General features: G+C 67.6%; 43 protein-coding genes, 1 tRNA gene and 3 pseudogenes. 30 read left to right on the forward strand and 17 right to left on the reverse strand.

Going from position 1 to position 44,189, the window contains the following annotated elements:
* Positions 1–1,257, forward strand: a 1,257-nt coding sequence (locus E1295_RS24015) for an FG-GAP repeat domain-containing protein (RefSeq protein WP_132632863.1), incomplete at its 5' end; no start/stop codon positions are given.
* Positions 1,258–1,402: 145 nt separating this feature from the next.
* Here E1295_RS24015 and E1295_RS24020 read toward each other — a convergent pair.
* Entirely contained in the window at positions 1,403–2,122 is a 720-nt protein-coding gene (locus E1295_RS24020) for an MBL fold metallo-hydrolase (RefSeq protein ID WP_132632865.1), read from the reverse strand.
* Positions 2,123–2,228: 106 nt separating this feature from the next.
* On the opposite strand from E1295_RS24020, the gene E1295_RS24025 reads away from it, so the two are divergent.
* Entirely contained in the window at positions 2,229–2,792 is a 564-nt protein-coding gene (locus tag E1295_RS24025) for a TetR/AcrR family transcriptional regulator (RefSeq protein ID WP_132632867.1), read from the forward strand.
* Between the two features lie 552 nt (positions 2,793–3,344).
* Here E1295_RS24025 and E1295_RS24030 read toward each other — a convergent pair.
* A complete protein-coding gene (locus E1295_RS24030; protein WP_132632869.1) occupies positions 3,345–3,995 on the reverse strand; it encodes a hypothetical protein in 651 nt (216 codons plus the stop codon).
* Positions 3,996–4,307: 312 nt separating this feature from the next.
* Here E1295_RS24030 and E1295_RS24035 point away from each other — a divergent pair, with 312 nt between their 5' ends.
* From E1295_RS24035 to E1295_RS24055, 6 genes are all read left to right on the forward strand, one after another.
* A complete protein-coding gene (locus E1295_RS24035; protein WP_132632871.1) occupies positions 4,308–5,471 on the forward strand; it encodes a DUF5685 family protein in 1,164 nt (387 codons plus the stop codon).
* 644 nt (positions 5,472–6,115) lie between these two features.
* Positions 6,116–6,271 (forward strand): hypothetical protein, encoded by a 156-nt coding sequence (locus E1295_RS48920; protein WP_166427381.1) that lies wholly within the window; start codon positions 6,116–6,118, stop codon positions 6,269–6,271.
* A 77-nt stretch (positions 6,272–6,348) separates the two neighbouring features.
* The gene (locus E1295_RS24040) at positions 6,349–6,864 is read left to right on the forward strand and encodes a MauE/DoxX family redox-associated membrane protein (protein ID WP_132632873.1); all 516 of its coding nucleotides are present in this window, start codon (positions 6,349–6,351) and stop codon (positions 6,862–6,864) included.
* Complete coding sequence (locus tag E1295_RS24045; protein ID WP_132632875.1) at positions 6,861–7,400, forward strand: TlpA family protein disulfide reductase; 540 nt, start codon at positions 6,861–6,863, stop codon at positions 7,398–7,400. Before E1295_RS24040 ends, E1295_RS24045 begins: the two co-directional genes overlap by 4 nt.
* Positions 7,397–9,196, forward strand: a complete 1,800-nt coding sequence (locus E1295_RS24050) for an ABC transporter ATP-binding protein (RefSeq protein WP_220448852.1) — start codon at positions 7,397–7,399, stop codon at positions 9,194–9,196. The genes E1295_RS24045 and E1295_RS24050 overlap by 4 nt, the downstream gene beginning before the upstream one ends.
* Entirely contained in the window at positions 9,193–9,549 is a 357-nt protein-coding gene (locus tag E1295_RS24055) for a S26 family signal peptidase (RefSeq protein ID WP_220448853.1), read from the forward strand. The genes E1295_RS24050 and E1295_RS24055 overlap by 4 nt, the downstream gene beginning before the upstream one ends.
* Before the next feature lie 45 nt (positions 9,550–9,594).
* On the opposite strand, the gene E1295_RS24060 is transcribed toward E1295_RS24055, so the two are convergent.
* From E1295_RS24060 to E1295_RS24070, 3 genes are read right to left on the reverse strand one after another with little or no spacing between them, the layout of a single operon-like run.
* A complete protein-coding gene (locus E1295_RS24060) occupies positions 9,595–10,056 on the reverse strand; it encodes a DUF5655 domain-containing protein (protein ID WP_220448854.1) in 462 nt (153 codons plus the stop codon).
* Positions 10,053–11,726, reverse strand: a complete 1,674-nt coding sequence (locus E1295_RS24065) for an SMI1/KNR4 family protein (protein WP_132632877.1) — start codon at positions 11,724–11,726, stop codon at positions 10,053–10,055. Before E1295_RS24065 ends, E1295_RS24060 begins: the two co-directional genes overlap by 4 nt.
* A 13-nt stretch (positions 11,727–11,739) precedes the next feature.
* Positions 11,740–12,669: a hypothetical protein gene (locus E1295_RS24070; RefSeq protein ID WP_132632879.1), complete on the reverse strand. Its 930-nt coding sequence runs from the start codon at positions 12,667–12,669 to the stop codon at positions 11,740–11,742.
* A gap of 265 nt (positions 12,670–12,934) precedes the next feature.
* On the opposite strand from E1295_RS24070, the gene E1295_RS24075 reads away from it, so the two are divergent.
* From E1295_RS24075 to E1295_RS24095, 5 genes and pseudogenes are all read left to right on the forward strand, one after another.
* Positions 12,935–13,318 carry a YunG family protein gene (locus tag E1295_RS24075; protein WP_132632881.1) on the forward strand — a complete coding sequence of 128 codons (384 nt, stop codon included), beginning with the start codon at positions 12,935–12,937 and terminating at the stop codon, positions 13,316–13,318.
* A 118-nt stretch (positions 13,319–13,436) separates the two neighbouring features.
* Positions 13,437–15,533 carry a molybdopterin-dependent oxidoreductase gene (locus E1295_RS24080; protein WP_132632883.1) on the forward strand — a complete coding sequence of 699 codons (2,097 nt, stop codon included), beginning with the start codon at positions 13,437–13,439 and terminating at the stop codon, positions 15,531–15,533.
* The gene (locus tag E1295_RS24085; RefSeq protein ID WP_132632885.1) at positions 15,530–16,135 is read left to right on the forward strand and encodes a TetR/AcrR family transcriptional regulator; all 606 of its coding nucleotides are present in this window, start codon (positions 15,530–15,532) and stop codon (positions 16,133–16,135) included. Before E1295_RS24080 ends, E1295_RS24085 begins: the two co-directional genes overlap by 4 nt.
* A gap of 442 nt (positions 16,136–16,577) precedes the next feature.
* Positions 16,578–17,168 (forward strand): annotated as a pseudogene (locus tag E1295_RS24090) (IS1634 family transposase); the annotation flags it as partial.
* Between the two features lie 313 nt (positions 17,169–17,481).
* Positions 17,482–17,685 (forward strand): hypothetical protein, encoded by a 204-nt coding sequence (locus E1295_RS24095; RefSeq protein WP_166427382.1) that lies wholly within the window; start codon positions 17,482–17,484, stop codon positions 17,683–17,685.
* Positions 17,686–17,847: 162 nt separating this feature from the next.
* On the opposite strand, the gene E1295_RS24100 is transcribed toward E1295_RS24095, so the two are convergent.
* The 4 genes from E1295_RS24100 to E1295_RS24115 form a co-directional block, all read right to left on the reverse strand.
* Complete coding sequence (locus E1295_RS24100) at positions 17,848–18,441, reverse strand: TIGR03086 family metal-binding protein (RefSeq protein ID WP_132632889.1); 594 nt, start codon at positions 18,439–18,441, stop codon at positions 17,848–17,850.
* Between the two features lie 48 nt (positions 18,442–18,489).
* Positions 18,490–18,843, reverse strand: a complete 354-nt coding sequence (locus tag E1295_RS24105) for an SRPBCC family protein (RefSeq protein WP_220448856.1) — start codon at positions 18,841–18,843, stop codon at positions 18,490–18,492.
* Between the two features lie 103 nt (positions 18,844–18,946).
* The gene (locus E1295_RS24110) at positions 18,947–19,288 is read right to left on the reverse strand and encodes an ArsR/SmtB family transcription factor (protein ID WP_132632891.1); all 342 of its coding nucleotides are present in this window, start codon (positions 19,286–19,288) and stop codon (positions 18,947–18,949) included.
* Between the two features lie 6 nt (positions 19,289–19,294).
* Positions 19,295–19,669, reverse strand: coding sequence for a VOC family protein (locus E1295_RS24115; RefSeq protein ID WP_132632893.1), 375 nt, complete (start codon positions 19,667–19,669; stop codon positions 19,295–19,297).
* A 617-nt stretch (positions 19,670–20,286) separates the two neighbouring features.
* On the opposite strand from E1295_RS24115, the gene E1295_RS24120 reads away from it, so the two are divergent.
* The gene (locus tag E1295_RS24120; RefSeq protein WP_132632895.1) at positions 20,287–21,495 is read left to right on the forward strand and encodes a plasmid pRiA4b ORF-3 family protein; all 1,209 of its coding nucleotides are present in this window, start codon (positions 20,287–20,289) and stop codon (positions 21,493–21,495) included.
* Positions 21,496–21,972: 477 nt separating this feature from the next.
* Positions 21,973–23,022, forward strand: a complete 1,050-nt coding sequence (locus E1295_RS24125) for a beta family protein (protein WP_132632897.1) — start codon at positions 21,973–21,975, stop codon at positions 23,020–23,022.
* Here the strand turns inward: E1295_RS24125 and E1295_RS24130 are convergent.
* Both E1295_RS24130 and E1295_RS24135 read right to left on the reverse strand, forming a co-directional pair.
* A complete protein-coding gene (locus tag E1295_RS24130; RefSeq protein WP_132632899.1) occupies positions 23,019–23,519 on the reverse strand; it encodes a hypothetical protein in 501 nt (166 codons plus the stop codon). The genes E1295_RS24125 and E1295_RS24130 overlap by 4 nt on opposite strands.
* A gap of 500 nt (positions 23,520–24,019) precedes the next feature.
* Complete coding sequence (locus E1295_RS24135; RefSeq protein ID WP_246080305.1) at positions 24,020–25,264, reverse strand: IS256 family transposase; 1,245 nt, start codon at positions 25,262–25,264, stop codon at positions 24,020–24,022.
* A 596-nt stretch (positions 25,265–25,860) separates the two neighbouring features.
* On the opposite strand from E1295_RS24135, the gene E1295_RS24140 reads away from it, so the two are divergent.
* From E1295_RS24140 to E1295_RS24155, 4 genes are all read left to right on the forward strand, one after another.
* Positions 25,861–26,097 carry a helix-turn-helix transcriptional regulator gene (locus E1295_RS24140; RefSeq protein WP_132632901.1) on the forward strand — a complete coding sequence of 79 codons (237 nt, stop codon included), beginning with the start codon at positions 25,861–25,863 and terminating at the stop codon, positions 26,095–26,097.
* A complete protein-coding gene (locus tag E1295_RS24145) occupies positions 26,090–27,655 on the forward strand; it encodes a site-specific integrase (RefSeq protein ID WP_132632903.1) in 1,566 nt (521 codons plus the stop codon). The genes E1295_RS24140 and E1295_RS24145 overlap by 8 nt, the downstream gene beginning before the upstream one ends.
* A gap of 1,038 nt (positions 27,656–28,693) precedes the next feature.
* Positions 28,694–29,320, forward strand: coding sequence for a ClpP family protease (locus tag E1295_RS24150; protein ID WP_132632906.1), 627 nt, complete (start codon positions 28,694–28,696; stop codon positions 29,318–29,320).
* Positions 29,317–29,907 (forward strand): ClpP family protease, encoded by a 591-nt coding sequence (locus E1295_RS24155; RefSeq protein ID WP_132632908.1) that lies wholly within the window; start codon positions 29,317–29,319, stop codon positions 29,905–29,907. The genes E1295_RS24150 and E1295_RS24155 overlap by 4 nt, the downstream gene beginning before the upstream one ends.
* A 27-nt stretch (positions 29,908–29,934) precedes the next feature.
* Here E1295_RS24155 and E1295_RS24160 read toward each other — a convergent pair whose 3' ends face one another.
* A complete protein-coding gene (locus E1295_RS24160) occupies positions 29,935–30,288 on the reverse strand; it encodes a helix-turn-helix domain-containing protein (protein WP_132595570.1) in 354 nt (117 codons plus the stop codon).
* 1,237 nt (positions 30,289–31,525) lie between these two features.
* On the opposite strand from E1295_RS24160, the pseudogene E1295_RS51095 reads away from it, so the two are divergent.
* Positions 31,526–31,717: pseudogene (locus E1295_RS51095) on the forward strand (site-specific integrase); the annotation flags it as partial.
* Between the two features lie 607 nt (positions 31,718–32,324).
* On the opposite strand, the gene E1295_RS24170 reads toward E1295_RS51095, so the two are convergent.
* The 3 genes from E1295_RS24170 to E1295_RS24180 form a co-directional block, all read right to left on the reverse strand.
* The gene (locus E1295_RS24170) at positions 32,325–33,614 is read right to left on the reverse strand and encodes a hypothetical protein (RefSeq protein WP_132632910.1); all 1,290 of its coding nucleotides are present in this window, start codon (positions 33,612–33,614) and stop codon (positions 32,325–32,327) included.
* A gap of 228 nt (positions 33,615–33,842) precedes the next feature.
* On the reverse strand, positions 33,843–34,376 hold the full coding sequence (locus E1295_RS24175; RefSeq protein ID WP_132632912.1) for a flavoprotein: 534 nt from the start codon (positions 34,374–34,376) through the stop codon (positions 33,843–33,845).
* Complete coding sequence (locus tag E1295_RS24180; RefSeq protein ID WP_484214002.1) at positions 34,373–35,758, reverse strand: helix-turn-helix domain-containing protein; 1,386 nt, start codon at positions 35,756–35,758, stop codon at positions 34,373–34,375. Before E1295_RS24180 ends, E1295_RS24175 begins: the two co-directional genes overlap by 4 nt.
* A gap of 350 nt (positions 35,759–36,108) precedes the next feature.
* On the opposite strand from E1295_RS24180, the gene E1295_RS24185 reads away from it, so the two are divergent.
* The gene (locus tag E1295_RS24185) at positions 36,109–36,390 is read left to right on the forward strand and encodes a hypothetical protein (protein WP_132632914.1); all 282 of its coding nucleotides are present in this window, start codon (positions 36,109–36,111) and stop codon (positions 36,388–36,390) included.
* A gap of 291 nt (positions 36,391–36,681) precedes the next feature.
* Complete coding sequence (locus E1295_RS24190; protein ID WP_220448857.1) at positions 36,682–37,374, forward strand: GntR family transcriptional regulator; 693 nt, start codon at positions 36,682–36,684, stop codon at positions 37,372–37,374.
* On the opposite strand, the gene E1295_RS24195 is transcribed toward E1295_RS24190, so the two are convergent.
* Complete coding sequence (locus E1295_RS24195; protein ID WP_246080299.1) at positions 37,359–37,733, reverse strand: hypothetical protein; 375 nt, start codon at positions 37,731–37,733, stop codon at positions 37,359–37,361. The two genes, E1295_RS24190 and E1295_RS24195, sit on opposite strands and share 16 nt — an antisense overlap.
* A 165-nt stretch (positions 37,734–37,898) precedes the next feature.
* Here E1295_RS24195 and E1295_RS24200 point away from each other — a divergent pair, with 165 nt between their 5' ends.
* The 8 genes and pseudogenes from E1295_RS24200 to E1295_RS24230 all read left to right on the forward strand — a co-directional run bounded on the left by E1295_RS24200 (position 37,899) and on the right by E1295_RS24230 (position 43,739).
* Positions 37,899–38,324, forward strand: coding sequence for a plasmid replication, integration and excision activator (locus E1295_RS24200; protein WP_132632920.1), 426 nt, complete (start codon positions 37,899–37,901; stop codon positions 38,322–38,324).
* Positions 38,325–38,363: 39 nt separating this feature from the next.
* Complete coding sequence (locus E1295_RS24205) at positions 38,364–38,591, forward strand: hypothetical protein (protein ID WP_132632922.1); 228 nt, start codon at positions 38,364–38,366, stop codon at positions 38,589–38,591.
* Entirely contained in the window at positions 38,588–38,899 is a 312-nt protein-coding gene (locus E1295_RS24210) for a hypothetical protein (protein WP_132632924.1), read from the forward strand. Before E1295_RS24205 ends, E1295_RS24210 begins: the two co-directional genes overlap by 4 nt.
* An 87-nt stretch (positions 38,900–38,986) precedes the next feature.
* Positions 38,987–40,410 (forward strand): annotated as a pseudogene (locus E1295_RS52525) (FtsK/SpoIIIE domain-containing protein).
* Positions 40,407–40,562: a hypothetical protein gene (locus E1295_RS52530; RefSeq protein ID WP_166427383.1), complete on the forward strand. Its 156-nt coding sequence runs from the start codon at positions 40,407–40,409 to the stop codon at positions 40,560–40,562. The pseudogene E1295_RS52525 and the gene E1295_RS52530 overlap by 4 nt, the downstream one beginning before the upstream one ends.
* Positions 40,559–42,172 (forward strand): replication initiator, encoded by a 1,614-nt coding sequence (locus E1295_RS52225; protein WP_132632926.1) that lies wholly within the window; start codon positions 40,559–40,561, stop codon positions 42,170–42,172. Before E1295_RS52530 ends, E1295_RS52225 begins: the two co-directional genes overlap by 4 nt.
* A complete protein-coding gene (locus E1295_RS24225; protein WP_132632928.1) occupies positions 42,169–42,360 on the forward strand; it encodes a helix-turn-helix transcriptional regulator in 192 nt (63 codons plus the stop codon). The genes E1295_RS52225 and E1295_RS24225 overlap by 4 nt, the downstream gene beginning before the upstream one ends.
* Entirely contained in the window at positions 42,357–43,739 is a 1,383-nt protein-coding gene (locus E1295_RS24230) for a tyrosine-type recombinase/integrase (protein ID WP_166427384.1), read from the forward strand. The genes E1295_RS24225 and E1295_RS24230 overlap by 4 nt, the downstream gene beginning before the upstream one ends.
* A gap of 222 nt (positions 43,740–43,961) precedes the next feature.
* Here the strand turns inward: E1295_RS24230 and E1295_RS24235 are convergent.
* Positions 43,962–44,035: transfer RNA gene (locus E1295_RS24235), tRNA-Arg, on the reverse strand.
* Positions 44,036–44,189: the final 154 nt, after the last annotated feature.

A 44,189-nucleotide genomic window follows, 5' to 3' on the forward strand; every position in this document is an offset into this window, starting at 1 on the left:
TCTTCCGGCCCCGCCACGTCGCGGTCCGCGCCGCCCCCCGGCGCGTCCTCACCGGTCGCGATCACCCCGGCCGCTTCGCCGCCCGCGCCACCGCGGTGCGCCGGGGATGCGGGGCCCGGCGATGTGAACGGCGACGGGTACGCCGACCTCGCCTTCGTCTGGACGGGCGCGACGGGCGAACCACTGGAGCGGGGTCAGCTCGTGGTGGTGCACGGATCGGCGCGCGGGCTCGACCCGTCCACGGCGTACGTCGCCGGCGAAGGGAGCATGACCGGCGAGGTGGTTCCGCAGCTCGCGGATCTCGACGGCGACGGTTGCGCCGACGTCGTCATCCCTGACCGTTCACTGTCGATCTTCTGGAGCGGCCGGGGCCCGGCCACCGTTCTGCCGTACGGCGGCCACTCCGGCGTGGCCGACCTCGGCGGGGACGACGCGATCGACATCCTGGCCGCCACGTCGCGCGAAGGCGACCCGGACGGCGCCCGGTTCGTCTTCCTCCACGGCCCGTTCACCAGGTCCGGCGCACCGGCCCGCGAGGTGAGCCGCCCGCTCCCCGAAGGCGAATGGCCCGGCAGGCTGGTCACCGATCCGCACGGATCCGGCGCCGTCCTGTACGGGCCCGACGACGGTGAGCAGGCCGACGCCTGGCTCCTGACCGGCGACGACTTCCGCGAGGTGGCCACCGGCAGCTCGGCCGTGTTCGGCGACTTCGACGGTGACGGACACCGCGACGTGGCCATCGGCGACAGCGGGGCGCGCAACAACGAGCCCGGCTACGAGACGGAGGCCCCGTCCGTCGAGGGCGTCATCCGCGTCCTCCACGGCCGCGACCGCGAACCACAGCTGCTCACCGGCCTGCGGGGCAGCCTGGCCTCCGGTGACCTGAACGGCGACGGCCGGGACGACCTCATCTCCGGTGAGGTCACCGGCAGGAGCGCCATCGTCACCGGCAAGGCCGAGATCCTCACCGGCTCCCCGCAAGGACTGCGCCGCCCCGGCCTGGTGACCACCCACAGCGGCCCCGACCGCACCCCGGCAGGCAAGCGCCTCAAGGAGTGGCAGCGCGGCACCGTGAAGACCTGGGCCGTCGCCGACTTCGACGGCGACGGCACGGACGAGTTGCTCCGCGTCTGGCGCGGCGGCCTGAACTTCGCCCGCTTCTGGCGGCTCGACGCCGAGGGCAGGACCCTGCAGACGTTCGACCTGGGAGGAAGAGGCGCCGGGGGACGGGACAGGGAGCTGGGCGTCCGGCAGTAAGGCGCTTCCGGTCATCGGTTCGGCTCAGCCGCATGCCGTGGGGTCGGCGGCCGTCACCGGGTTGCGACCGGCCCGCTCTGCGTCGCATGCCGGCGATGGCGTCCAGGGCGATGGCGTCCAGAACGGGTCTGTGGATGGCGGCCCCTTACTCCGGGTGCGCCGCGGCGCGAACCCGGCGGACCGCCTCCTGCACGCCCCCGTCCCAGGGTGCGCCGTGCCCCGGCAGCACCCACTTCGCCCTGATCTCCCCCAGCCGGTCGAGTGACGCCAGCGCCTGCTCACGATCGTCGGTGAACGGCGCCGGCTGCGGCCCGCGCTGACCGGTCAGCACGTGCCGGGTGGTGAGCCCGTCGCCGACGAACACCGCGTCGGCCTCGGGCACATGAACGGCGATGCTGCCCGGCGAGTGCCCGGGCAACTGCAGGATGCGGGGCGCGCCCGGCAGGTCGAGGACGTCGCCGTCGGCCACCTCCGACACCTGGGTCAGGTACGTCGTGCGCAGGCCGCCCTTGCCGGCGGCGTACCAGAGAAAGCGGGCCGTGGCGCCGAGCCTGGCACGACCCCAGCTGTTCTTGACCTTGACCTCGCCCCGGGCGCGCGCGGCGTCGGCGCTGTGGACGAAGGCCGGGACGCCGCGCTCGCGGCGGAGCCGTTCGGCGAAGCCGAGGTGATCGGTGTCGCCATGGGTGAGCACGACGCCGCGGATGTCGGCCGGGGTCCGGCCCAGGGCGGCGAGCTCGGCGGTCAGCTCCCGCCAGTGCCCGGCCAGACCGGCGTCCACGACCGTCACGCCATCGTCGGTGACGACCAGATAGACCGCCACGAGGTCGTTCCCGATGCGATGCAGGTGCCGATCAAGTCTCATGATCCGTCTCCTCCTGGATCCGCCATGATGGCTAAGATACATAGCCATCATGGCTAATGTCCATAGCTATACTGGAACCGCCCACGTACCGGCCCGAGGAGAACGCATGCCGACGCCCGACCGCACCTCCCTCGACGCCATCGTCCAAGCAGCCCGTGACATCCTCGAATCCCAGGGGCTCGCGCAACTGACCATGCAGGCGGTCGCCGGCCGGGTCGGCGTGCGCGCCCCCTCGCTCTACAAGCGGGTCCGCAACCGCGACGCCCTCGTCCGTCTCGTCAGCGAGGCCACCCTCCTCGACCTGGAGAAGCACCTCAACGCCGTCCCGGCGACCCGCGAGCCCCAAGAGAACCTGGCCGCCCTGCTCCGCGCCCTCCGCGCGTTCGCCCACGCCCGCCCGGCCGCCTACCACCTGATCTTCACGAATGTCCCGGCCCCGGCCAAACCCGACCTCGACCTCCTGACCCGCGCGGCGACCCCCCTCTTGCGGATCGCCGCCGACCTGACCGGCCCCGGCCAGACCTTGGAGGCGGCCCGCACGATCACCGCCTGGGCGCACGGCTTCATCAGCATGGAACTGGCCGACGCCTTCAATCTCGGCGGCGACGTGGACCGCGCCTACGAGTACGGCCTGACCCACCTGACGACCGCCATCACCAAGCCGACCTGATCCCGACCCTGCCGCGCATCGGCCGCTCCCGCGAGGCACCGCCGTAGGTCCGTACCCCGTGGACGTTCGCTATCCGATCCAGCCCGCAAGGGGCACGCGTGCATGGTCCATGATCGATACCCTGGAATTCATGGGCGACGGCGACGCATCTCTGCAACTGCTGGATGTAACGACCGCATTGGGCACGGCTCTTACCGCCCTGGAAGCCGTGCACGCCGCCCCTGAATATCGCGTGGTCGGCACAAGCGCCGCTCTCCTGCAAGGTGTCCATCTATCCGTCGGGGACATCGACATCTTGGCTGCCCGACGAGAGATGTGGACACGTTCGCAGCCGCCCTCTCGTCGTTTCCCTGCCTTCACGCTCCATCGTGGCTCACCGAAGCCTCGCAGTACTTCACCAACTATGAGGTGAACGGGGTCCGGGTGGGGATGAGCACCCTTGAACAAGACATGGTGTCAAATGCACTGGAATGCGCCGGTCGCGGTCCCTGGCAGCAACACAACGTGATCACATGCGGCCCTCATCGTGTTCCCGTGGTCCGTCTGGAGCTTCTAGCGTCGGCGCCAAGCCGCTCGGCACGGGTGAGCCCGACCGCGGCAGCGAGCGGCCCGCTGCCCGACCCGGCGGTTCGCCAGTGCATACGACCCGCCGCCGGAGCATCCCGCATCGTCGAGCTCGATCTCATGGTCGTCGTAGAAAGGGAGAGCTCCGCTCACCGAACGCACGCTCACCTGCACACCGTCATCGAGCTCCTTGACGCCCACCGCCCAGACGTCCGTCGCCGTACGACCGGAGGGGGCCATACGGAGCCCCGGGTCGAGCAGCTTCCGCGCTGGGTACTCGATCACAGTGGCGCGGATCCGGTCGCGGTCGCGCGCGTCCACTACCCGCAGCTCCTTCACCAGGGCGTCGACGTCATCCTCGGAAACGCCCTCGGCGTGCAGGACAGCCGGCGTGTCCTTCTCGCGCCAGACACGGCCGTGGGAGTCCGGTCCCACGACGCGGCGAATGGCGGCGGCCCGGCTGCGCCCCTCACGCCCCGTATCATCCGTGGCGTTCCGGGGGAGAGTGCGCTCATCAGCGGCTGCGTCCGCGGGGTGGCGGACCAGGGTGAGCTCCAGCCGGGCGCCTGACCGGCGGTCGCTCCACGTGAGCGTCGTTCCGGCTGTCGGGGACATCTGCCAGTACAGGCCCAGTATCATCCCTGGACGCGAGCGGGCGCAGGTCGCGCGGCACTTCTTCGGCACCGATCGTCGGCCGCGGACCGTTCTCAGCGAGTGCCTTCGCGGCCCGGATGAGCTCGCCGTCCGACAGGCCGCGCGCCCGAGCACCCCGTAGAAGACGGGTTCCGTGGCGTCGGACGGCCGACCAGCCAGGTGATCCACCGATGCGGGGTCGTTCCGCCGATCTCGGCCTCCGCCGGGCCTCATGCCGAAGGTGTAACGCCTCGTTGCGGCGGTGTCTGGCGGTCGCTTGGTGCTACGGTTGGCGGAACTTTACGCATAAGGGGACGCGTGTTCGGAATTGTCCGCCCGTGTCGGCACGTCCTGTGCAAAGGGCTCTACGCGGACTGGATGGGTCATCTGTGTGGGCTCTGCCTGGCTCTGCGTGACGAGCACGGCCATCTGTCCCGGCTGGTGACCAACTACGACGGCCTGCTCGTGTCCGTACTCACCGAGGCCCAGTCGACCGCGCCCGCTTCACGCCGCAAGGCGGGCCCGTGCGCGCTCCGCGGCTTCAAGGGCGCCGCCGTGGTGGAGTCCGCGGGAGTACGGCTGGCGGCCTCCGTGTCGCTGCTCCTGGCGGCAGGCAAGGTGAACGATCACGTGGCCGACGGGGACGGCCTGTACGCCCGCCGCCTGGTGGCCGCCGGCGCCACCCGCCTGGCGGGCCGCTGGTCCTCGGCCGGCACGGCCATGGCCGGCACGCTGGGCTTGGATCCCGCCCCGCTGACGACGGCGGCCGGCCGTCAGGCCCTCCTGGAACGCGCCCCCGCCCGGAGCGGCGCGGCACCCGGGTTGGCACAGTTGACCGGGCCCACCGAGGACGCCGTCGCCGCCGCGTTCGCGCACACGGCGGTGCTCGCGGGCAAGCCGCACAACCAGGAGGCCCTGGAGGCGGCCGGCCGCGGGTTCGGGAGGCTGGCCCATGTGATCGACGCGGTGGAGGACCTGGCCGACGACCGGGCCCGCGGCGCCTACAACCCGCTGGCCGCCACCGGCACCAGCCTGGAACAGGCGCGCCACCACTGCGACGCCGCGCACGCCGGGCTGCGCGCCGCCGTGGACGAGCTGGACCTCCCCCGCCCCGCCCTGACGCGTGCCCTGCTGGTACGGGAGACCGGCAACGCCATCTCCCGGGCCTTCAGCACCGCCGGAACGCCCGATCCCGGCCACTCGCCCGGCGATCCCGGCGCGCCGCCTGGGCAACGGCCGCCGAAGCGGGATCCCGGCGGGCTGCTGTCGCTGGCGTGCGCCGCGCTGAGCTGCTGCACGTGTGGCCTGTACCGGCCAGCGTGGGACGAGGACCGCGAAAGCTCCTGCAGTGAGCGCTTCGACTGCTCCGGCTACGAATGCTGCGGCAACTGCGGCGACTGCTGTTCCTGCTGTTCCTGCTGCTCGGGCGGGGACGGTGACGGCGGCTGCTGCTGCGACGGCTGCAGCTGCGGCTGCGACTGACCGAGACCGCGCCCGTTCCTCAGTTGCCGTCTTCGGCGTCGTCCGGGGGCGTGGCGTCAGCCGGTCCACCCCTGTGTTACTCCTGCCCCGGCCCGCAGGTGCCTGTGGACGGCCGGCTGCTCGCCAGCGAGCATCAGCAGTTCCCCCGGGGGCGCAAGGTCCGCGGCATGGAGGCGCTGAACGCTCCGGTGCCGTCTCTTTTTCGCCACATCCATAATGGCCGTACAAAAAAACCAGCACGAAGTCTCGCACTCTGCGACGGAACGCTCCACACGCCGATCAACCGAATGCATTCACGTCTTGCACATACGCCGGTACGACCACTCCCGACCGAAGGTTATGGTATCAGACGCATCCATATAGTCGCCATATCTTCGGTCACACGATGCGCGGCGATATCTCTGAAACGGCCTCGCCGCGGCGGCTGAACCCGTGATCTGCACGTTCGTGAGCAGCAGCTGATGTCATGACTTGGGCCTCTTGACTCTTGTTCGTAAACAAGGCACCTTTGTCGTGCCGCCAGGAGACGCAATAGTGCGGCGTTCGGGCCCAAGTGGACGATGCGATAAGTGTCGTTACCGTGGTGCCGGAATTTCGTATCTTCTGGTCGGCGTCCGCAGTTCTTCTAATGCGAAGGAGCTGGAATGAAGCGACTCGTGCAGCAAGCCGGTGAGCGTCTGGTCGGGATGGTGCTCCCGAAGGTTGAGGCGGGTGCTTGTGTGCCGCCCGAGTGCTGCAAGAAGGGCTACAAGTACAACTGCTACGGCAGCTGCACCTCCAAGGCGTCCGGCTGCAAATAGTCTGAACTGACCAAAGAGGCTGGCGGGACGCCACTTCCGGCGCCCCGCCAACCTCTGTCACCACCCCGGAGGCCGCCGTGCTCGACTTGTTCGCTCGTGCGCTGCTCGCCGTCGTCTTCTTCGCAGCGGTCGTGGGTAAGTTGCGTGCCCGGCAGGAGTTCGCCGAGTTCCGCGACTCGGTCGCGGCGATCGGGCCACGGTGGCTGCCCGCCGGTCCGGCCGCCGTCGCGGTCGTCGCGGGAGAGGCCGCCGCCGTGATACTGCTCACCGTCCCCGGTACGCGGCTCGTCGGCTACGCCCTCGTGACCGTGCTTCTCATCGCGTTCTGTGCCGGCATCGGCCGTGCGATCCTCGCCCGGCAGTCCGTACGGTGCCAGTGCTTCGGCGCGGGCGGCGGCCTGCTCGGCCCGCAGCACCTTGTCCGCAACGGCCTGCTGGTCGCCGTCGCCGTCGCCGGTGCCATCGCCGGTGACCTGCCCACGTCCGCACCCGTCATGCTGATCGCCCTGGTCGCCGGAGCGTTTCTCGGGCTGCTCACGACCCGCTGGGAGGACGTCGCGTTCCTCCTTGTTCCCGCCAGGAGGACCCGTTGATTCTGCTCACCACCGCCGTCGTCCTGCTCGCCGTCGTGGTCGCGATACATCTGCTGTTCACCTTCGCGCTGGTCACCAGGATCCGGCAGCTGCCGCAGCACGGCGGCGCCCCCGCCCACAACCCGCATCTGCCGAAGCCCGGCACGGTCGTCCGCCCGTTCTCGGTCATCGACACCGACGGCGCCGCGATCACGGAGGCGGACCTCGACGGCCCGGTTCACGTCGGGTTCTTCCAGGTCGGCTGCGGACCGTGCCGCATGCTGTCCGACGCGCTCGCCGCCTCTCCTCCGACGGCCCGCTTCGTGTCCTTCATGCACGATGACCCGGACGCTCCCGACGCCACCGCGCGGCTGACCGCCAAGCTCGGCACCCTCGGCAGAGTCGCGGTCATCGGCGTTGACGACCCCGTGCTGACCGCGTTCGAGGTCGTCGCGTTCCCGACCCTGCTGCACACGCACAGCGGTGTGGTGACCGCGTCCGGTACCCGGCTCAGCGACTTCACGGACGCCGTCAGCGCTCCGGTGAAGGTGACATGACCCGTTCGGCCTTTCGCGCCGGCATGTCGGCGCTCGCGCTGCCGTTCCGGTCAGCGCCCGCGGCTGCCACGACCACCCTGGCACTCACCGTGCTCGCGGGCGCCGCGCCCGCGAGCGGGGCGTGGCTGACGATGCTGCTGGTCAACGAGCTCACCTCGGGCGCGGCGGACACGGGCCGGGTGGTGTTCCTCGCCATCGCTTCGGCGATCGTCGGCGGGCTGGCCATCGCACTGCTCTATCTGACCGGCTACGTCGGCGAAGTGGTCCAGCACTGGGTCACTGTGACGGTGGAGAGCCGGCTGTTCCAGCGGGTCGCCGCCCTGCCGGGACTGCGGCACATCGAGGATCCCGCGTTCCACGACCGGCTGCGGCTCGCCGAGCAGGCGGCGCAGGAGGCGCCCACCACGGTCTCGCAGTTCGCGCAGGAGCTGGTCCGCTCAGTGGTGTTGCTCGCCAGCTTCGCGGGCGCGCTGCTGGTGGTGTGGCCACCGATGGCCCTGCTGCTGCTCGCGTCGGTGCTGGTCGCCGTGCTCGCCAGGCTGGCGACCGCGCGACGCGAGGTGGCGGCGGAGGAGGCGTGGGTGTCCACCGACCGGCGCCGCCTGTTCTACCGTGCCCTGCTCACCGATGTACGTGCCGCGAAGGAGATCCGGCTCTTCGGCCTCGGCACGCTCCTTCACACCAGGATGATCGAGTCGCTGACGGCGGTGTCGCGCGCACGGCTGTCCGTGTCACGCCGAGGCTCACTGATGCAGAGCGGCCTCGCGCTGCTCGGCGCCGCCGTGACCGGGGCGGGCACGGTCGTGGTCGCCACGAACGTCGCCACCGGCAGCTCGTCCGTCGGCAACCTGGTGCTCTTCCTCGGTGCGGTGGCCGGCGTACAGACCGGGCTGTCCACCGTGGTGCTCCAGCTCGGCGAGACCGCCCGCGCGGCGCGGCTGTTCGGCCACTATCTCGACGTGGTCGGCACCGGCGACGACCTGCCGGCCGGCACGGGTACGCCGCCTCCGTCGGCGACCATCGAGTTGCGCGACGTCTGGTTCCGGTACGGCGAGGACGGCCCGTGGGTGCTGCGCGGGGTGAACCTGACCATCCCCGCCGGCGCCGCCGTGGGACTCGTCGGTGTCAACGGCGCGGGCAAGAGCACGCTGGTGAAACTCCTGTGCCGGTTCTACGACCCGCAGCGCGGCACGATCACCTGGGACGGCGTGGACATCCGCGAGCTGGACGTCACGGCGCTGCGCGAGCGGATCGGCGTGGTGTTCCAGGAATTCATGACCTACGACCTCACCGCGGCCGAGAACATCGGCATCGGTCAGCTCCAGCACCTCGACGACCGGTCGCGGATCGTCGCGGCCGCGCGGGCGGCTCGTGCCGACGACACGGTGACGGCGCTTCCCCACGGCTATGACACCGTACTGTCCAGGACGCACACGGACGACGGTGAGCGTTCCGGTGTGACGCTCTCCGGCGGGCAGTGGCAGCGGGTGGCCCTGGCCCGCTGCCTGATGCGCACCGACGCCGAGTTGATCGTCCTCGACGAGCCGACCTCAGGGCTGGACGCCGAGGGTGAGCACCGTGTGCACAGCACTTTGCGCCGCCACACGGAGGGCCGTACCCGGCTGCTGATCTCCCATCGGATGTCCGTGCTGCGCGACGCGGAACTGATCGTCACGCTGGTCGGCGGCCGGATCGCCGAGCAGGGCAGTCACGACGAGCTGATGGACGCGGGCGGCGAGTACGCCCGGCTGTTCCGGCTCCAGGCCGGCGGCTACCAGGATGTGAGGGTGCGGTGATCGGGTGGTTCAGGGTGGTCGTGCGGGGCAACAGCATGTCGCCCACCTTGTGGGACGGCCAGCGCCTGCTCGCGCGGCGGATACGCCGGGACCCGCGGCGGGGCGAGGTGATCGTGTTCCGGGTGGCGGACGAGCAGCCGCCGCACCGGATCAAGCGGGTCGCCGCGGTCGCCGGCGACCCGCTGCCGGACTGGCTCGTCCCGGCGCCGCCGGACGTGTCGCACGTGCCGGCCGGGTATGTCGCGGTGGCCGGGGACAACGCTCGCTCACAGGACTCCCGCCACATGGGCCTGATCGACTGCCGCGACATCCTCGCCACCGTGCGCTGTGCGCCGTCCCGGTCGAACGGTTGAGTGCGGAGATCTTGTCCCTGGCCGGCTCATGAGGACCACCGAACTTCACATCTCGTGTCGGGGCCGGCCTTCTCGCGAAGCCCTCAGGTGTCCGCCTTGACCCACTTCGTACGCCTCGCGGAGCCAGCCAGCGAATTGCTCGTCAAGCTCGGCGACATCAGAGATCCGGAAGGCATGAACGTACAGCCGCTTCGTGTACGGAGACACGCTGGTGATGCGGGCGTCGTCGCTGATCGTGCGCTGGATGTCGAAGTATCCTCGCAGCCCTCGCGCGACCGGCTTCGCTCCGGCGAATCCCCGACGTGTCCCTTTGACGGTGATCATGCCCTTGGACACCGCATACGTGAAGGGTCCGCATGCCTCAACCAGCCTGATGAATTCGTGATAGAGCGCTACCGACGTGTCGGGCTTGCCTTCGAGGTGATCGTCGATCGTCCATGTCTTCTGGTCCATGGCCAGAAAGTAGCCGATCGGGGCGGTTGCCAGGATGGCACGTACGAAGATCATTGCCCGGCAGGCCTTGGGCGGAACCTGCCCCTGAACGTACGGACGTCCGCGGCGTCGCCGGCCAGGTGACGAGTCCAGTCGATGGCGTCCTCGAGCGTCGGCCGCGGGCTCTTGTAGGCGTTGTCGAACGACCAGAACAGCTTGCGTTCCCGAAGTGGTTCCTCCGCGAGCTCGGCGATCGCCAGCGACGCCGGCAACACCCCGCCGGACCGGAGCGAGTCCCACTGCGGGCGTTGCAGCTTCAGCTGCCGCAGCGCTGTCAACTCGCGCACGACGCTGAGGTCCGCCGCGGGAGCGTCGGTCAGGTCGAGCGCCCACAGCAGTCTGCACGACAGCAACGGCCGCAGATCGACAGGTTTCTCGGTGTGGAGCGCGACCTTCCGCAGCGTCGGATGAGCCTCCAGCCCCGCCAGGTCGATCGCCACCAGGTCGAGGTCGAGCACCTCGACCGGCGCTTCCAGCAGCGGTGAGAGGTCGGCGCCCGGGCAGTTCTTCGTCGTGACCCGCCACAACGCGGGCGCGCGACGCACCGGCCCGAAGTCGACCCACGGGGCGTTGGAGACCGTCAGTTCGCGGATCTCCGGACGTATGCCGCGCACCGGAGCCGCGTCCATGCCGGTCACCGAGAGCGTACAGGTGTGGTCGTAGTCGCGTTCGTACTGCGCCACCTCGCCCGCGTTGATCCACAGCCCTTCGCCATCACGCTCGAACGAGCCGGACGCCAACGCCTCCACGTGCTCGCGCAGCAAGGCGGTCACGGAGTCGGCGACATAGACCGGTCCCGCGCCGTGGGAGCGCCCGATCAGTATCACCTGGCCGGGGCGGCCGCGCGGGCCAGGTGCCATGTCGACGGCGAGGTAGTTGCCGAACATGTCGGTGGCGAACGGAATCCACGCCGGGTGGTCGGCCACTCGCCGGATCCGCAGCGCAGGCCCGTACTCCTTGACGAACGGCTGGTGCACGTAGCGCCGCCAGCCCTGGGTGACCCACCAGCGTCGCGCGGGATCACAGAGCTCCGCCAGCATCTCCAGCCCGAACCAGCCGTAGCCGTGCAGCAGCCCACGCCCGCCGTCACCGTCGACGGCCGCGTACAGCGCGCGGAGATCCCGCGGCAACGCCACGCCCGCCTCGTCCAGCAGCTTCTGACGATCAGACTCAGGAAGGGGAGGCGGCAGCTCGATCGGCGAGCCGGCATCGAGCACCTCCTCGAGCCGGCGTATGAACGAACCGAGCAGTGCGACCGCCTGGTCGGGGTGGCCGGCCTCGGACACGTCCGGGCCGGGATGCGGCTCGCCGGAGGCGGGCGGCGTGGACTCCGGATCCAGGACATACCGGAATCCCCGGCGTTCCGACTCCGACCGGTCGAGTCGCTCGCTCAGGACCGCCCGGAAGCGGCCGCGGGACTCGACCTCCAGCTCGACCGTGAGATGATCGCCGGCCCCCAGCAACGTGTGCAGCTCCCGCAGGCCTCCGAACACGTCGATCTCGTTCGAGCCGTACTCATCGAGTTCAGCAGGCTCGAACAGGAAGCCACGATGTCCGGCACTGTCCTGCCCGGTGGCATAGCCGTGCAGCACCGCGCGCTTCCAGCCACGCGGCGCACCGGCCGCGATGTCACCGGCCATCGCCCTCAGCACGGCCGTGACCGCGCCTTGCCCTTGGTTGCTCATGGACAGGCGAGACTCAGCCGCGGTTGCCCAGAAGTGCGAGCGCGAGCTTGTGCTGGTCCTGTGACGGCGGCCGGGTCCACGTGCAGCCCCGCATGCCCTGGTCGAGCATTCGCGCCATCACCACGGACAGGACGTCCTTGGGCTCGGCCCCCTGCATGTACGGCCTGGCCTCGCGGTACTCGTCGGCCACGCGCTCGAAGCAGAACATCAGCGTGTTGACGTACTTGCTCTTCTCCGCTTCCGCCCGCTCGAACGCCGCGACGTAGTCGGGGTCCTCCGGCCGCATGACCTCCTTCATGACGTCCAGCCGGTTGTTGAGCGGCGCCGGGTCACCCGCGATCGCGTGCGCGTCGTCGTACATCCGGCTGACGTGCTCGGGTGCCTGGGCGAGCACGCCCATCGTGGCGTAACCCTTGTCCTCGTCGGCGTAGCCTCCGGCGAACTCGTGGTCGACACCTTGCGCGTGCATCGCGGACATCACGGCGTCGGTGAAGGCGTACTTGTCCATCCCGTCGAGCTCTTCGACGCCCTCGCCCATCCACTCGTCGTTGTAGTAGAGGACGCCATCACCCTCGGACTGAGTGGCCCGGTTGATCAGTTCGTGGACGGCGCGGGCAGGGTCCTGCATCGCGGCCGGTCCCATCGCGGCGAACTGCTCGGTCATCGAGAACAGCGAGATGAGCATCATCGGGCTGTAGACCCGCAGGATTCCCTCCTCGCGGCTCGGGTAACAACCGCCCTCGTTGTCGTCGAACGCCTCAAGGCCGGCCATGAACGCTTTCTCCTGCTCTGGCGTCAGCGTGAGCTCCCACGGCCACTTCTGCTCAGTGTGGAACTTGTAGAAGTCCGCGCCCTTCAACGGGTCGCGAATCTTGAAGAACCACAGAGCGAACCCGGCAACGGCGAGCACAAGTACGCCGAGCGCGACAAACGCAACCACCACGTGTGAGCACCTCCCAGTGCGACTCGCTAAATCTTCTGATCCTGGTTTCGAGCCGGCACGAGCGGGCGAGGCGCCTCGTCGGTAAGGCAGGTCAATGCATGGACGCCGCCGATTGATCTCGTACAGGGCGCAGCCGGATGTGAAACCCTACCAGGGTAATGATCATGCAGGGTCGGCAAGTGACGCGCCACCGCATGTCGCCCGCGCCCCGATCGGCGATCGGTCACGTCGCAGGTCTGTCGTACCCTGCTGCGACACTTCGAGGATGCTGAACGTCGACCTTCTGCGACCGTTGCTGCGGGCCGCCTGGGGACCTGACACCTGCGATACGGAGAGCCGTGCGGAGTGGCGGCCTGACAACCCGGCAAGGGGCCAGTGCGGGACGACGGCGCTGGTCGTGCAGGACCTGCTCGGAGGCGACCTGATTCTTGCCGAGGTTCACGTCGACGGGGTCAAGGTCTGTCACCACTATTGGAATCGGCTGCCCGACGGCACCGAGGTGGACCTCACCTCCGAGCAGTTCCTACCCGGCGAGGTCGTTGTCGGTGGCCGCGTACAACACCGGCCACCCGATGCGCCTCGCCGGTGCCGCGAAGAGTACGAGCTGCTCCGACAGCGCGTGCTCGCCGCCCTGCCACGATTCGGCTGAAGGCCCGGGCAGTGTGCACGAAGCGGGATGGACGGTCCCCGAGTTCGTCTGGAGCAACCGTCTCCACTCACCGAGGGCGGATGCTACACCTGTAGCGGAATGCTGCTACAACTGTAGCATGGAGGAGATCACCAGGCTCGGCAGGTGCACGTTGTGCGAGGCGATGTGCGGCCTGCGTATCACCACCTCCGGCGACCGGGTCGTCGACATCCGGGGCGATGAGGACGACGTCCTGTCGGCCGGGCACCTCTGCCCCAAGGCGCTCGCCCTGGCCGACCTGCGGGAGGACCCCGACCGGTTGCGCGCCCCCGTGCGGCGGACCGCGGACGGCTGGCGGGAGATCTCGTGGGAGGAGGCGTTCGACCTGGTCGCGGACGGGCTCGCGCGGCTCCGGCGGCGGCACGGCGCGGACTCGGTCGCGCTCTACCTGGGCAACCCCGTCACGCACAGCCTGGGCGCGATGACGCACGCGCCGGCGTTCGCGAGCCTGCTCGGCACGCGCAACCGGTTCTCGGCAAGCTCGGTGGACCAGCTTCCGCATCAGCTGGTGGCGCGGCTGCTCTACGGCAACCAGTGGCTGCTGCCGATCCCCGACCTCGACCGCACCGACTATTTTCTCGTCTTCGGCGCGAACCCGGCCGTGTCCAACGGCAGCCTGATGTCGGCGCCGGGCATAGGGCGCAGGATCCGGGCGCTGCTGGCGCGCGGGGGCACGATGGTGCTGTTCGACCCGCGCAGGACCGAGACGGCCAGGCTCGGCGGCGAGCACCACTTCGTCCGGCCAGGCACCGACGCGGCGCTGATCCTTGGCATGGTACGGGTCATCCTGGAGGAGGGCCTGGCGAGGCCGGCCACATACGTCGACGGCCTCGACGAGGTCCGCGATGTCCTCACGCCCTTCACCCCCGAACGGGTGGAGGCCGTCTGCGGGGTCGAGCCCGGCACCGTCCGCCGGGTGGCCAGAGGGTTCGCCACCGCCCGGTCCGCCGCCTGTTACGGCCGGATGGGGGTGTCCACGCAGCGGTTCGGCACGCTGTGCCAGTGGGGCGTGCAGTTGCTGAACATCGTCACGGGCAACCTCGACCGGCCGGGCGGCACGTTGTTCACCCGGCCGGCCGTCGATCCGATCAGGACCAGGCAGATCGACCCGGGCCGTCAGGGCCGGTGGCGCAGCCGGGTGCGCGCCCTGCCCGAGTTCGGTGGCGAACTGCCCGTCGCGGTGCTCACCGAGGAGATCCGCACGCCGGGGCCCGGCCAGGTACGCGGCCTGCTCACGGTGGCGGGCAACCCGGTGCTGTCCACACCCGGCGGGCCCGCGCTGGACGAGGCCCTGGCCGGGCTGGACTTCATGGCCAGCGTCGACTTCTACGTCAACGAGACCACGCGGCACGCCGACGTGATCCTGCCGCCGACCGAACCCCTCGAACGCGACCACTACGACCTGATCTTCCACCTGCTCGCCGTCCGCGACACCGCCCGGTACGTGCCGGCCGTCTTCCCGCGACAGCCCGGCGCCCGCCACGAATGGGAGATCTTCCGCGAGCTGGGCCGCAGGTACGAGCGGCTGATCCGGTCCCGGCCGTGGCGGGCCGCTCTCATGCTGCGGATGCGGCCGGAGCACATCGTGGACCTGGGCCTGCGTACCGGCCCCTACCGTCTGTCCCTGGCCAGGCTGCGCCGCCACCCGCACGGGCTGGACCTGGGCCCGCTGCGGCCCAGCCTGCCCCGACGGCTGCAGACGCCGCGCAAACGCGTGCCGGCCGCTCCCCCGCCCCTGATCGCGGCCGTACGAGCGGCCGCCGCCGAACTCTTGGAGCCGCCAGGCGGCCTGCTGCTGATCGGCCGCCGGCACCTGCGGAGCAACAACTCCTGGATGCACAACTCCGCCCGGCTGGTGAAGGGCAAGCCACGCCACCACCTGCTGATGCACCCCGCGGACATGGCCGCACGCGAACTGGCCGACGGCGACCTCGTCACCGTGACCTCACCCACGGGCGAACTGACCGTCCAGATCGGCACCGGCCACGACCTCATGCCCGGCACGGTCAGCCTGCCGCACGGCTACGGTCACGACCTGCCCGGCGTACGGCTGCCGGTCGCCCGCCAGGTGCCCGGCGCCAACGTCAACGCCCTCACCGACCCGGCCCATCTCGACCAGGTCAGCGGCACGGCGGTGCTCAACGGGGTGCCGGTCACCGTGGAGCGGCACCGATGAGAACCCGCGCGCAACGAGCGGCCGACGCCGCCATCGACGTCATCGCCGAACACGGCATGCGCGCCCTGACCCATCGTGCCGCCGACGCCCGGGCCGCACTGCCGCCAGGAAGCACCAGCAGCTGTTTCCGCACCCGGCACGCGCTGCTCGACGCGGTGCTCAGGCGCATGCTGGAACTCGACGAAGCCTCGCTCACCCGGTTGCCGCCCAGCGCGTGGAGCAGCAGAGAACAGGTCGCCGCCACTCTGACCGGCCTGCTCGAACACTGGCTCGGCCCGGCCAGGACCCGCACCCGCGCCAGAATGGAGCTCTACCTCGACGCCACCGCCGGCGCCCTGCTCCGCACCGAACTCGACGCCGCCGCCGAACGCTTCCTCCACATGGCCACCGACGGCCTGCGCGCGGCAGGGGTGCCGGACCCCGGGAACGCGGCACGCATGCTGGTGGCACAGCTCGACGGCGTGCTGTTCGCCGCCCTCGCCCGCCCCTCCCCCGCCACGAAGGGCGGCACGGAGGGCGGCACGTGGCTACGCTACGCCGCCGAGACGATCGTCCGCGGCATCCCACCGGCCACCCACGAACAGGAGCCCGGCCGCGAATGAGGCCACCGCAGGACGTCCGGACGCCGGGAGGAGACCGCCGGCCATGGACCTCCACCTGCGCGCGTCGGCCCGTTGACAGGCGTCTCCACCCGCCGGTTCGAGACGCCCAGCCTCGGCCGATTCGGCCCCCGGCCATCTCGCAAAGCCTGGGCGGTCAAGCCGACCCCACGAAGGCTGAACCGCAGGAGACCTGCAACTACCTGGTGTGGTGGCCCAACGGAATCAACGTCCACGCCGAGAAGGACAGAGGCTCCGACATCATTGGCAAAGTTGCGGGCGCACAAGCCCTCGTTCCGCGTGATTCGGGGTTCCTAGAGGCCGGTACGGCTTGAACGTGCTGGTCGGCGGCTGGGGCCGGGACTAGCCAGCGGAAATCGCCTAGAGACGCGTTTTTGATGATTCGGCTGTACCGAGCTGGGCTGTGTGTCTATGGTCCAGAGCTGTGTACGCGACGACGAAGCGGGAGAACAAGTCCGGGACCGTCCGGTACCTGCATCTGGCCCACAACGAGTGGGATCCGATCAAGGGCCGTGCGGTCCCGAAGGTGCTGTTCACCTTCGGCCGCGAGGACGAGCTCGATCGCGAGGCGGTCCGGCGGCTGGTCGCGTCTCTGTCGCGGCTGCTGGAACCGGGCGAGGCCCTGGCCGCCACGGCCGCCGCCGACCTGGAGTTCACCTGTTCAGTGCCGTTCGGCGGCACCTACGTCCTCGATCAGCTGTGGCATCGGCTGAAGATCGACCAGATCATGGCCCGGGTCGGCCAGCCCAAGCGTGGCCGCCGCCTGAACATGACCACCACCGAGCGGGTGCTGTTCGGGCTGGTCGCGAACCGGGCGCTGGCACCGTCCTCGAAGCTGGCCGCCGCGGACTGGATCATCCATGACGTCCACATCGACGGCCTGCCCGGCACTGATGACGACACGTGCTACCGAGCGATGGACTGGCTGCACGACGTGACCGGCGATCTGGAGAAGCAGGCGTTCGACGAGGTCGCCAACCTGCTCAATCTTGAGGTCGACCTGCTCTTCTTCGATTATCCGGCTAATCGATCTTCAGAGTTCGCGCTGGTTGCGTAGTACGAGGCGTCAGCGGGCGCGTTCTGTTCTTCTGAGCCTGCGTAGGTGTTCTTCGTGTCGGCGGACGTCGGCCGCGACGGCTTCCAGTGCTTGTCGAAGCTGGTCGATCTGAGTAGCCAGTCCGGTGAGGGTGAGCGTCTGTCCGTCGGGGTCGCGGTGTTGCTCAATGAGCTGGCGCAGGTCGCGGCGCCGATAGAGAGTGGCGCGGCTGAGGCCAGCAGGCGTTCACACGGATGGATGCACGCTTACTCAGCACTCATGGGACCGCGGGATGGAACTCGCCGGCCGCCAGCTGCTGACCGAAGCGACCGGCATCGCCGTCTTCTTCGCGGCACCCGAACTCTCCGCGCAACGCGCCGACACCGCCACGCTCCTGGCCGACGCCGAAGGCCGCGACTGGGGAGAAGAAGCCGCCCGCCACCGGCGACTGCTCGAGCGGCTCGACCAGCACATGACCCAAACTGAGGCGTCATGACCAACCAGCCCGACGACCTGCCCGCCGCCGTCCGCGACGCCTGCACCGGCCTCATCCGCGCAGACGAGCCAGGGCGGAAATGACCGTCGTGGTGTGGCGCAGGGGGATCCCGCGCCGTGACAGCAGTCGGTGACACTCAGGAGCTCGAAGTGCTCGTCGGCTTCAGGGCTGACGGCCGGTGAAACACAAAAATGCGGTCTGTGCGTCAGCTCCCGCGGGTGCCGGAATACTGGCGTCGAAGGCGCCGGTGGCCAGCAGCGCCTGGTAGTGGGGGATGAGCGCTTGGTGGGTGCGGGTCACGGCGTCGGTGTCGAGGGTCTCATCACCCCCGGTGGCACGGGCCAGGTCCCAGGTGTGGCCGAGCAGTTCCAGCGCGCCGATCATGTCGGCGGCCTGTTCCACCGGGACCGGGCCGAGTGGGCCGAAGGGCAGGGTCCGGGCGGCAAGGGCGGGGTCGCGGAGCGTGGCGAGCATGTCGTCGCGGCAGGCGGTGAAGGCGGCGACCAGGTCTGCGCCTGGCTCCACAGCAGGGGCGTCGCCCATGGGGGAGATGAGCACGCCGTGTGCGGGAGTGGGCGGGGTATTACGGACGGCGGCGAGGATGCCGCGGTGTCCGTTGATGACATGGGCGACCACGTCCCGGGCCGTCCACCCTCGACATGGGCTCTTGGCATCCCACCGTTCCTCGGGGGTGGCGCGGATGCAGGCCAGGAAGGCGTCGGCGAGAAGGGCGTAGCGGTCGGCAGTATCGGACATGTGAATGGTTCCTGTCGTGAAGGAAGGGTCACAGGGAAATCAGGAAGGTCAGCGCTCCGAAAGGCGGGTCAGGGCCTCGTTCAGGCGCCGTATGGTGTGGGTGCGCCAGCCGCCGCCCATGATGTTGCGGGCGCGCTGTTGCAGGGGGTTGTCCGGGTCAAAGCCTTCGTGCAGGAGGAACAGGCGGGTGCCGCGACCCTCGGGTTGCAGGGTCCAGGTGATGGTCCAGTTCACAAGGCCGGCGCTGCCGGGGTTGGCGTCGCGCCAGCCGACGCGAAGCATGCGCATCGGCTCAAAAGCGAGTACTTCGGCTTCGACGGTGCCGGAGAAACCGGTCCCCGGCATGGGCCGGGCACACATGGTGTAACGGTGACCGATCTGTAGGCGGAAGTCGCCGGGCATCAACCATTGCGCGATCGGTCTGGCTCGGTGAGCGCCCGCCACACCTTGGCTGGCGGGTGGGCCAGGAAATGATCGACGCGTACGGCGGTCAGGTCGTCATCGGTCACGGCTCATCGTCGTCCAGAGTGTCGAGCACGTCGGACAGGCTGCGCAACCTGTCGCGCCAGAACCGCTCGAACGGTGTCAGCCACTCCTGCACCTCGTACAACGCGGCCCCTTCCAGCCGGTACAGCCGCTGCCGGCCTGACCTGCTCTCGCTGACCAGCCCGGCCTCCCGCAGCACCCGAAGGTGCTCCGAGAAGCTCGGGCGTGCCATGTCGAAGTGGCGGGCGAGATCGGTCACGGGCTGCGGACCGCCCTCACCCAGCAGGCGCAGCACCATGCGCCGTACCGGGCTGGCCAGTGCGGCGAAGACCTGATCCTCGCGAACCTCGGCGGCGGGCACGGCCGTTCAGGCTCCCGCCGGCGGTTTGGCGGCGAGCACGAAGCGGTTGCCGTCCGGGTCAGCGAGGGTGGCCAGGCGGCCCCAGGGCTGGTCGGTGGGGCCTTCGACCGCGGCGCCTGCCTTGACCAGCGCGGCGCAGTCGGCATCCAGGTCAGCTGTCTCCAGGATGATGCCGGTCGAACTGCCGGGGGTGAACCCCTGCTCGGCGGTGGCGAGCGTGAAGCTGGTCTGCGCTCCGGACGGGGCGACCTGGAGCCAGCGGACCGGGCCCATCTGCTGGTCGACGACCACCTGGAAGCCGAGGGTGGAGAGGTAGAAGTCCTTCGCGCGGTCCTGATCGGAGACGGGCACGGTAACGACCTTGGCGTGCGTGATGTGCATGCCCTGCACTATATATAGGAGATTTCCTACCTGTCACATCGATCATTGATCCTCCGTACGATCCCGAGGTCGCCGACTCGGGTGCTCGCCCCTGATGCCTCGATTCGAACTGGAGCGTGACTCCTGATCGCAGGCCGTGCGCGATGGGGGCGAGGTCTGGCGGGTGGGGGTCGACCGGGACCGAGCGAATGCCTGAGTCGATACCGGGCCTGGAGCCCTCTGCCAAGGCAGTGCGCCTCGGTCCCTCTCGATCATCACCCGCCTTCATCCCCCTTTTCGACAAGATCGTGGCGTGAGCCAGCCGCAGGAGACACCGCTCGTATTCACCGGGGCCATCGAACCCTTGCGCAGCGGGCACCAATGTCGATCATGGTGTGGGCGATGTTGGCGCGCGCGAGGACGTACGGAGCACGCAGCCGCTAGACGAAAATTCTAGGCGGGCGGCGAGTTGCAGCGCGCGCCGGGCAGGATGACCGCTGACCCCCCGCGTGGGACTTGCCTTCGCTTTACGCTTCTTCGCCACGGCACCCGATCCTACGGGTGTCCATGAGCCAGGAAGGGCTCGTTCGCGCGGCGCGGGCGGCTGAGACCGAACGCCGCGCCATACTCTGAACGCTATGCAAGAGGAGTTGCGAGCGTTCACCGAGTGGGTGGGCGAAGGCCGGAAGCTGACCCAGACCGGGAAACTGACGCTGTCGGACGCGCGGACGCTGGTGGCGCTGCTGAAGACCGGCGACGAGATCGACCCGAAGATCGGCGACCGGGTGTTCCGGACGAAGAGCAGCACCGAACTGCCCGGAATGAACCTGATCGTGGAATGGGCCAAAGCGACCGGGCTGGTTAGGGTGATCAAGGGACGGCTGCTGCCGGTGAAGAAGGCGGCGCCACTGCTGAACGACCCGAAGCGGTTGTGGGAGGCGTCGTTCACGGCGTTGGGGAAGATGAGCCAGGCGTTCTTCCCCAAGAACTACTGGTACTCGTCCCTGGTCGGCGAGGAGTTCGCGCTCATCTGGCCGGCGCTGCAGCGTAGGTTGTACGGCGGACCAGTGCCCGTCGCGGATCTGCGGGAGCTGGCCTGGCAGATCGCATCGCCGCACTACGAGATGCGCGACCCGCAAGCGCAACGGCGAATGGCCGATCAGGACATCGATCGGCTGCTGACCGTCCTGGCGCGGCTGGGCGTGGTGGAGCTCACGGAAGAGACGGCGACCCTGACCCCGGCCGCGGTGACCACCGTACGGCGCAGCCTGGGCGAGGCCGCACCAGGAGAGCCGATCTACCAGATCCGGGTGACGCTCCAGGAGAGCGCGGACCCGGTGATCTGGCGGCGCCTGCTCGTCTCACCCGGGATCACCCTCGCCAGGCTGCACCACATCCTGGTCACGGCGATGGGCTGGGAGAACAGCCACCTCCACCTGTTCACGGTGGGCGGCGTCCTGTACGGCCAGGCGTCACCCGAATGGGAGCTGGACGTCCGGGACGAGAAGAAGACCCGGTTGCAGGAGGTGCTCACACAGGCCGGCGCGGCCATGGAGTATGAGTACGACCTGGGCGACAGCTGGCGACATGACATCGTGCTGGAGGAGATCCTCACCGCGGAGGAAGGAGTCCGTTACCCGGTGCTGGTGGACGGGGCGGGCGCCTGCCCGCCAGAGGACGTCGGCGGCATCGGAGGCTACGAACACTTCCGACGGGCGCTGGCCGATTCCGGACACGACGAGCACGATGAATATGTCCAATGGGCCGGTCTGGACAGCGCGCAGGAATTCGACCCCGCCCGGTTCGCGCTTGAAGCCATCCGAAGGGCGTTGACGTCGGCCGGGTGATCCCTCTCCCCTTCTGCCGGCAGCCATGGGGGGCGCCGCGGCGTTCAAGGCCGACGACGCCATGGCCTCTGGCGTCGGGAGGACACAAGCGGTAAATGGGTGACCTGCTTCCGATCATGACGGCTCGGCGGTGACAAGTCACTGGCGTTGCGAGTCCCCAACGAGATCCAGCGCGCTCTTCGACGCGACGGTAGACAATGCGCCAATTGCCGCAGACCTCGGCAAGAGTCGCAACTTCTTTTCCTCTTGCCGCCAACCAACACATAGGCATTATTTGCTCTAATACAGCTCGTAACTGGGTCTGCCCCATGTACACCTGTCGTCAACTCTTCGATGTGAGGATCTGGCTCTCCGGATATTGACGTGCTGACAAGCAGAGTTCACCGTCGGTGGCACCGGGCCGTGGCGGCCTGCCCACAGGCGAGGGATGGCCGCTTCACCCGCCATGAGGTTCACCAACCGCACGGAGAACCAACCATGACGGTGTACGTGGTCATCATCAACAGTCGCCGGCCCAATCTGCTGGCGCTCAGGCATATGAGTGACCGGATATCGGACAACGTCCGGCCTCTTATCGAGATCGTGGCGCGCGCTGAAGATGAGTCGCCGAAGGTCGCGGTCCAGCGAGTACTGTCGGAGATCCACCGGAACCGCCTGCTGGACAAGAGCATCGACTTCGCACTGGATACCAGGCCCCTTGCCGACCGGTTCGGGCCCTCAGGAGCATATGAGGCCCTCAGGCTCCTTGTCGCAGACCTCGGCGTCGGCTCTTTCCGTCCCGTCATCCATACGGATGAGGCGCCGGAGAACCTGGAGGAAGTGCGACGCGCCACGGAGAAACTGCACGCTGGCGTGTGTCTCCGCGTACGGCGCCCTTTCGCCTTCAACCTGTCTGATTCGCGCGTACTCCTGGATCAGCTGGAAGCCGTGGGGGAAAGGGCGGAGCGAACGGACCTGCTGCTCGACTGCGGTTACTTCACCTCTGCCTCCGAAACTTGCACAGGCGTTGGGGGCCCTCTGCGCCACCTCCTCGACATCGCCTGGCAATCGGTGACGGTCGTCGGAGGGTCGTTTCCCTCCACCGAGGATCTGGTGAAGCCTGCCGTACCGGAGGTCAGGCGCATCCCACGGCGGGAGGCAGACCTCCGGTGCCGGATCAGCCGGCTGTGGAACGACGTCAGCTACGGGGATTACGGAGTCGACCATCCGGGCCCTCCCCCGGCAGACGACAAGTGGCCGCCCCCGAACCTGCGTTACACGGTCGGACGGCAATGGTCTCTGTACTACTGGCCGAAGGGAAGAAGTCGCGGCAACAAGGGCTTCTTCGAGCTCTGCAAGAGGCTGGTCGGCTCCTCAGATTGGCCGACCTATGGTACGGGCTTCTCCTGGGGTGACGAGCAGATCGCGAGGGCGGCCTCTGAGAACGGCGGCCCTGGCGGGAGCACCGAGTGGAAGGCGTACTCCCTGTCTCACCACCTGGCTGCCGTCGTCGGCATGCTGCGCGAGGAGACTTGCCGAGCGCGCTAAGCGCCGTCGGCACCGTAGCGGGCGTGGATGGCCTCAAGCCAGCTCACGGCCAGTGCCGCTAGATGCGTGACCTCGTCATAGATGCGCTGCGTCTGCGCGTCCTGCTCGGACGCGGACGCGGGTTCGTAGGCTTCGGCGGCGAGCTCGCCGAGTTGCGCCATCATCGCCACGACCCGGCTGCGGTCGAGCTCGTACAGGTCCGCACCGGCTGGGTGGGTGCGCAGGCGCTCCCGTTCGCGCAGGATGTCGTCGAAGGCGGCACTGAGCCGCAACCGGGTGGCGTGTGCTCTCACCGCCTCGACTATGAACTCGGCGACCTGCCGGGGGTGGGCGGCGTCAGCGACTTCGAAGTACAAAGCGTACTGCTCCTCGTCGCCGGCCGTGACGGCCCAGGCACCGTGTTCGTCCTTGTCCACGTTTGATGGGCCGGGAACGACGGCCCAGGACGCCAGGTCGACAGTGCCGATCTGATCAGGAATGGGAATCGGTGGCTGCATCGCGATCTTCCTTCTGCTCGGACTGGGAAGAGGGCGCGTTGAGGGCGGCTCCCATGGTGGCGGAGACGGCACGTGATCGCCAGTCTTGTCGCTAGAGCGGAGGTCAGGGTTCCACCTGATGGCTCGGGACGACCAGGGGTGAGGGTCAGCGTGTGGTGGGCCCACCTCGTACGATGTGGCGCCCCCTAATGAGCTGAGGGCGTACGCGTTCACGCTGCCGGAGGCGAACCAGCGCCAGAACGCCCTAAAGCCTCCCAGCAGGCAGCCAACCGGTACGGAGAGCTGACCCGGCTCAACCTGAGTTCCCCGCACCCTAGACACTTGCCCTGAGGTCATCCCCTGATCGAGTAGAAGGCGACAGGGACCAGGTGGCTCGGATGATCGGGCCACATCACCATGACAGGACCCAACCACAGCACCCTTCGACGTCCGCCATCCACCACGGCCGCGTCCCAGATCGTGGTGTATGAGTTTCGACCACTCTGCGATCTAAATCCTATTTAAGCAGCAATAGCATCAGTAGTCACATTCACATCGCCAGCGTCTTCTTTTACCTTTCTCTCGGCAGCCTTGCGGCAGTCGGCGAGGATCTCCAAGCCGAGGTAGCGCCGACCTTCGGTCCACTCGTCGTGCTGCTCGGCCAGCACCGCACCAACCAGTCGGATGATGGCATCGCGGTTGGGGAAGATGCCCACCACGTCGGTGCGGCGGCGGATCTCCTTGTTCAGCCGCTCCTGGGGGTTGTTGGACCAGATCTGCCGCCACACGGCCTTGGGATAGGCGGCGAAGGCCAGGATGTCCTCGCGTGCCTCGTCCAGGTGCTCGGCGGCCTTGGGATACTTGTCCTCCAGCGCTTGGACCACCTGGCGGTGCTGTGCCCGCACCGAGGCGGCGTCGGGCTGCTCGAAGATCGTGCGCAGCATGGTGGCCACCCACGGCTGAGCCGCCTTCGGAACAGCCGTGGAAAGATTTCGCGCGTAGTGCGCGCGACACCTCTGCCATGAGGCGCCGGGCAACGTGGAGCCGATCGCATCGCGCAGCCCGGCATGGCAGTCGGAGATCACCAAGGCGACGCCGGACAGGCCGCGGGCGACCAGGCCCCGCAGGAACGCCAACCAGCCCGCTCCGTCCTCGGATGAGACGACATCGATGCCCAGGATCTCGCGGTGGCCGTCGGCGTTAACGCCGGTCGCGACCAGGGCGTGCACGTTGACCGTTCGCCCGCCCTCACGCACCTTCTGCGTCAGGGCGTCGATCCAGACGAACGTGTACGGCCCGGCGTCCAACGGCCGGTTACGGAACTCGCTCACCATCTGATCCAGCTCCCGGGCCATCACGCTGACCTGTGACTTCGACAGCTTGGTCACCCCGAGCTGCTCGGCCAGCCGTTCCACCCGCCGGGTCGAGACGCCCAGCAGATACGAGGTCGCCACCACCGAGGCCAGCGCCCGCTCGGCGCGCCGCTGCCGCTCCAGCAGCCAGTCCGGGTAGTACGACCCCTGCCGCAGCTTGGGGATGGCCAGCTCGACCGTGCCCGCGCGGGTGTCCCACTCCCTGCGCCGGTAGCCGTTACGCGAGTTGACGCGCTGGTCCGACACCTCGCCGTAGCCGGCGCCGCAGCGCTGCTCGACCTCGGCATCCATCATCATCTGCGCCATCCGCACGACCATCTCCCGCAGCATGTCGGGTGAGGCCTGGGCCAGGGTCTCGTCGAACCACTCACCCTCGGCAGGCAGAATGTCCATAGCGGCCACTTCTCGTTCTCCTTCTTATGCCTTCGACAGCTGTGAAGGATCGCGGAGTGGCCGCCCTCATGTCACATCGATCTTCCCTCACGGGCATCAAGGTGACGAGTAGGTTCAAACCCGTACACCACTCCCGTGGACGCTAACTCCACCACGCCCATCAGGGTCGACAGCCTCAGCGGGAAGGGGCCCTGGCATACGGCGCCGAACGGCTTGTCCGGACTGCCTCAACGCGACCAAGGATCGGCTGAGCACCTCGCACCAGTGGCCGGCAGCAGAGCAGGCTCGCTCTTGCTCGTCCGCCGTGCGCAACCCTCCCCGAACGCACAACCTCCCAATCCACGTCGGCGCCCCCGAAGGACTGCCCAGCAGCGTCACGGTGCTTCACAGCGTCGAGCGATGCGTGGCTCCCGTAGCGGCGGTCAAGTGGGGCTTGAGTGCTGGTGCCGAGGTGGGTGTCGATACGTCGTGCCTGGCACGACGCTCGGGACGGTCGGTGGTGACGCGCATCATGCTTACCCGATTTCCTGCACCGCTGTGGCCGTGCCGGGCGGGCTGGCGGCAGTCGCGCTTCCTTCCCGGCCTGGAGGTCGGCGATGAGGCGCGCGCTGACGTTGGCCGAGATCCAGCAACTGCCGGCTGTGGTCGACGTGGTCACCGCAGGACGGGCGCTCGGATTGGGACGCACCACGGCCTACCAACTCGCCAGGGACGGCCAGTTCCCCTGCCGGATCATCCGCATCGGCAAGAGATACCTGGTGCCCACCGCCGCCCTGCTCGCGCTGCTCGGCGATCACACCCTCATCGAGGAGGACAGGACAACCGATGGCTGAAGGCAGCACGTTCAAACGCTGCTCCTGCCGCGACAGCGACGGCAAGGCACTCGGGCAGAAATGCCCCAAGCTGCGCCGCGCTGACGGCGGATGGAGCTACCGGCACGGCATCTGGAACTACCAGATCGAACTCCCGCCAGGCACCGACGGCAAGCGGCGCGGGCCGCTGCGCCGCGGCGGCTTCGCCACCCAGGACGCCGCCAAGGCCGAACTCGGGCAGGTGCGTGACCTGCTCGCACTGGCCGACCCGCGCGAGCCTGCCACCCGCATCCAGATCGCCGACCTGATCAAGCGGACGCTGGCCGAGACCGACACGCTCCCGGACGTGGAGACGGTCCGCCGCAAGGTCAAGACCGGGCAGCATCTGACCCAGGAAATCACCGTCGAGCAGTGGCTGGCCGAGTTCCTCAACCGCAAGCGGAAGATCGAGGAGACCACCCGCCGCTCCTACGAGGGCCACATCCGCCTCTACCTCACCCCGTATCTGGGGCGGCTGCGGTTGGATCAGCTCAAGGTCAGCGACATCGCGTTGATGTTCGAGCAGATCGAGGAGTTCAACGACACCATCGCCGAACGCCGCGCCGACCCCGACCCACAGGTGCGGGCCACGGTGAAGTACCGGCGACCGATCAGCATCGCCACCATGCACCGCATCCGCGCCACCCTGCGGCACGCGCTCAACATGGCCATGCGCCAAGACCGGCTGATCGACTTCAACCCCGCCGCCGTGCTGGAGATGGCCGCCTACACCCGGCCCAAGCCGATGGTGTGGACCGACGACCGAGTCCGCGCCTGGCAGGAGGATTTTCGCACCTACCCGGAGACAGAGAAACAGCGCCGGGGCGGGCGGCGAGTCGATCCCATCGACGCCTACACCAGCGTGCCCCGCCCCTCTCCGGTGATGGTCTGGACGCCCGCGCACACCCGACGGTTTCTCAGGGAAGCCAAAGCTCACCGCCTGTTCGCCCTCTACCAGCTGATCGCGCTACGCGGGCTGCGGCGCGGCGAGGCATGTGGGCTGCGCTGGAAGGAGGTCAATCTCGACGGCCACGTCTTGACCGTGAACTGGCAGCTCGTGCAGCTGGCTTGGGCAGTTCATGAGGGCACCCCGAAGACCGACGCCTCGGTGCGGACCATCGCCTTGGACAGCGACACCGCACAACTGCTGCGTGCCCATCGGCAGCAGCAACTGCAGGAACGGCTGGCCATGGGTGAGGCGTGGACGGACACCGGGTTCGTCTTCACCCAGCCCGACGGCACCCGGCTCCATCCCCAGCACATCTCCGACCAGTTCCTCTGCCTCGCCTACCTCGCCGGCCTGCCGCCCATCCGCCTTCACGACCTCCGCCACGGGGCAGCCTCGCTGATGCTGGCGGCCGGGGTAGAGATGAAAGTCGTGCAAGAGACCCTGGGCCACACCTCCAGCGCCTTCACCGCCGACACCTACACCTCCGTCTACCCGCAGGTGGCCATGGCCGCGGCCGAGAAGACCGCCGCCCTGCTCTTCGGTGAGGAAGACCAGACCGAACCGGGCAAACTCATCTCGCTGAGGAGCTGAACAGTCGGATTAAGCATCCGGCCCCGCGTTCGCCGCCTGCTCGGGGCGAGGCGGGGCCGCTGCTCTTGCCGCAGCAGCCGAAGGTAGCGGATGGATCATGGTGTGTGCGGGGTTGGTGCAAGCGAGCACGCACGGAGCACGCAAACGCTAGACGAAAATTCTAGAATACATCCGATCCCGCATCGCCGCAGGTCAGAACATAATCAAAGCGCGCCCTGCAGGATTCGAACCTGCGACCGTCGGATTAGAAGCAAGATCCCAAAGTGTCGCGCAGTGTCATTTGACGGTAGTTCGTTCCGCCTCCGCGCACATTGCGTGTCAAGCGGTGCCAGCCCCTGACGACGCGTGACTGGGCGTACGAGCACGCATCGAGCACGGCGATCACCCTGATTGATCATGCAGGTGGCGCCCCGCGATGAACGCCCCGCCGCAGAGCACGCTGAGCCAGGGCCACATTCTGCACACGGAGCCTCAAGCCCAACTACTGGACCTTTCGTTCCTCCTGACAGCCGCAGCGCCCGGACGTACCAGTACCGTCGAGGCGTGGCCAACCAACGAATGTCGAATGCTCAGCTGAGGCACACGCGAACAACTTGCTCACCTTCCTCTGGCGGCACGTCGGCAAGCGCCTCGCCGGAGCCCGTCGCATTCCAGTCGCCTCTGCCATAGCGAGCCGTCGCGTTGCCGTGGTCGCAAGGTCTCAGCTCGCTGGGACGGCCACACTCACGTTTCTGGTAATCGCCACGTACTCGAGGCCGGACCTGCTGGAGGCGGGCTGCACGGTCACGATCCGGCTCGTGACCTGGACAGCAGTGCCCAGACGATCCACAAGTTTGGCTCGACAAGCAGAACCGAACGAAACCGTCCTGGCCATGCATACCCATACGAATATCGAACCCAGGCCCGGCAGCCGGACCGCGCTCCCCGAACCGGCCGGTAATCGCGCTGTCCCTGCTCAGGAGCTCTCGCTGCTCAGAGCAGATCTGCCCCAGGCAGATCGTGTCGACGTCGGTCCGGATCACCTCACAAGATGGACGCATGAGCGAAGAATCGAAACTTCCGATGTTCAACCCACGAATGAGACGCGAACTCTATGAGCAGCGTGTTCTCGTTCTCGACGGCCCTCTCGACGACGACAATGGGACACTGCTGACCACCCAGCTGATGGCACTCGCCACGCAGGATGCGTCGTCCGATATCGCCTTGTGGATTCATTCCCCAGGTGGCTCGGTCCCGTCGATGCTTGCGATCCGCGACATCATGCGCCTCATTCCCTGTGACGTATCGACCCTCGTCCTGGGCATCGCTTACAGTGCCGGGCAGTTCTTGCTGTCGTCGGGGGCCCCTGGGAAGCGCCGCGCTCTACCGCACTCACGAGTCCTGATGCACCAAGGTTCGGCGGGAATCGGTGGCACCGCGGTCGACATCGAACTGCAGGCCGGCGACCTTCGGCATACGCGCGACACGGTGCTCGGTCTGATTGCCGAGGACACAGGTCAGCCTGTCGAGCGCATATTCGAGGATTCTCTGCACGATCGTTGGTACACGGCACAGGAAGCACTGGACTACGGCTTCATCGACGCCATCGTGCAGAACTTCGACGAAATCGCGCCACAAAACCGCCCACGGCTCGGATTCGGCGTCACCCAAGGAGTCGGCCAGTGACCACATATACGATCCCGAACGTCATCGCCTCGAACCCTCGTGGCGAGCGGATCATGGATGTCTACTCGCACCTGCTCACCGAGCGGATCGTCTACCTGGGCACCGCAATCGACGCGGGCGTCGCGAATGCTCTCATCGCGCAGCTGATTTTTCTGGAATCAGACAACCCCGAGGCGGAGATCCAGTTCTATATCAACTGCGAAGGCGGAGACCCGAGCGCGATGCTTGCGATCTACGACACCATGCGCCATATCCGCCCGCGGGTTTCGACGACCTGTGTGGGACAGGCCGTCGCAGTGGGGGCCGTACTTCTCGCCGCGGGCGCCGAAGGCAAACGTGCCGCTCTCCCACACGCACGGATCATTCTGCACCAGCCGGCAGCCCAGGGGCGCGGAGCGATCCCCGATCTCATCTTGCAGGCCGACGAGGTCGTACGTGTCCGGACGGACATCGAGCGCATACTTTCACGGCACACCGGCCAGACGGTCGAGACCCTGCGCGCCGACACCGATCACGATCGCGTGTTCACCGCTACCGCGGCCTTGGAGTACGGGCTCCTCGATCAGATCATCGAGGAGCGTTCATAGGCCCGTGGACAAGCCCGGCAAGCCGCGCTACGCGGCCAGAGCATACGCCGCCGAGCAGGTGGCACCTCTCGACGCGCCCTGCTGAGCAGGCCGCAAACTCTCGGCAACGGCAAGGGTCAGATCGACCAGGGTCACATCCAGCGCCCCAGCGACCGCGGCGATCATTTCGCTCGACGGCTCCTTGACGCCTCGTTCGATCTCGGAGAGATATTGCGGCGAGACTCCGGCGCGGCTTGCCGTCTCGCTCAACTTCTCGCCCCGCTCATGGCGAAGCCCTCTCAAGCGCTCGCCGAGCACCTGCCGCCACAGCGGCTCGCGAGCCGGAGACGGCTCGGGGGCGGTCCGATTGATCGCTGGACGCGACGGCAGGGATGAGGCCATACCTCACCATAGGTCGATGGCGCGTTCGAGTTCTGCCGGCTTCGCGCAGAGCAGAACCGTCTCCGCTTACCCTTGCCCAGCCTCAGGCCATTCGCGCGCTCACCGAGTGGTCGCCGCGGCGGCGACCACTCGGTGAAGCCGAAGACCAGCCACGTGAGCACCGCTTGCGGAGGTGGTGTTCCTTCATGATGAGGATCCGGTCGAGTCCTGCCGGAGCTGAGCCGCCGAACGCAGCAAACCCAGATCAAACCCTGTGACCCACTGTTCGGCTCCCACAGTCCAGAACAGTCGTTGATCTTTGAGATGCTGCGGCAGCACGCATCGCCGGGACGGGCGCTTTGCTGCTCGCCATCGCCGAATATGTCCTGGTACGCCAGCACCGGCCGGCCGTCCGGGCGCACCACCACCGCCACGGCGTGGCGCGGGCTGTCCCGGGGACGGTCGTCGGCGCCGACCGCGACGGACAGGCTGCCCTGCGGCTCGGAACGGTAACCTCCCGAGGGGACCCGCGCCACCTCCCGGGTCACCGGGCGTGAACAGCCGGGGTCCGCGCAGGAGACCAAGGAGATCACGTCGTCGTACTGCCTGTCCCCTCGATCGATCTCCACCTGGTCGGCGATGGCGACGACCAGCCCGTCGCCGGGGCGGACGGATAGACCCTGGGGCAGGCCGCGGGCGAAGTCATGCCGCGGGATGAGAGGACTGTCCCCCTTGGCGGAGTGCACCCCTCCTGGTCACAGATCAGCAGCCGGAGGCTTCCCCAGGAGTCCCACTTGGCGCGGTGCCGCGTCCACGAGGTCAGCACCATTCGGCCGTCCGGCAGCGCCGCCCCGACAGCGTCGACACCGAGTCCTGGTCCACGCCCGCCGCGGCGAAGCGCATCGGCTCTTCTACGGCGGCCAGTTGACGGTGTTGGTCGACGTGCACAAGCAAAAGAGGCTGGATCGGCCTGCCATCACCTGGATCGATGTGCCAGACCAGGCGCGGCGTGGCCCGACCGGATCTTGGATCAACGAGACGGAGGCGGAGCGAGCGAGAACGTCGGCGAAATCGATTCTGAGCAGCCGTTCCGACATCACCGTAGGCGTGCCCTTTAGGGATCACCAGAACCTCCTGAAACGGGCGCTGGGTGAACGGCGATCGTGTGAGAGTCGGAACCGCCCACGCTTTCCAGGGCGGCCCGCCGAAGAGCGCCACCAGCTGCCGAGTGGTCGCCTTGGACGCGCAAACCGTACGGGTGCTGACCCGACACCGCGAGCGGCAAGAGAAGCTGAGTGCGACGGCGGGCACCCGCTGGCAGAACTCGGGATACGTGTTCACCACCGCGACGGGTGCGCCGCTGCGGCCAGACTACCTCACCGGCCGATTCCGCCGGCTGGTGGCGACCTCCGGGCAACCGCCGATCCGGCTGCACGACCTGCGGCATGGCGCCGCCACGCTGGCCCTGGCCGCGCACACCGACCTGAAGGTGGTGCAGGCAATGCTGGGGGCATGCCAGCATCGTGCTGACCGCCGACACCTACGTCTCGGTGCTGCCGGAGGTGGCCCACCAGGCGGCCCGGGAAACGGCCCGGCTGGTGCTGAAAGCCGCGTCCGCGCTGGGGCGGCCGCTCGGCGGCTGACTCAGGTTTGCCTCATATTTGCCCCATGCCGCCAGCGCGCGGGCGCGGCTGGAGTTTCCGCTGGTGGAATGGCGCGCCCTGCAGGATTCGAACCTGCGACCGTCGGATTAGAAGTGGATCGCTGTTTCTACGCCGGGCGGCATGCTGACCTGCGACTGACGTTGCCGTTTCCCCCTAGAGACAGGGGGTGTTCCGCGTATGTTCCGGATCATCCGGCCGGTGCGCACGGTCCAGATAGTTCTCGTCCGACCTGCACCTGGATACCCAGTGGGCCGGGGCTGAGGAACGAAGCCCCGGACCGTCGATCGCCCCCGACGCCCCCACGATGGCCAGCCACAGCCAGGCGATCGTGAGGCTGGTATCTGTTCGGCGCTTTCATAGCGTGGTCCGAAACATGCAGCAGGCGCGGCAGCACTAGATGATCTTTCCATGCGCAATGACCACTTGCTCAGCACAGAATCGGAGCAAAGGTATCTCCTGAGTCAACTCAGAGTCGTTGACGAACGGGAAATATTTGGGCTTCGCCCCATCTTTCGCGTGAACTAGCGCGTTCCTGGTCTGATATATGCGCTTCGCGAGAGCCTTCTTAACTTTCTCATGCTGTTTATCGGACAAGTCCACCGGAGTATTATCTGAAAATGAAGGCGAATTTAGCTTGTAGTAGGCAATTAGATTCTGGTCAAAGGCGTTAAGGTCGGCTACTAACCGCTGAATTTGCACGTAGCGGTCAAGCACGAGAAAACACGATCGCTGCTCGTCGACTCCGCCCTCATCGCGCACTTGTTTCTGAGAGGCTAAGATAACGTTGATTACTCCCTGGACATCCTTAGACCTTCTTAGAGAAAAAGAGGGGTCTGCTATCTTTCGCCGCACCTGGTCCACGCGGTCATCATTGAATACTTTCTCGAAAAAATGCTCCAGGATGTGGTAGTACGAGATGAATTTCAGCATCGGACTATCTGCGGAGAGCGCGAGCTGATAATGGTGAACCAAGTCCGAACTGTAGATCATTCGTGGTGCATCCATAGCCTCTGGAGACCGTCCGCGACGTCGCATGGTGCGGAGCCCTAGGATCGGATCTAGATCTGAGGCAATCAGGTAAGAATCGTCATAGTTGTATGCCACTTCAAAAAGAAATGCTTCTCCAATTTCTTTGAAATCGCTGCGCGACTTAGCAGCCCTAATCCTCAAAGTAGTGACGATGCCCATGTCTGCCAATACGGATTCGAAGGTCACGGGCACTTCGAGTTCTTCCCTAGCCCTTCCAGGGGCATAATATGCGCGATCCCGCAGTCGTCGTCGCACATTCATCAACCGTATCGAGGGCCTCTTATTTTCTATTCTGAGAACATGAAGTAGATTGATCATAAAGGCTAGCGATGGTCCACCAATTGAGTAAATTATCCCATTCTCGTCTTGAGATGACACCTCTCCCAGATTTCGCACCGGTGAGGGGCGGTCGCTATTCCTGACAAGGAGACACTCAAATCCGCTCTCCCACTGCAGTCGCGAGTTGCTCTCCTGTCTCGCGTCATTCAGCGCCGCCACTGCGGCATCAACCTCAGCTAATTCTAGCCGCGAGATAGATTCATCGCGGCTGATAAATATGGGATTGGCAAGGATGATCTGACTCTCCGTGAGGGCGTCGATGTCTATAACGAATCTCAATGCCTCAATAGCGTCGTCGCGCGTAATCTCGCTCACGAAATACCTAGCCAATCGTTGACAGACACTTCGACATTTCCCCCTTATACCAGCGTGCACCACAAGTGGCAGACATTTTATCTAGATTGTGATCTTAAGGACGATCTCCGCATGCGCGGCCCGAGCACGGACGCGCGCGAGAACGGCCCCCAGGCCGCACGCGCAGCGTGCGGCCGAGCGCAGGGCCGCGCTGGCGGCGCGCAGCGCCGCCGCTTGATACCTAAGAGATCAATTCGGCAAGTTTTCGAGTGTCAGTGCCCAGGGGTAGGTGTCGATGCGTTCGGCGCCGGAGCTTGGTGGGTGTGGTTCGAACTGGCCGGGGCCGATCAGTACGTGTACGCCTTCGGCGCGGAGTTGGTCGACGCTGCGTTGGAACGGGGTGCGTGAGGCCAGGGCGGTGTTGACGAAGGGCAGGATGACGACGGGGATGCCGAGTCCGGGGGCTTCGGACAGGAGGCCGAGTGCGTAGGTGTCGGCGGTGCCTTGGGCGAACTTGTTGATGGTGTTGTAGGTGGCGGGGGCGACGATGATGGCGTCAGCTCGGGGTGATTTGGGTTCGTGGGGTTTGCGGTACTGGCTGCGGACGGGGCGGCCCGTCTGCTTCTCCAGTTCGGCAACGTCGATGAAGGCGAGTGCGGGCGGGGTGGCGATGATCTGGACGGTCCAGCCGGCGTCTTGGGCGAGGGTGACGAGGCGGCCGACGTCGGGGGCGGGTCCTGCGGCGCACACGATGATGTAGAGGACCTTGCCGGGTTGGCTCACGCGTTGACTCCCAGGGTTGCCGCGTACTCGCGGGCTTCGCGGCGGACGCTGATCGGGGCGGTTGCCAGGATGTCACGTACGAGCCGGAGGGCTGTGGGGCGGCCGGTGACTTCTTCGGGGGCGATCTCGCCTGCGGCGCGCAGGATGTGCAGGGCTCGGTCGTGCTGGTTGCGCATGAGGAAGGCGCGGGAGGTGTCGAGGAGCAGGGTGGCCTTGCGTTCGTTGATCGAGAGCTGGTCCAGTTCGACCTGGCGGGCGTAGTCGATGGCGGTGCCGGCGTCGCCGAAGCGCAGGGCGACGTTGACGCGGTGGCACAGGACGTTGTTAGGGCCGAACGCGGTCCACATGTGGTTGGCGTCGTGGCCGAGTCTGGTTCCTGCTTCGGCGGCTTCGTCGAGGAGTTCGGCGGTGTTGTGGCGGTTGCCGGTGCTGGCGGCGGCGATGGCTCCGCGCAGCAGCAGTGATCCGTAGATGGACAGGTCGTCCGGGGAGGGTGCGGACAGGTCGGCGTCCATGCGTTGGGCTGCGCCGCGTGCGGTGTCGGTGGCGGCGAGGTGGTGGCCGCCGTCCATGAGAGCGTGGGTGATGATGCGGGAGCTGGATCCGATCATGAGCGGGCTCTGGCTGGCGTGTGCGACTTGGACGCTGCGGTCTGCGGCGAGCCAGGCGAGGCCCTTGTCCTCCTGTTTGAGCAGGATGGAGGCGGTCACGTGGTAGGCCTCGGCGGCCAGGGCGTGGGCTCGTAGCCGGTCGTCGCCGTGCAGGGAGGTGCAGGCGGCGCGGAGCTGGCGCAGGAGGGCGGGCAGTTTGGCGGTCACCTGGGCGTACCGGCAGGCCTGGTAGTTGCGTTTGGCGGCCGAGACGGCGTCGGCAAGGGATGCGAGGTTGATGGGGCCGTCCGGCGGGGTGGAGTAGTCGACGAGTGTGGCGGCGATCTTCTCGATGTCGAGGTCCGCGGTTCGGGTGGTTGCCTGTGGGGTGAGTACGGCGCTGAAGAGGGCTGCTCCGGTCAGGCCGACGAATTCACGGCGTCGCACGTCCTTCTCGTCCTCTCCTGGTCCGACGAGATCCACCACGCTCGGTGCCTTTGTGACGCTATCCACTGTTGTGGAGGTCTTTGTGAGCGTACGTGCGCGTCTGGTGGGGGTGAAGCCCAGGTCTTCCGGGTCGAGGTGGGTGACCTCGGTCAGTGCCAGCCGGTAGGGCTCGCGGGGCCAGGTGACCTCGCCTGCTTCCCAGCGGCGTAGGCGTTCCTCGTCGCAGGTCAGGGCGTGCTTGATTCCGCTCTTGCTGAGGTTGACCATTTTGGCCATTTCGGCTCGGGTCAAACCGGCATTCTGGCGCCAGTTCCGAAGTCGCTCATTTGGTGTCGCTTCGGGCATTTCTGGCCTTCTTTCCGAGCGGAGATCGAAAAGGGGGTTAAGAGGGGAGCCTATCGGCGGGTCCCCTCATTCTGCTTTGCCGGTGGACTTGCCATCAATCAACAACGTAAGTGAAGCGGACTTCCGCCGCAGGAAGTACCGGAAACGACTCGCGAGGAGATGGCGACGGTGACCCGGCCAGACGAGAACTGCGAGGCAAGCCCCTGCCCTGCGTGCCGGGGACGTGGTTACAAGCTCACAAGCTCGCGCCGCGCTCTCCTGATCAGCACTGACGGGGAGGAGGCGGAACGGATTGGGGAGCGGAAGTGTCTCGACTGCCTCGGCGACGGCCAGGGCGAAGGGAGCGGGAGATGAATTCGATCATGCAGGCGGCTTTGAACGGCTTCGGCCAGCAGGACGAGGCGAACGCCCTCATCCGGCTGCGCGACGAACTCGTGAGCCTGCGCGTCCGGGCCGAACTGCGCGACAACAACAGTGCGCTCATGGTGCACCGTCCTGAGCACGGGCTACCGGTATGGGTGTTCGTCGGCTACGGCGGGACCCACTACTCGTGGCAGAACGCCGAGAAGCGTCATCCGGTCGATGACGTGAAAGGCGCTGCGAACGTCTTGGCGGAGTACGTCGCCAAGTAGCTGTCGGGCGCGGCGGGGCAGTGACGGCCTCCGATCGAGGGGATCGGGTGGCTTACCCCCTTCCTCGTCGCGCCTCATCGCCCGGCGGACGGTCGAGTCCACGCCCGGATGAGGGGTCGTCCCCGGTCCTTCCGCCGGCTGTCTGCCGGGCCATCATCTCGTGTGGGCTTGTGCTGTGGCGTGGACACGGTGCGTTGAGCCAGGCTACGCTCAAACTTGGTAAAACAACCTGTCGGGTGTTGGACGGTCATCATGTCGCTAGAGTCCGTGCCGCCGAAGTATGCGCAGCTTGTGCAGGCCCTTCAACGGCGTATCGAGTCGGGAACCTACCCGCCCGGCTCCCTGCTCCCCAGTGAGCACCAGCTCATCCAGGAGTTCGGCGTGTCCCGGCCTACCGTGGTCGCGGCGCTGCGGGTGCTGCGCGAGCAGGGCTGGATCGAGTCGCAGCAAGGCAAGGGCCGCTTCGTACGCGGCCGTCCCGCGATGGCGTCGGTGGAGTCCAACCGTCCCGGACAGGCGTACCTGACCAGCCCAGAGACCGACAACCCTGGCGAGCTGGTCGAGGCCGGCGCCGTGAGCGTGCCCAACCGGGTGGCGACGCTGCTGAAGACGGCGCCCAAGAGCAAGGCGTTCCTGCGCCGGCGGGTGGTGCTACGCGAGGGCGAGCCGAGTGAGCTGGTCTCGTTGTGGCTGCCGCTGGAGTTGTCAGAGGGCACCGACCTGACCAGTGGCGAGCCGTTGCCGCAGGGCATCCGTGAACACCTGACGATGCGCAAGGGAGTGCGCTTCGATCACATCGTGGAGCAGATCACCGCGCGCATGCCCACCGCCCAGGAGGCCAAGCAGCTCGGCATGCCGAAGAACGTGCCGTTGCTGGCGGTCTTCGGCGCCGTCCGTGATGCTTCCGGGCGTCCGCTGGCTGTGGTCGAGGTGCTGCTTCCGGCCGACCGGCATGAGCTGGAGGACGCCTACCCGGTGGCGTAGGGCACCACGACGATTTGATGGGGGTCGTCGTAGATCACTGTGCCAGGGTCGGCCATGTCGACGCGCACGCATGCGACGCCGTGGGCGGCGAGGATCGCCAGGTAGCCGGGCAGCCGTTCGAGCAGATGTGTCGCGGTTGGCTTGAACCAGGCTGCGGCTTTCGGGTTCAGCGTGCGGTCGTAGACGTGGGGGTCGACGTCGCTCGGGTTGATCAGGTGCGCGTGGAACCAGGCGTGGTTCTCCTCCTTGAAGCGTTCCTCCTCCGGTGACAGGCGTCCGTGTTTGGCGAGGCCGTTGACGAGACCGAACACGCCGGGGTGGATGCCTCGCGCATTCGGGGCGGGGCTCTGGAACCTCACGTACACGCACCTGATCATCCGTACTTGCGGGGGCTTGTCGCTACCGGATCGGTAAGACGTCCGTCACCACCGACATAGTCACTTGACGTAGCAAGTTTGGGCGGCCTACTCTCAGAGCATCACTTGATAGGTCAAGTGTCAGTCAGTCAAGAGAGGAGAGCCATCATGGCTCTGCAAGGTCCCATCCCCGTCACCTTCGCCATGGTCTTCCCGCACGGCTGCTACATCGTCGGCGAGGTCGAACCCGTCAAGGACTTCGACGCCTCCGCCAACGGCCGGTTCGTGCAGGCCCGTGACAAGCAGACCGCTGAGCTGGTCTGGCAGGTCGCGGTCATGGACGGTGACCCGACTCTCAAGCCCGCCCAGAAGACGGTGGCGGTCAAGATCCTCGCGCCGGTCCAGCCGGTGCCGCCGTCTCCGATGCCGGGGCTGCCGTTCACGCCGGTCGAGTTCGACAGCATCACCGTCACGCCGTACGTCAACGCCGCCGGACGCCTCGCGTACTCGATCAAGGTGCGTGAGATGCACGGACCCCGCCAAACCGCACAGCCCGCCCCGAGCAAGGCTCCGGCCGGAAAGGACGCCGCCTAAATGACCCGCCGCCGCAGCCCACGCACGAGCGTGATCCGGTTGACCACCGGGCACGCCGCCCGCACCCTCACCCACCCCTACGCCCGCCGCCAGCCCGTTCTGGCGCTCGACTTCGGCGCCACTTCCGTCCTGGTCACCACCCGTGGCCCCGCGACGGTGGAAGACCTGGAGTTCGCGCGCCAGCTCGCTCGCGAGGCATCGCGTTTCGCCCGCTCGGTGGAGCGCAGCCTTCACGGCCTGCCCGACGGCACGGGGGTCGCGGCATGACCCTCGGCCCGTACACCTACCTCACCCTGTCCATGCGTCCCGACGCCGAGCCGCACGTCGGGATCTCCTTCCACACGCCGCGCCTGAAGGTCCGCGCCGGACTGCTGCTCAGCAGCCCGCGCCCGTACCTGGAGTTCAGCACGCACGAGGCCGACGTGCACATCTCCACCACCGGGGCCGGACCGGTCACCGACACCGACCTGGCCAATGCCCGCGAGATCTTCAACGCCGCCGCTCGCTACCTGGCCGACTGCGAGCAGCTACACGCCGAACAGGCCGACAAGGACGCCACCGACACGGCGGCCTGACAGCAGGCGGGGCCGCCAGAAGCGGCAACTTCCGGCGGCCCCTCACTTTCTCCCCTGACTTGCTCAATCACGGAAGGTTCCCAGCTTATGTTCAAGCGGCTGCCTGGCGACGAGGCGCGCAACCTCGTCTCCACCACGCCCGACACGGCCGTCGTCTTCCGCCCGGCCGTCGTCACCACACCCGCCATCCTCACCATCGTCATCCTCGTCTGGCGCATGCTCGCCGGACTCGTCCGTACAGTCTGGCGCCACCCCATCGCCACCGCCATCCCGGCCGTTCCCGGGGCTGTCTGGTACGTCTACGGCTGGCCGCCGGCGGCCTGCCTCGTCGGCATCGTCGTCCTGGGCCTGGTGTCGTGGGCGTTCATCGACCGGGCGTCCTTCGCTGGCTGGGTCGGCTACCGGCTGCTGGCCTGGTGGCGACTCATCTGGGTCTACCGGCGGCACTGGCAACCCGTCATGATCGTCTCCGGTCTCGGCCGTCACCTCCGGGGCCGCGACTACCTGCCCCGGCTCGGCAAGGTCACCTGCACCTCCTGGGCCGACCAGGTCACCGTCCGCATGCTCAAAGGCCAGGCAGTCAAGGACTGGGCCGACCGCACCGACCACCTGGCCCAAGGCTTCGGCGCGAAATCCTGCCGGGTCGCGCTGTCCCAGGCCGGACGGCTCACCCTGACCTTCCCGCGCAACGACCCACTCTCCGACCCACTGCCAGCACTTCCCGGGCCAGAAGAGCCGACCGTGGGCCCGGTGGAGATCGGCAGGTGCGAGGACGGGCGGCCCTGGCGGCTCAAGGTGCACGGCACCCACGTCCTCGTCGCGGGCGCGACCGGGGCCGGCAAGGGGTCGATCATCTGGTCCGTCATCCGCGCCCTGCTCCCCGCCGCCCGTGCGGGCCTGGTCCAGGTGTGGGCGCTCGATCCCAAACTGATGGAGCTGTCCTACGGACGCGACCTGTTCGGCACCCGGTACGCGGCCACTCCCGAGGAGTGCGCCGACCTGCTGGACGAGGCCGTCTGCGTCATGCAGAAGCGAGCGGCTCGGTTCGCCGGGCTCCAGCGCTCCCACACCCCCACCGTCGATGACCCGTTCGTCCTGGTCGTGGTGGACGAGGTGGCGTTCCTGACCGCCTACCAGTCCGACCGGCAACTCCGGCAGCGCATTTCCGCCGCGCTGGCCACGCTCACCACCCAAGGCCGCGCGGTCGGCGTCGGCGTCCTAGCCGCGCTCCAGGACCCGCGCAAAGAGGTCATGAACATCCGCAACCTCTTCCCCGACAAGATCGCCCTGCGGCTCGACGAATCTGAACAGGTGGACATGGTCCTCGGCGACGGCGCACGCGACCGGGGAGCCCTCGCTGACCACATCTCACCGGTTCCGGAGCTGGGCGCGGCGTCGGCTACATCCGGCTGGAAGCCAGCCCCGAACCCATCCGGGTCCGCGCTGCCTACGTCTCCGACCACGACATCCGCGCCATGGCCGCTGCCTTCACCGGAGGTGAGGACCGATGACGCTCGCCCACGCCCTGGAGGGCCTGCGCTGCTCCGTCTGCCACACCTTGAACGCTCTGCGGCTCGACCCGGCCCGCGCCCTGGTCGAATGCCGCGAGTGCGGACAGAGCGCGCGAATTCTCACCGACACCGACGAAGGGAGGTCCGTATGACCCATCCGCACGACCGCGCTCTCCCCCGGGCCGTCCGCCAAGCCATGCCGATGGCCCGGGACGTACTCGAAGAGGTCGCCAAGCAGCACGGCGTCTGCATTCGGCCCGTCCCGCTGCGGCGGCTCGACACCCTCACCGGCACGTCCGAGGTCATCGACGTACCGTGCGGGGCCGTCCTTGACAGCAAGTGCCCGCCCTGTGCCAAGCGCAACCGGCAGCTCCGCATGGCCCAATGCCGCGAGGGCTGGCACCTCGACACCGAACCCGCCATCACGCCCGACGAGTCGAACGAGGAACAGCACTGGCTGGTCGAGTTCCGCGCCGACATGCAGGCCAAGCGTGACGCCGCCGAGCAGGCCGGCGACGACACCACCGACCTGGACGCCGTCCTGTCCGGCCTCGATGACCAGATCAACTCCGCTGGCATGCGGGGCAGCGTCACCGGATCCGCGGTGCCCAAGCGCACCCGATCGACGCGGCGGCGGCAGGACGCACCTGACCTGCCCAAGCGCAAGATGACCAACACCACCCTTGGACGCACCTTCACCAGCGGAGATGGCAAGACCTACCGGCCGTCGCTGTTCGTCACGCTCACCCTGCCCAGCTACGGCAGGGTCCGTGACGGCGTCCCCATCGATCCCGGCACCTACGACTACCGGGGCGCCGCTCGCGATGCGCTGCACTTCTCCAAGCTCGTGGATCGCTTTGTGCAGAACCTGCGCCGGGTCGCGGGCTATGACGTGCAGTACTTCGCGGCCGTGGAGCCTCAGAAGCGGCTGGCGCCGCACCTGCACATGGCCATCCGGGGCACCCTGCCGCGTGCGGAGATCAAGCAGATCGCCGCCGCCACCTACCACCAAGTGTGGTGGCCACAGGCAGAGAAAGTGCGCTTCGACGGCGATCATCTGCCCGTTTGGGACGAGGAGGCCGGCTACCTCGACCCCGGCACGGGCGAGGTCCTGCCCACCTGGGACGAAGCCCTCGACGCCCTGGATGAGGACGCCGAACCCCTCCACGTGCTGCGCTTCGGCGAACAGGTGGACGTGCAAGGCGTCCTCGCCGGAACCCCGGACGCCGACCAGTGCATCCGTTACCTGTCCAAGTACCTGACCAAGTCCATCGGCGACACCCTCGACGGCGGCCAGACCCAGCGCGAGCACGCCGCCCGCATGGTCGACGCCCTGCGCTACGAACCCTGCTCCCCCACCTGCCCGAACTGGCTGCGCTACGGGGTCCAGCCCAAGAACGCCAAAGCGGGGATGGCTCCCGGCCGGTGCCGCTCCAAGGCGCACAAGCCCGAACACCTCGGCTACGCGGGTCGTCGTGTCTTGGTCTCCCGTAAGTGGTCGAACAAGACCCTGGCCGAGCACAAGCAGGACCGCCGTACCTGGGTCCTGGAAGCTCTCGGCCAGACCGACGAACCCACCGACCCACACCGCTACATCTGGCGACCTGTTCCGGCCGGAGACGCCAACGTGCCACCCCTCGCCGTACGGCTGCTCCGGTCCGTCCACGAACGGCAACGCTGGCGAGCCCACCTCAGAGAGCTGGAAGCCAGAGCAGCCGGACAAGATCTTTCGGCAATCGAGGACATGGGGAGGGCCGCGTGAGCAGGCGAGACGAACTCCTCACCGTCGCCCAGGTCCTCGACGAACTCGGCGGAGTCTCACGCCGCACCTTCTACCGCTGGCGCGAGATCGGCAAGGCACCGGAGGGCATCCGCCTGCCCAACGGCGAACTCCGCATCTACCGCAGCGACCTTGACACTTGGCTCGAATCCCTCCGGAGCGCCGCATGACCACCTCCTACAACGTCAAGTTCTGGGACATCCGCACCAACACCAGAGCGGACAAGCCCGGTAAGAAGCCCCGGATCGTCTCCCACACCGTGCGGTGGACGGTCGGCCACCGTGAGAAGTCGCAGACCTTCAAGACCAAGGGCCTGGCCGAGAGCTTCCTGTCCGACCTGCGACAGGCGGCGAAGAAGGGTGAGGCCTTCGACGTGGAGAGCGGGCTCCCTGCATCGATGGTGAAGGCGAAGGACGCTCGTACCTGGTACGCCTTCGCCGTCGCGTACGTTCACGCCTGGTGGCCTCACGCTGCGGCCAAGTCCCGCGAGGGCATGACCGACACCCTCGCCACCGTCACCCGCATCCTGGTCGGCGACGCACCGGGCCGTCCGTCCGACGAGATCATCCGGCGGGCACTGCGCGAGTACTCCTTCCTGCCCGAGGACCGCCGGCGGGAGCCGACACCGGAGATCGCCCGCGCTGTCCGCTGGCTGGAAGGTGCTTCGCTCCCGCTGAGCGCTCTGGAGGAGACCAAGCACGCCCGTGCGGCGTTGGAAGCCCTGGCGCTGTGCCTGGACGGCACGCCTGCGGCGACCTCGACGTACCGCCGCAAGCGGGCGGTCTTCCATCACGCGCTCGAATACGCCGTGGAGTTGGAGGAGCTTTCGGCGAATCCGCTGCACAAGGTCAAGTTCCGCAAGGCCAAGGTGAGCGGCGAGATCGATCGGCGCTCGGTGGTCAGCCCTGTCCAGGCACGCGAACTGCTCACCGCCGTGACCTACGTAGGGCGGTCGCGAGGGCCGATGCTGGCCGCCATGTTCGCCTGCATGTACTTCGGCGGTCTCCGCCCCGCAGAAGCGGCGGGACTGCGGCAGAAGGACTGCCAGCTCCCAGAGCAGGGCTGGGGGCTGCTGACGCTGGAGAAGACCAGGCCGCAGAGCAACAGGCGGTTCACCGATTCGGGACAGGCTCACGACGAGCGCGGGCTGAAGCACCGGGACGTGAAGCACACACGCACCGTGCCCATCCCGCCCGAACTGGTGGCCGTCCTGCGGGATCACATCGCGGCGTTCGGAGTCGGCGAGGACGGCCGGCTCTTCCGTACGCGCACGGGCGGCGTGATCTCGGGCTCGGCGTACGCGAAGGTCTGGCAGGAAGCCCGGACGTACGCCTTCACTCCCGACCAGGTCGCCTCTCCCCTGGCGAGCCGGCCGTACGACCTCCGGCACGCGGCAGTCTCACTCTGGCTCAACGCGGGCGTGCACGCCCCGGAAGCGGCCGAGAGAGCGGGACACGGCGTGGACGTGATGCTCCGCGTCTACGCCAAGTGCATCGACGGCCAACAGGAGATCGCCAACCGGCGCATCCTGGAAGCACTCGCGGCGTGACGCAGGAGCCACGGTAGGACCCCGGGACACCTCGGGGTCCTTTCGCCGTTCCGGGCCTGGAAACCCTCATGCCGACCTGGGGCAATGTGGCTGCGAGCATTCCGCGTATGTTCCGTGAGCAGTGGCACAGGGCTGCTTTCGGTCGCCTGCCGCTGCCTACGGGGCAACCAGGGCGATCATGCAAAAGACCAGGTCAACCCGTGGATTGCCTGGTCTCGACAGCGCGCCCTGCAGGATTCGAACCTGCGACCGTCGGATTAGAAGTCCGGTGCTCTATCCAGCTGAGCTAAGGGCGCTCCCGCCTTATTGTGCATGATCCGGCGACATGTCACGCACAGGTTTTCCCCGTGTCAGTCTGTCAACCCGATCACACCCACACGAACCGGACCGGCTGGTGGCCTTTCTGGTCGTGCGGGCCCCAGGGAGGATATCGGACGGGCCGGGTGGGCG

It is taken from the genome of Nonomuraea mesophila (assembly GCF_004352805.1).
In the GTDB taxonomy this organism is placed as follows: Bacteria; Actinomycetota; Actinomycetes; order Streptosporangiales; family Streptosporangiaceae; genus Nonomuraea; species Nonomuraea longispora.

Excerpts from the sequence above, each read along its gene's own strand:
- E1295_RS24095 (WP_166427382.1), top strand. The coding sequence starts at position 17,482 with ATGGAACTCGCCGGCCGCCAGCTGCTGACCGAAGCGACCGGCATCGCC.
- E1295_RS24080 (WP_132632883.1), top strand. The coding sequence starts at position 13,437 with ATGGAGGAGATCACCAGGCTCGGCAGGTGCACGTTGTGCGAGGCGATG.
- E1295_RS24200 (WP_132632920.1), top strand. The coding sequence starts at position 37,899 with ATGGCTCTGCAAGGTCCCATCCCCGTCACCTTCGCCATGGTCTTCCCG.
- E1295_RS24025 (WP_132632867.1), top strand. The coding sequence starts at position 2,229 with ATGCCGACGCCCGACCGCACCTCCCTCGACGCCATCGTCCAAGCAGCC.
- E1295_RS48920 (WP_166427381.1), top strand. The coding sequence starts at position 6,116 with ATGAAGCGACTCGTGCAGCAAGCCGGTGAGCGTCTGGTCGGGATGGTG.
- E1295_RS24160 (WP_132595570.1), bottom strand. The coding sequence starts at position 30,288 with ATGGCCTCATCCCTGCCGTCGCGTCCAGCGATCAATCGGACCGCCCCC.
- E1295_RS52225 (WP_132632926.1), top strand. The coding sequence starts at position 40,559 with ATGACCCATCCGCACGACCGCGCTCTCCCCCGGGCCGTCCGCCAAGCC.
- E1295_RS24030 (WP_132632869.1), bottom strand. The coding sequence starts at position 3,995 with ATGATACTGGGCCTGTACTGGCAGATGTCCCCGACAGCCGGAACGACG.
- E1295_RS24230 (WP_166427384.1), top strand. The coding sequence starts at position 42,357 with ATGACCACCTCCTACAACGTCAAGTTCTGGGACATCCGCACCAACACC.
- E1295_RS24150 (WP_132632906.1), top strand. The coding sequence starts at position 28,694 with ATGAGCGAAGAATCGAAACTTCCGATGTTCAACCCACGAATGAGACGC.
- E1295_RS24210 (WP_132632924.1), top strand. The coding sequence starts at position 38,588 with ATGACCCTCGGCCCGTACACCTACCTCACCCTGTCCATGCGTCCCGAC.
- E1295_RS24060 (WP_220448854.1), bottom strand. The coding sequence starts at position 10,056 with ATGATCTTCGTACGTGCCATCCTGGCAACCGCCCCGATCGGCTACTTT.
- E1295_RS24135 (WP_246080305.1), bottom strand. The coding sequence starts at position 25,264 with ATGGACATTCTGCCTGCCGAGGGTGAGTGGTTCGACGAGACCCTGGCC.
- E1295_RS24085 (WP_132632885.1), top strand. The coding sequence starts at position 15,530 with ATGAGAACCCGCGCGCAACGAGCGGCCGACGCCGCCATCGACGTCATC.
- E1295_RS24115 (WP_132632893.1), bottom strand. The coding sequence starts at position 19,669 with ATGCACATCACGCACGCCAAGGTCGTTACCGTGCCCGTCTCCGATCAG.
- E1295_RS24145 (WP_132632903.1), top strand. The coding sequence starts at position 26,090 with ATGGCTGAAGGCAGCACGTTCAAACGCTGCTCCTGCCGCGACAGCGAC.
- E1295_RS24050 (WP_220448852.1), top strand. The coding sequence starts at position 7,397 with ATGACCCGTTCGGCCTTTCGCGCCGGCATGTCGGCGCTCGCGCTGCCG.
- E1295_RS24065 (WP_132632877.1), bottom strand. The coding sequence starts at position 11,726 with ATGAGCAACCAAGGGCAAGGCGCGGTCACGGCCGTGCTGAGGGCGATG.
- E1295_RS24125 (WP_132632897.1), top strand. The coding sequence starts at position 21,973 with ATGACGGTGTACGTGGTCATCATCAACAGTCGCCGGCCCAATCTGCTG.
- E1295_RS24020 (WP_132632865.1), bottom strand. The coding sequence starts at position 2,122 with ATGAGACTTGATCGGCACCTGCATCGCATCGGGAACGACCTCGTGGCG.
- E1295_RS24140 (WP_132632901.1), top strand. The coding sequence starts at position 25,861 with ATGAGGCGCGCGCTGACGTTGGCCGAGATCCAGCAACTGCCGGCTGTG.
- E1295_RS52530 (WP_166427383.1), top strand. The coding sequence starts at position 40,407 with ATGACGCTCGCCCACGCCCTGGAGGGCCTGCGCTGCTCCGTCTGCCAC.
- E1295_RS24075 (WP_132632881.1), top strand. The coding sequence starts at position 12,935 with ATGCTGAACGTCGACCTTCTGCGACCGTTGCTGCGGGCCGCCTGGGGA.
- E1295_RS24180 (WP_484214002.1), bottom strand. The coding sequence starts at position 35,758 with ATGCCCGAAGCGACACCAAATGAGCGACTTCGGAACTGGCGCCAGAAT.
- E1295_RS24130 (WP_132632899.1), bottom strand. The coding sequence starts at position 23,519 with ATGCAGCCACCGATTCCCATTCCTGATCAGATCGGCACTGTCGACCTG.
- E1295_RS24185 (WP_132632914.1), top strand. The coding sequence starts at position 36,109 with ATGAATTCGATCATGCAGGCGGCTTTGAACGGCTTCGGCCAGCAGGAC.
- E1295_RS24105 (WP_220448856.1), bottom strand. The coding sequence starts at position 18,843 with ATGCCCGGCGACTTCCGCCTACAGATCGGTCACCGTTACACCATGTGT.
- E1295_RS24100 (WP_132632889.1), bottom strand. The coding sequence starts at position 18,441 with ATGTCCGATACTGCCGACCGCTACGCCCTTCTCGCCGACGCCTTCCTG.
- E1295_RS24120 (WP_132632895.1), top strand. The coding sequence starts at position 20,287 with ATGCAAGAGGAGTTGCGAGCGTTCACCGAGTGGGTGGGCGAAGGCCGG.